Origin of the sequence: Kribbella qitaiheensis (genome assembly GCF_014217565.1) — a bacterium.
GTDB lineage: Bacteria > Actinomycetota > Actinomycetes > Propionibacteriales > Kribbellaceae > Kribbella > Kribbella qitaiheensis_A.
In genome coordinates, this window is sequence record NZ_CP043661.1 from 4,323,277 (window position 1) to 4,380,123 (window position 56,847).

Annotated in this window: 52 protein-coding genes and 2 pseudogenes (1 of these 54 only partly in view); 29 read left to right on the top strand and 25 right to left on the bottom strand. The window is 68.4% G+C overall.

The window, feature by feature from the left end:
• Positions 1-1,229, bottom strand: the 5' portion of a protein-coding gene (locus F1D05_RS40515; protein WP_246485800.1) for a PEP/pyruvate-binding domain-containing protein. 217 nt of this gene lie to the left of the window's left edge; the window shows 1,229 of its 1,446 coding nt (coding positions 1-1,229); its start codon is at positions 1,227-1,229; the stop codon falls past the left edge of the window.
• A 173-nt stretch (positions 1,230-1,402) separates the two neighbouring features.
• On the opposite strand from F1D05_RS40515, the gene F1D05_RS20385 reads away from it, so the two are divergent.
• A complete protein-coding gene (locus F1D05_RS20385) occupies positions 1,403-1,948 on the top strand; it encodes a hypothetical protein (protein WP_246485801.1) in 546 nt (181 codons plus the stop codon).
• A gap of 53 nt (positions 1,949-2,001) precedes the next feature.
• Positions 2,002-2,577, top strand: a complete 576-nt coding sequence (locus F1D05_RS20390) for a transcriptional regulator (RefSeq protein WP_246485802.1) — start codon at positions 2,002-2,004, stop codon at positions 2,575-2,577.
• Positions 2,578-2,673: 96 nt separating this feature from the next.
• Here F1D05_RS20390 and F1D05_RS20395 read toward each other — a convergent pair whose 3' ends face one another.
• Together F1D05_RS20395 and F1D05_RS20400 are read right to left on the bottom strand one after the other, a co-directional pair.
• Positions 2,674-4,107 (bottom strand): M12 family metallo-peptidase, encoded by a 1,434-nt coding sequence (locus F1D05_RS20395; RefSeq protein ID WP_185441770.1) that lies wholly within the window; start codon positions 4,105-4,107, stop codon positions 2,674-2,676.
• Positions 4,108-4,264: 157 nt separating this feature from the next.
• Entirely contained in the window at positions 4,265-5,722 is a 1,458-nt protein-coding gene (locus tag F1D05_RS20400) for a pre-peptidase C-terminal domain-containing protein (protein ID WP_185441771.1), read from the bottom strand.
• A gap of 302 nt (positions 5,723-6,024) precedes the next feature.
• Between F1D05_RS20400 and F1D05_RS40520 the strand changes: the two are divergent.
• Positions 6,025-6,288, top strand: a pseudogene (locus F1D05_RS40520) (CBM35 domain-containing protein); the annotation flags it as partial.
• Positions 6,289-6,475: 187 nt separating this feature from the next.
• The gene (locus F1D05_RS20410; protein WP_185449856.1) at positions 6,476-7,027 is read left to right on the top strand and encodes a glycoside hydrolase family 75 protein; all 552 of its coding nucleotides are present in this window, start codon (positions 6,476-6,478) and stop codon (positions 7,025-7,027) included.
• A gap of 80 nt (positions 7,028-7,107) precedes the next feature.
• Here the strand turns inward: F1D05_RS20410 and F1D05_RS42050 are convergent, their stop codons facing one another.
• Together F1D05_RS42050 and F1D05_RS20420 are read right to left on the bottom strand one after the other, a co-directional pair.
• The gene (locus tag F1D05_RS42050) at positions 7,108-8,325 is read right to left on the bottom strand and encodes a zinc-dependent alcohol dehydrogenase family protein (RefSeq protein WP_185441772.1); all 1,218 of its coding nucleotides are present in this window, start codon (positions 8,323-8,325) and stop codon (positions 7,108-7,110) included.
• Complete coding sequence (locus F1D05_RS20420; protein ID WP_185441773.1) at positions 8,322-8,738, bottom strand: acyl-CoA thioesterase; 417 nt, start codon at positions 8,736-8,738, stop codon at positions 8,322-8,324. The genes F1D05_RS42050 and F1D05_RS20420 overlap by 4 nt, the downstream gene beginning before the upstream one ends.
• 151 nt (positions 8,739-8,889) lie before the next feature.
• Between F1D05_RS20420 and F1D05_RS20425 the strand changes: the two genes are divergently transcribed.
• Positions 8,890-9,822 carry an acyl-ACP desaturase gene (locus F1D05_RS20425; RefSeq protein ID WP_185441774.1) on the top strand — a complete coding sequence of 311 codons (933 nt, stop codon included), beginning with the start codon at positions 8,890-8,892 and terminating at the stop codon, positions 9,820-9,822.
• A gap of 1 nt (position 9,823) precedes the next feature.
• Here the strand turns inward: F1D05_RS20425 and F1D05_RS20430 are convergent, their stop codons facing one another.
• A complete protein-coding gene (locus F1D05_RS20430) occupies positions 9,824-10,456 on the bottom strand; it encodes a MerR family transcriptional regulator (protein WP_185441775.1) in 633 nt (210 codons plus the stop codon).
• A gap of 77 nt (positions 10,457-10,533) precedes the next feature.
• Between F1D05_RS20430 and F1D05_RS20435 the strand changes: the two genes are divergently transcribed.
• Both F1D05_RS20435 and F1D05_RS20440 read left to right on the top strand, forming a co-directional pair.
• The gene (locus F1D05_RS20435) at positions 10,534-11,007 is read left to right on the top strand and encodes a DUF4188 domain-containing protein (RefSeq protein ID WP_185441776.1); all 474 of its coding nucleotides are present in this window, start codon (positions 10,534-10,536) and stop codon (positions 11,005-11,007) included.
• Positions 11,008-11,049: 42 nt separating this feature from the next.
• Positions 11,050-12,327, top strand: a complete 1,278-nt coding sequence (locus F1D05_RS20440; RefSeq protein ID WP_185441777.1) for an MFS transporter — start codon at positions 11,050-11,052, stop codon at positions 12,325-12,327.
• Here the strand turns inward: F1D05_RS20440 and F1D05_RS20445 are convergent.
• The 4 genes from F1D05_RS20445 to F1D05_RS20460 form a co-directional block, all read right to left on the bottom strand.
• Entirely contained in the window at positions 12,313-13,569 is a 1,257-nt protein-coding gene (locus F1D05_RS20445; protein ID WP_185441778.1) for an ABC transporter permease, read from the bottom strand. The genes F1D05_RS20440 and F1D05_RS20445 overlap by 15 nt on opposite strands.
• 299 nt (positions 13,570-13,868) lie before the next feature.
• Positions 13,869-14,561, bottom strand: coding sequence for an ABC transporter ATP-binding protein (locus tag F1D05_RS20450; RefSeq protein ID WP_185441779.1), 693 nt, complete (start codon positions 14,559-14,561; stop codon positions 13,869-13,871).
• Positions 14,558-15,856, bottom strand: a complete 1,299-nt coding sequence (locus F1D05_RS20455) for a peptidoglycan-binding protein (RefSeq protein ID WP_185441780.1) — start codon at positions 15,854-15,856, stop codon at positions 14,558-14,560. Before F1D05_RS20455 ends, F1D05_RS20450 begins: the two co-directional genes overlap by 4 nt.
• The gene (locus tag F1D05_RS20460; protein WP_185441781.1) at positions 15,853-16,920 is read right to left on the bottom strand and encodes a hypothetical protein; all 1,068 of its coding nucleotides are present in this window, start codon (positions 16,918-16,920) and stop codon (positions 15,853-15,855) included. The genes F1D05_RS20455 and F1D05_RS20460 overlap by 4 nt, the downstream gene beginning before the upstream one ends.
• Positions 16,921-17,032: 112 nt before the next feature.
• Here F1D05_RS20460 and F1D05_RS20465 point away from each other — a divergent pair, with 112 nt between their 5' ends.
• The 4 genes from F1D05_RS20465 to F1D05_RS20480 are packed head-to-tail and all read left to right on the top strand — an operon-like array spanning position 17,033 to position 20,982.
• The gene (locus tag F1D05_RS20465; RefSeq protein ID WP_185441782.1) at positions 17,033-17,746 is read left to right on the top strand and encodes a response regulator transcription factor; all 714 of its coding nucleotides are present in this window, start codon (positions 17,033-17,035) and stop codon (positions 17,744-17,746) included.
• Entirely contained in the window at positions 17,736-19,598 is a 1,863-nt protein-coding gene (locus F1D05_RS20470; RefSeq protein WP_185441783.1) for a sensor histidine kinase, read from the top strand. Before F1D05_RS20465 ends, F1D05_RS20470 begins: the two co-directional genes overlap by 11 nt.
• 10 nt (positions 19,599-19,608) lie before the next feature.
• On the top strand, positions 19,609-20,025 hold the full coding sequence (locus F1D05_RS20475) for an MmcQ/YjbR family DNA-binding protein (RefSeq protein WP_185441784.1): 417 nt from the start codon (positions 19,609-19,611) through the stop codon (positions 20,023-20,025).
• A 54-nt stretch (positions 20,026-20,079) separates the two neighbouring features.
• Positions 20,080-20,982, top strand: a complete 903-nt coding sequence (locus tag F1D05_RS20480; RefSeq protein ID WP_185449857.1) for a hypothetical protein — start codon at positions 20,080-20,082, stop codon at positions 20,980-20,982.
• A 74-nt stretch (positions 20,983-21,056) separates the two neighbouring features.
• Here F1D05_RS20480 and F1D05_RS20485 read toward each other — a convergent pair whose 3' ends face one another.
• The 6 genes from F1D05_RS20485 to F1D05_RS20510 are packed head-to-tail and all read right to left on the bottom strand — an operon-like array spanning position 21,057 to position 26,100.
• On the bottom strand, positions 21,057-21,980 hold the full coding sequence (locus F1D05_RS20485) for an LLM class F420-dependent oxidoreductase (RefSeq protein ID WP_206685780.1): 924 nt from the start codon (positions 21,978-21,980) through the stop codon (positions 21,057-21,059).
• The gene (locus tag F1D05_RS20490; protein ID WP_246485803.1) at positions 21,980-22,177 is read right to left on the bottom strand and encodes an SDR family NAD(P)-dependent oxidoreductase; all 198 of its coding nucleotides are present in this window, start codon (positions 22,175-22,177) and stop codon (positions 21,980-21,982) included. The genes F1D05_RS20485 and F1D05_RS20490 overlap by 1 nt, the downstream gene beginning before the upstream one ends.
• Positions 22,178-22,186: 9 nt before the next feature.
• On the bottom strand, positions 22,187-22,870 hold the full coding sequence (locus F1D05_RS20495; RefSeq protein ID WP_185441785.1) for a histidine phosphatase family protein: 684 nt from the start codon (positions 22,868-22,870) through the stop codon (positions 22,187-22,189).
• A gap of 1 nt (position 22,871) precedes the next feature.
• Positions 22,872-23,963 carry a phosphotransferase family protein gene (locus tag F1D05_RS20500; protein WP_246485804.1) on the bottom strand — a complete coding sequence of 364 codons (1,092 nt, stop codon included), beginning with the start codon at positions 23,961-23,963 and terminating at the stop codon, positions 22,872-22,874.
• On the bottom strand, positions 23,960-24,859 hold the full coding sequence (locus F1D05_RS20505; RefSeq protein ID WP_206685781.1) for an SDR family NAD(P)-dependent oxidoreductase: 900 nt from the start codon (positions 24,857-24,859) through the stop codon (positions 23,960-23,962). The genes F1D05_RS20500 and F1D05_RS20505 overlap by 4 nt, the downstream gene beginning before the upstream one ends.
• A complete protein-coding gene (locus F1D05_RS20510) occupies positions 24,856-26,100 on the bottom strand; it encodes an acyl-CoA dehydrogenase family protein (RefSeq protein ID WP_185441786.1) in 1,245 nt (414 codons plus the stop codon). The genes F1D05_RS20505 and F1D05_RS20510 overlap by 4 nt, the downstream gene beginning before the upstream one ends.
• Before the next feature lie 91 nt (positions 26,101-26,191).
• Here F1D05_RS20510 and F1D05_RS20515 point away from each other — a divergent pair, with 91 nt between their 5' ends.
• The gene (locus F1D05_RS20515; protein WP_246485805.1) at positions 26,192-26,782 is read left to right on the top strand and encodes a TetR/AcrR family transcriptional regulator; all 591 of its coding nucleotides are present in this window, start codon (positions 26,192-26,194) and stop codon (positions 26,780-26,782) included.
• Positions 26,783-26,963: 181 nt separating this feature from the next.
• On the opposite strand, the gene F1D05_RS20520 is transcribed toward F1D05_RS20515, so the two are convergent.
• Complete coding sequence (locus F1D05_RS20520) at positions 26,964-27,977, bottom strand: LacI family DNA-binding transcriptional regulator (RefSeq protein ID WP_185441787.1); 1,014 nt, start codon at positions 27,975-27,977, stop codon at positions 26,964-26,966.
• 131 nt (positions 27,978-28,108) lie between these two features.
• Between F1D05_RS20520 and F1D05_RS20525 the strand changes: the two genes are divergently transcribed.
• Positions 28,109-30,034, top strand: coding sequence for a discoidin domain-containing protein (locus F1D05_RS20525; protein WP_185441788.1), 1,926 nt, complete (start codon positions 28,109-28,111; stop codon positions 30,032-30,034).
• A 26-nt stretch (positions 30,035-30,060) separates the two neighbouring features.
• On the opposite strand, the gene F1D05_RS20530 is transcribed toward F1D05_RS20525, so the two are convergent.
• Positions 30,061-31,329: an amidase gene (locus F1D05_RS20530; protein ID WP_246485806.1), complete on the bottom strand. Its 1,269-nt coding sequence runs from the start codon at positions 31,327-31,329 to the stop codon at positions 30,061-30,063.
• Positions 31,330-31,445: 116 nt separating this feature from the next.
• On the opposite strand from F1D05_RS20530, the gene F1D05_RS20535 reads away from it, so the two are divergent.
• Positions 31,446-31,910 carry a GNAT family N-acetyltransferase gene (locus F1D05_RS20535; RefSeq protein WP_185441789.1) on the top strand — a complete coding sequence of 155 codons (465 nt, stop codon included), beginning with the start codon at positions 31,446-31,448 and terminating at the stop codon, positions 31,908-31,910.
• On the opposite strand, the gene F1D05_RS20540 is transcribed toward F1D05_RS20535, so the two are convergent.
• A complete protein-coding gene (locus F1D05_RS20540; protein WP_246486881.1) occupies positions 31,898-32,512 on the bottom strand; it encodes a hypothetical protein in 615 nt (204 codons plus the stop codon). The two genes, F1D05_RS20535 and F1D05_RS20540, sit on opposite strands and share 13 nt — an antisense overlap.
• Positions 32,513-32,574: 62 nt before the next feature.
• Between F1D05_RS20540 and F1D05_RS20545 the strand changes: the two genes are divergently transcribed.
• On the top strand, positions 32,575-33,396 hold the full coding sequence (locus F1D05_RS20545; RefSeq protein WP_185441791.1) for an aminotransferase class IV: 822 nt from the start codon (positions 32,575-32,577) through the stop codon (positions 33,394-33,396).
• 482 nt (positions 33,397-33,878) lie between these two features.
• On the opposite strand, the gene F1D05_RS20550 is transcribed toward F1D05_RS20545, so the two are convergent.
• Entirely contained in the window at positions 33,879-35,300 is a 1,422-nt protein-coding gene (locus tag F1D05_RS20550) for a CCA tRNA nucleotidyltransferase (protein WP_185449277.1), read from the bottom strand.
• Between the two features lie 228 nt (positions 35,301-35,528).
• Here F1D05_RS20550 and F1D05_RS20555 point away from each other — a divergent pair, with 228 nt between their 5' ends.
• The 9 genes from F1D05_RS20555 to F1D05_RS20595 all read left to right on the top strand — a co-directional run bounded on the left by F1D05_RS20555 (position 35,529) and on the right by F1D05_RS20595 (position 46,624).
• Complete coding sequence (locus tag F1D05_RS20555) at positions 35,529-37,874, top strand: hypothetical protein (protein WP_246485807.1); 2,346 nt, start codon at positions 35,529-35,531, stop codon at positions 37,872-37,874.
• Complete coding sequence (murJ, locus tag F1D05_RS20560) at positions 37,867-39,522, top strand: murein biosynthesis integral membrane protein MurJ (protein WP_185441792.1); 1,656 nt, start codon at positions 37,867-37,869, stop codon at positions 39,520-39,522. The genes F1D05_RS20555 and murJ overlap by 8 nt, the downstream gene beginning before the upstream one ends.
• 90 nt (positions 39,523-39,612) lie before the next feature.
• Positions 39,613-41,271, top strand: a complete 1,659-nt coding sequence (locus F1D05_RS20565; RefSeq protein WP_185441793.1) for a protein kinase family protein — start codon at positions 39,613-39,615, stop codon at positions 41,269-41,271.
• Positions 41,268-41,999, top strand: a complete 732-nt coding sequence (sigM, locus tag F1D05_RS20570; protein WP_246485808.1) for an RNA polymerase sigma factor SigM — start codon at positions 41,268-41,270, stop codon at positions 41,997-41,999. Before F1D05_RS20565 ends, sigM begins: the two co-directional genes overlap by 4 nt.
• A gap of 103 nt (positions 42,000-42,102) precedes the next feature.
• Positions 42,103-42,864: an anti-sigma factor family protein gene (locus F1D05_RS20575; protein WP_185441794.1), complete on the top strand. Its 762-nt coding sequence runs from the start codon at positions 42,103-42,105 to the stop codon at positions 42,862-42,864.
• A 119-nt stretch (positions 42,865-42,983) separates the two neighbouring features.
• Entirely contained in the window at positions 42,984-43,970 is a 987-nt protein-coding gene (trxB, locus tag F1D05_RS20580) for a thioredoxin-disulfide reductase (RefSeq protein ID WP_185441795.1), read from the top strand.
• Positions 43,971-44,030: 60 nt separating this feature from the next.
• Entirely contained in the window at positions 44,031-44,348 is a 318-nt protein-coding gene (trxA, locus tag F1D05_RS20585; RefSeq protein WP_428995034.1) for a thioredoxin, read from the top strand.
• A 91-nt stretch (positions 44,349-44,439) separates the two neighbouring features.
• Complete coding sequence (locus tag F1D05_RS20590; RefSeq protein ID WP_185441797.1) at positions 44,440-45,588, top strand: N-acetylmuramoyl-L-alanine amidase; 1,149 nt, start codon at positions 44,440-44,442, stop codon at positions 45,586-45,588.
• A gap of 64 nt (positions 45,589-45,652) precedes the next feature.
• A complete protein-coding gene (locus F1D05_RS20595; protein ID WP_185441798.1) occupies positions 45,653-46,624 on the top strand; it encodes a DUF6528 family protein in 972 nt (323 codons plus the stop codon).
• A gap of 3 nt (positions 46,625-46,627) precedes the next feature.
• Here F1D05_RS20595 and F1D05_RS20600 read toward each other — a convergent pair whose 3' ends face one another.
• Complete coding sequence (locus F1D05_RS20600; protein WP_185441799.1) at positions 46,628-48,775, bottom strand: MMPL family transporter; 2,148 nt, start codon at positions 48,773-48,775, stop codon at positions 46,628-46,630.
• Positions 48,776-48,886: 111 nt separating this feature from the next.
• On the opposite strand from F1D05_RS20600, the gene F1D05_RS20605 reads away from it, so the two are divergent.
• Positions 48,887-49,213 carry a PadR family transcriptional regulator gene (locus tag F1D05_RS20605; RefSeq protein WP_185441800.1) on the top strand — a complete coding sequence of 109 codons (327 nt, stop codon included), beginning with the start codon at positions 48,887-48,889 and terminating at the stop codon, positions 49,211-49,213.
• Between the two features lie 53 nt (positions 49,214-49,266).
• Here the strand turns inward: F1D05_RS20605 and F1D05_RS20610 are convergent, their stop codons facing one another.
• From F1D05_RS20610 to F1D05_RS20625, 4 genes are all read right to left on the bottom strand, one after another.
• Entirely contained in the window at positions 49,267-49,923 is a 657-nt protein-coding gene (locus tag F1D05_RS20610; RefSeq protein WP_246485809.1) for a permease prefix domain 1-containing protein, read from the bottom strand.
• 63 nt (positions 49,924-49,986) lie between these two features.
• Entirely contained in the window at positions 49,987-50,355 is a 369-nt protein-coding gene (locus F1D05_RS20615; protein ID WP_246485810.1) for a DUF2784 domain-containing protein, read from the bottom strand.
• A gap of 10 nt (positions 50,356-50,365) precedes the next feature.
• On the bottom strand, positions 50,366-51,022 hold the full coding sequence (locus F1D05_RS20620) for a GNAT family N-acetyltransferase (protein WP_185441801.1): 657 nt from the start codon (positions 51,020-51,022) through the stop codon (positions 50,366-50,368).
• A gap of 16 nt (positions 51,023-51,038) precedes the next feature.
• Positions 51,039-51,215 (bottom strand): hypothetical protein, encoded by a 177-nt coding sequence (locus F1D05_RS20625; RefSeq protein ID WP_185441802.1) that lies wholly within the window; start codon positions 51,213-51,215, stop codon positions 51,039-51,041.
• Positions 51,216-51,416: 201 nt separating this feature from the next.
• Between F1D05_RS20625 and F1D05_RS20630 the strand changes: the two genes are divergently transcribed.
• The 4 genes and pseudogenes from F1D05_RS20630 (at position 51,417) to F1D05_RS20645 (ending at position 55,905) form a co-directional block, all read left to right on the top strand.
• The gene (locus F1D05_RS20630; RefSeq protein ID WP_185441803.1) at positions 51,417-52,727 is read left to right on the top strand and encodes a PLP-dependent aminotransferase family protein; all 1,311 of its coding nucleotides are present in this window, start codon (positions 51,417-51,419) and stop codon (positions 52,725-52,727) included.
• A gap of 132 nt (positions 52,728-52,859) precedes the next feature.
• Positions 52,860-53,808 (top strand): annotated as a pseudogene (locus F1D05_RS20635) (D-alanine--D-alanine ligase family protein).
• 7 nt (positions 53,809-53,815) lie between these two features.
• Positions 53,816-54,673 carry an SURF1 family protein gene (locus F1D05_RS20640; protein WP_185441804.1) on the top strand — a complete coding sequence of 286 codons (858 nt, stop codon included), beginning with the start codon at positions 53,816-53,818 and terminating at the stop codon, positions 54,671-54,673.
• 854 nt (positions 54,674-55,527) lie between these two features.
• Positions 55,528-55,905: a DUF3817 domain-containing protein gene (locus F1D05_RS20645; RefSeq protein WP_185441805.1), complete on the top strand. Its 378-nt coding sequence runs from the start codon at positions 55,528-55,530 to the stop codon at positions 55,903-55,905.
• Positions 55,906-56,847: the final 942 nt, after the last annotated feature.

The window sequence follows — 56,847 nt, forward strand, 5'->3', positions numbered from 1 at the left end:
CCCGTCTCCGTCACTACGCCCGCGATCACGGTAAACAAGGCGGTCCACGCTGGATCCGTGTAGCGGCAGATCAGGATGTCGCCTACGGCAACCTTCGCGAAGTCCTCGGGGCCGTTGACTACGCGCGCTGGTCCGGTGGCAATTCCTGGGCTTCCGCCGGTTCCCCGTAGTAGTAGACCGGCGGCTCCCGCTAGTACTAGGTCTGACCTACCAGCCGCTGCCACCAGCGACTCGGCAGCACCACCTCTCCGCTCGACAGCGTCACCTTTGGACGGATCGTCGATCTGCTGCCCGAGCGTCTTCTGCGGGCTCGTTGCCAGGGCTGCGGTTATCGGTCGGGCCTGCAGGAGCCAGAACTGGTCGCCCTCGACGGCGAACTCGATGTCTTGGGGGCCGCCCAGGTAGTGCGCCACGTCTTCGCCGAGCTTCCTCAACCGCACCACCTGGTCGTCGCTGAGGCAAGCACGCCGACGAGCTTCGGCCGGTACCTCGGTGGTGGTCGTTCCTTCCGGGCTCCGGTCGATCCGGGTTCGCTTGTCACCCAAACGCCGTTCGAGTACGCCGTCCGCGCTCGCCACGTACTCGTCGGGTGTCACCGAGCCTTGGACCACGCTCTCCCCCAGTCCCCACGAGGCCTCGATCACCGATACCTGTCCCGACGCGGAGTGGACGCTGTTGCCGGGGCTGGCTGTGAAGAGGACCCCGGCAACGTCCGCATCGATGTGGCGCTGGATGAGAACGGCAGTCGCAGGAGTAGTAGGTGTCGGCGCATCGGTTCCTGGTGCGGCAGCGAACGTGTGGCGGTAGCGGACGGCTCGTGTGGTCCAGAGGGAGGACCAGGTGGCCAGGAGTTTGGTGGCTACGGCGGCGGGGCCGTGGATGGCTAGGTAGGTGTCATGTTGGCCGGCGGCTGAGGCGTGCGGGGTGTCCTCGGTGGTGGCGGACGAGCGGACGGCTACGGGGAGGTCGCCGAGGGAGCTCAAGGCGTTGGCGAGCTCCGACAGGAGTTGTGGTGGGAAGGCTTGGGACTCGATCAGGCGGCGGACCTCGTCGGGGCCGCGCTGGGCAAGAACCGTGGGGATGTCCAGGTGGGCGACGGTCGATTCGTAGCTGGCGATCGGAACAACGAAGCCGGGCGGGACCGGGAAACCGGCAGTGGCGAGTCGGCCGAGGGTTGCGGCTTTGGCGCCGGCGTTCTGTGGGGTCGCGTCCAGGAGGCTGATGAGCAAGGTGCACTCCTTCGCGGTCGGGGGTGGTGCCGGTGGCGGTCCGCGACCGGCTCCGAGGAGGCGGGCGCCGTGGGGCGGGTGGTCGGCGGGTGGGCGGGTGGTTCGCGAGACAAGCATGACAGGGTTTCAACAGAATGTTGACAACAATCTGTTGATGGCGAGATGGTTCACGGATGGGAAGCGTGGAGCAGGGTGGTGGGCCGGCCGAGGATCAACGGGCGGCTCAGCGGGAGCGGGAAGCGAGGGAGTTGTTGCTCGTGGCGGGGGCTGATGGTCTTGAGCGGAGGCCGTGGCGGCCCGCGCCGGTGCCGCCGTCGGCGGTGGATCTGATTCAGTTCTTTGTCTGGCAGTCGAGTTCCCGGACCGCCGAAAGCACAGAGGACAGAAGCGCCGAGGCGGCCTTGGCGGCGCTGCGGTTGTTGCCGGCGGCTCGGGCTGAGATCGATCAACTGGAAACCGGGTTGCTGTTCGCTGCCAGAGGGCTGGGGCTGACCTGGGCGCAGATGGCGACGGCGCTCGGGCTGAATTCGCCGCAGGCTTGTCAGCAACGCCTCGATCGCCTCCTTGCCCGCGGAGAGCAGCCGGGCGGGGAGCAGCCGCGTGATGAGCAGGCGCGTGATGAGCAGGCGCGTGGCGAGCAGACGCGTGGCGAGCAGGCGCATGATGAGCGGGCGCGTGGGGAGCAGGCGCGCTCTCAGTTTGGAGGGGCGGAACGATGACGCGTCGGTCGGAGGTGGAGTTGTTGGTGTTGCATGCTGTTCGGCTCAAGGGGATGGCTGATGACGAGACTACCGCGAGGCGGTTCGGGGTTGGGCGCGAGCAGGCGGCTGAGTTGTTGCTTGATTTTCAGGCGTTCGGGTGGGTCGGGTGGTCGGAGTTCGCCGGTACGGGCGGGTGGTCGATGACCAGCGCGGGCAGGTCGGAGAACGAGCGGCAGTTGGCGGCGGAGCTCGAGGGAACAGCGGGTGGTCGCGAGGCCGTGAGCGAGGCCTGCGAAGTGTTCCTGCCGCTGAATGGGCGGCTTCAGCAAGCCTGCACCGACTGGCAGCTCAGGCCGACGACAGCGGATGCGTTGGCCTTCAACGACCACAGCGATCCGGCCTGGGACCAGCAAGTGATCGACGAACTGAGCGAATTGGATCGCGGGCTCAAGTCGGTAGTGGACCGGCTGGTCGGCGTACTGGATCGCTTTCAAAGCTACGACACCAGGTTCAGCAGCGCACTCGGCCGGGCGACGGCGGGTGAGGTGGCCTGGGTCGACGGGACAGGTGTCGACTCCTGCCACGTCGTGTGGTTCGAACTGCATGAGGATCTGCTCGCCACGCTCGGCCTGCAGCGCGGGGAATAGGCCTGCGGTTGGTCACCCCGCCAGAGGATGACCAACCGCAGGAGTTCAGGACCGCCGGTTCAGCACGGCCGCGAGGAATCGGGGCGGCCGAGGGGCTCAGGACGGGTTGATGGCGAGGGAGTAGGCCCCGCGGCTCCCGTAGGTGGAGTAGCCGGTGTTCAGCGGGTCGCCGTAGCCGGTGTTGTCGACGCGCAGGTAGTACGTGCCGGGTTGCAGGTTGCTGGTGGCAGTCGCACTGAGCCCGGTGGGCGTTCCGGCGTCGCTCTGACCCGAATCCGGGTTGGCCGAGGTGACGACGGTGCCCGCACTGTTCAGCAGATCGAACTTGATGTCGAGGTCGCCACCCAGCACGGCGGCACTCGCCGTCGCCGTGTAGTTGCCTGCGGCACCAATGGTGATCTTGTAAACGTCCACGTCGGACTCGGCAGCGATCACACCGGTTGCGGTCGCTCCGACGGCGAGGGCGGCAGCAGCCCCAGTGCTGTCACCGACCTCGTCCGTCCGGAGCGACAGACCATGGGTGCCGATGACGTTGTAATCGTCCTCGGTGTTGTTCGCGCCGGAGTACTCGCCCTTGCTCCACTGGCTGATCCCGCGGTAGTAGCCGACGCCCATGATCGGCGCCCAGGAGCCGTGACCCTCGTAGTACCCGACGCTCGCGGTGCCGTCGTGGTTGAGGCCGACGTTGTGACCGGCCTCGTGGGACGCGGCTTCGGCGAGGTTCTTCGCGCCGGTGCCGACACCCTTCGTGAAGACGAGCGCCGGCTGGTAGTAGTCGTGCTGACCGGCGTTGTCGTAGACACCGATGTAGGCGACACCGCCACAACCGCAGTCGGTCTGGTACCAGCCGGTCGGGTCGATCACCACCCGGGTGCCGTACTGCTGATCGTTCGCGTCGGTCCGGTTGATCGCGTCCGGGGCGGGCTGCTGCGTCGTCACGTCGACGTCGAACGGGGCGTAGTCCTCCGCGACCCGCGCCCATACCTCGTGTACGACGTCCTGCTCGGCCGTGCTGAAGGTGCCCGGAGTCCCGTCCGTGTCGTACGGCGTGACGTTGACCGGGTCGACGCCCTTGGACGAGTTCCAGGCCGTGCCGGTGATGGTGTGGCCGTCGAAGTCCAGGTAGATCACCCGGTTCGAGCCGGCCTTGCTGTGCAGCTCGAAAGCAGGCCCGTCGGCTGCGGCAACCGCCTTGGTGGCCCAGTGCGGCGAAGCTTCCGGCGCTTTCTGGGCGGGAGTCAGAACTGGCTCACGGAAGAACAACCGGCCTTGCGGGTCGAGCCAGCTGGTCTTGTCGGTGGCGAGCGTTTCGCGCAGTTTCTGTTCGGTCAGACCGTTGCGCTGGGCGAGCTCCCCCAGCCGGGACTGCACCTTGCCAAGTGCTGCCCGGCCCGGTGTGGGTTGGCCGAGCAACTGATCGAGTGGTGTCTGTTGCGCGTCAGCTTGGTTGCCAGTAGCAACTGCCAGCGCTCCGAAAACGACGGCACCGGCGCCGACGAGCGCACCGGTACGGCGGAATTTGCGATCCATCCGGAATCCTCCTCAAGGATTCCCCCCAACCTCGCTGTGGTCCCCGACCCCGAAAGTCGCTGCTCCCCCCAGGGAGAGCAGCGACCCGGGCAAATCCGTGGTGCAAGTGCTGCGAGCGGGGCGGACCGCCCGCAGCAACCGGCGCGCGCAGTACTGACTAGCTGGTGGTGACGCGGAGCGTGTAGGCGCCGCGGCTGCCGTAGGTGGAGTAGCCGGTGTTCAGCGGGTTGGCGTAGCCGGTGTTGTCGACGCGCAGGTAGTAGCGCCCCGCAGCCACCTGCTGGCGGATGCTCGCACTCAGGCCGGTCGGCGTACCGGAGTTGGACTGGCCGGCTGCCGGGTCGGCGGTCGCGACCACCGCGCCGGCCGAGTTCAGCAACTGGAGCTTGATGTCCAGGTCACCGCCGACAGCCGCCGAGTTCGCCGCGAAGGTGAAGGTGCCGGCTGCCAGGTCGATCCGGAAGGTATCGACGTCGGAGTCGTTGGCGTAGATCCCGTTTGCGGTAGCACCGAGGCTCAGGGCGGTGGCATCGGTGGTGCCGTTTCCGTGATCGTCGGCCCGCAGCGCCAGACCGTTCTGGCCGATCACCGCGAAGTCGTCTTCCTTGTTGTTGGCTCCGCTGTACTCGCCTTTGCTCCACTGGCTGATCGCCTTGGAGTAGCCGACGCCCATGATCGGAGCCCAGGCGCCATGTCCGGAGTAGTAGCCGACCGACGCGGTGCCGTCATGGCTGAGCCCGACGTTGTGGCCGGCTTCGTGTGACGCGGCCTCCGCGATGTTCTTCGCACCGGTGCCGACGCCCTTGGTGAAGACCAGGGCCGGCTGGTAGTACGAGTGCTGGCTGGTGCTGTCGTAGACACCGACGTAGGCGACACCGCCACAACCACAGCCGGACTGGTACCAGGTGGTCGGGTCGATCACGACCCGCGTGCCGTACTGCTGGTCGGACGAGCTCGTGCGGTCGATCGCCGATTCCGGCGGCGCCTGCGTGGTGACATCGACGTCGAACGGCGCATAGTCCTCCGACACCCGGGCCCAGACCTCACGGACCACGGACTGCTCGGCCGCGCTCCAGTTGCTCGTGTTGCCATCGGTGTCGTACGCCGTGACGTTCACGGTCGCCGGTTTGCCGTTGGAGTTCCACGCGGTCTTGGTGATCGTGTGGCCGTCGAAGTCCAGGTAGATCACCCGGTTCGAGCCGGACTTGCTGTGCAGCTCGAACGCCGGACCGGCGGCCGCGGCCGCGAGGGTCTTCTTCGAGACCTTCGAGGAGGAGGTGGCGGCCTTCTCCTCGGCGGTGGCGACCGGCTCCTTGAAGAAGAGCTTGCCGTCCTTGTCGAGCCAGCTCGTCCGGTCGGTGGCGAGGATCTGCTGCAGCTTCAGCTCGGCGATCCCGTTGCGCTCGGCGAGCTCGGCGAGTCGGGGCTGGAGTTTGGCCAGCGCGGTCTTACCTTGCAGCGGCCGGCCCTCGAGTTGCTGGCCGAGAAGCTGGTCTAACGGGACCGGGGACGGACCCTGCTGGGCGTCTGCCTGGTTACCGGCGACGACCGCCAGCGCTCCGAACAGAATGGCACCGGTACCTACGAGCGCACCGGTTCGGCGGAACCTTTGCATACGGGGGTCCTCCTCAGGGACTCCTGACTAGCCTCACTAGTCGTGCACTCTCGCGCACTTTCGGTAGCCTGCCCGAAGGTTGCCTCGCTGTATACGCTTTCACTTCAAATTAACGTTTGCTTGCTCGGCAAGCCTTTTCCAGTTCCGGAACCACAATCTGTTCCGAACCCTTGACGGACCGCATTCGCGCTCAGATAGTTAGGAAAGTTTACTAACTATAGGAGAGGTGAAAGATGCGTACGTTCCGCCCCCTCGCACTCGCCCTCGCAGTACTCGGCAGCCTGTTGCTGGTGCCGGCAGGCATGACGCCGGCGTTGGCCGCGACCACGACGTACCAGGCAGAGAATGCCGCCCGGACCCAAGGCGTGGTCGAGTCCAACCACGCCGGCTTCACCGGCACCGGATTCGTCAACTACGACAATGTGGCCGGCTCCTCGGTCACATTCACGGTGAATGTCGGTACGGCCGGCAGCGCCGCGCTGGCGTTCCGGTTCTCCAACGGCACCACCGTGAACCGGCCGATGACGATCGCGGTCGACGGCACCACCGTCGCGACGCCGCAGTTCGCCAGTACAAGTGTCTGGACCACCTGGAACACCACCACGGTGAACACGACGCTGTCGGCCCGGCTCGCACACGATCAAGACCACCGCGACGACCGCCAACGGTGGCCCCAACCTCGACTCGCTCACCGTCACGGACTCCGGTGGCGGCGGTGGCGGTGCGCCGACCGCGGCCGAACTGCTCGCCAAGGTGACCACCTGCAGCCAGATCTCCAACGGCACCTACAAGACCGACGAAGAACTCGGCCGGACGATCCCGGTCTGCGGCAAGAACGGCGCGGTCTTCTGGAAGGCCGACATGGACATCGACTGCGACGGCGTCCGCACCTCGCAGTGCAACGAGAACACCGATTGCTGCTTCCTGCCCGACACCGCCTTCCACACGTCGAGCGACCAGCCGCTGAACGCGGCCCAGCTTCCGTACGTCGTGGTGCCGAGCCCCAGCAGCACCTGGAACTACGAGAACTTCCAGATCGCCGGCGGCGGTGTGGTCGCGGTGATCTACAACAACCAGGTCACCTATGCGGTGGTCGGTGACACCGGACCGACCGACATCATCGGCGAAGCGTCGTACGCCTCGGCGGTCCAGCTGGGCATCAACCCGGACCCGAGCAACGGCGGCACCGACTCGGGCGTGACGTACATCGTCTTCAAGAACTCGACCATCAACCCGATCGAGAGCCACGACCTGGCCGTCTCCCGCGGTCAGGAACTCGCCCGGACCTTCATCAACAACAACTAGTACTGCGAGGGCGGGGTGGCGGCTAGTACTGCGAGGGCGGGGGTGGCGGCCGGCTTTGCGGCTGACCGTCACCCCCTTGCTCAGAGGACGAGCACCTGTCTGATCGCGGTCCCCGCGGCGAGGGTGTCGAAGGCTTCGTTCAGGTCGTCGAGGCCGAGCGTGGACGTGAGCAGCCGATCGACCGGTAGGCGGCCGGCGCGGTAGAGGGCGATGTAGCGGGGAATGTCGCGGCTGGGGACGGCTGAGCCCAGGTAGGAACCTTTGATGGTGCGCTCTTCGGCTACCAGGCTGACGGCCGGGATGCTCAAGGTCTGCGAAGGATGCGGGAGGCCGACCGTCACGGTGGTTCCGCCACGGCGGGTCGCTTGGTAGGCCTGGGCCAGTACTGCGGCGCTGCCGACGGTCTCGAACGCGTAGTGCGCGCCGCCATCAGTAGCCGCTCGTACCTGCTCGACAACATCGTTGCCACGGGCATCAATCGCGTGAGTCGCACCGAGCTCCTTGGCGAGCTCCAGCTTCTCCGGTACGACGTCGACCGCGACCAGCGGATGCGCGCCGACAAGCGCCGCTCCGAGTAGAGCAGACAGGCCGACGCCGCCTAGACCAAAGACGGCGGCGCTCTGTCCCGCCTGCACACGGGCGGTGTTTACAACCGCGCCCACCCCAGTCATCACAGCGCACCCGAACAGGGCCGCGATCTCGGGCGGGAGTTCCGGGTCGATTTTGACGGCCGACCTGGCCGACACCACCGCATGGTCCGCAAAACCAGAGATACCCAGGTGATGGTGGAGGTCGGAAGGGCTGGGCCCGTCAGAAGACGCGGTGCCGGTGGTGGTCGTGGAGGGCGTGGTGGTGGGCGCGGTCGTGGAAGACGCGGTGGAGGGCGCGGGGTGGGAAGACGCGGTGGAAAGGCGGCGGGTGCCCGTGAGGAGGGTGCCGGAGGTGTTGGCGGTGGCGGCTGGTTCGCAGAGGGCGGGGCGGCCTTCGGCGCAGGGTGGGCAGGTTCCGCAGGCGGGGACGAAGGCGAAGGCGACCGTGTCTCCTGCGGCGAAACCGCGGGCCTCGGAGAGGACGATCTCGCCGGTTGCTTCGTGGCCGAGCAGCATCGGCATCACGCGGGGGCGGGAGCCGTCGATGACGGAGAGATCCGAGTGGCAGAGGCCAGCGGCGCGGATCCGGACCAGGAGCTCCCCTGGGCCGGGTGGAGCGAGCTCCACCTCTTCTATCCGTAGTGGCCGCGATAAGGCGTACGGGCTGGGGAGACCCATCTCCCGCAGTACGGCACCTTGGACGATCATCCGGTGATTCCTTCCAGGGCGGTCCGGATCGCAGGCGGGACCGGGACGGGGCGGCGGTCGGTGCGGGAGACGAAGACGTGGACGAAGCGGCCGGTTGCGGCTGGGTCGGAAGCGCCGGAGCGGAACAGGCCGATCTCGTAGTGGACGCTGGAGTTGCCGAGCTTCGAGACGCGGAGGCCGGCGTCGACGGAGTCGGGAAACGCGAGCGACTGCCTGAAGGTGCATTGCGACTCGACGCAGAGACCGATCACGTCGCCGCCGTGGATGTCGAGCTCACCGGCCCGGATCAGGAAGTCGTTGATCACGGTGTCGAAGAAGCTGTAGTACTCGACGTTGTTCACGTGCCCATAGACGTCGTTGTCCTTCCAGCGCGTGCCGATCGCGAGGAAGTGTGGATAGCCGCTGCGGTCCATCGGCCCACCATAAGGCGCTGAAGCACTGGACATGCCGAACCTACGGTCGCGTAACTTACGGTGCCGTAGGGTGGGGGCAGGTGCCTGGCCGTCGAGGCCGTTGGTGCGCCAGTCGAGGCGCGCCGTCGAGTGGGGCGCCAGGAGGCTCGCGATGGACGCCAAGCTGGTGACGAATCTGCTGCACGAGCTGGAGCCCGTCGTCGAGGAGAACCTCGAACGGCACCTGAAGATCACCAAGGACTGGAACCCGCACGACTACGTGCCGTGGAGCGAGGGCCGCGACTTCGCCTTCCTCGGCGGCGAGGACTGGGCGCCGGAGCAGTCCCGGCTGGACCCGGTCGCCAAGGTCGCGATGATCACCAACCTGCTGACCGAGGACAACCTGCCGTCGTACCACCGGGAGATCGCCACCCAGTTCGGTCTCGACGGGGCGTGGGGGACGTGGGTCGGCCGCTGGACCGCGGAAGAGGGCCGGCACGGGATCGCGTTGCGCGACTACCTCGTGGTCACTCGCGGGGTCGACCCGGTCGAGCTGGAAGTCGCCCGGATGGCGCACATGACCGCCGGCCACCAGGTCGACAAGAACATGCTCGAGGCGATCGCGTACGTCAGCTTCCAGGAGCTGGCCACCCGCGTCTCGCACCGCAACACCGGCAAGGCGACCGGCTGCAAGATCGCCGACCAGCTGCTGCTCCGGATCGCGACCGACGAGAACCTGCACATGATCTTCTACCGCAACCTGGTCGCGGCCGCGTTCGAGGCGGCGCCGAACGAGACCATGCGGGCCGTCACCAACGAGGTCCGCGACTTCTCGATGCCGGGCGCCACGATGGAGGGGTTCGCCCGGAACTCGGTGACGATCGCGAAGGCCGGCATCTACGACCTGCGGCTGCACCACGACGAGGTCGTCGCGCCGATCCTGCGGAACTGGAAGGTCTTCGAGCGCGAGGACCTCTCCGGCGACGGCGAGAAGGCCCGCGACGAGCTGGCCGAGTTCATGGCCGCCCTCGACACCCAGGCCACCCGCTTCGTCGAGCAGCGCACCCGTCTCCTAGAGCGCCAGGCAGCCCGAGCCCAGGCCTGAGCTACGGACAAGGCCTGCCGCGTACTGCGCCGTAGCGGCGGGCCGAGGCGTTTTGTTGTGCCAGCCGGCGGAGGGCCAGCAGGACAGGGCCGCCCAGGGCGGTGACGATGACGGTCGACTCGACGGTGTGAGCGCGGTCGTCGGTCGGAAGGTGGGCGACGTCGGCGTTGCCTACCTGCTCGGCGGCCACCAGATACGTGTCGAGCAGAGTCGAGTCGAGCTGGTAGCCGACCTTTTCGAGGGCGTCCAGCGCACTGGCCAGCAGGGCGCGGTCGGGGGCATTCTCGTCGACCAGCCAGCCGTGGTCGGTCAGTAGTTCGTCGACCTTCTGAAGGGATTCGGGGCTGGCCTCGATGGTCTCGGGGATCAGCGCGCCGTGCGCGGTCCCGAGTACGTCGTGCAGCTCGCGGGTCTCCTCGTCGACGGCACTGAGTACGCCGCGGACGCGGGCCAGGCTGAGGCCGCCTGCCCCGACGAGGGCGCGGATCAGGCGGAGGCGGCGGACGTGCGCATCGTCGTACCGGGCTCTGGTCGCGCCGACCGATTCGCCGGCGGTCAGGAGGCCTTCGCGCAGATAGAACTTGATCGTCGCCACCGGCACCTCGGTCTGCCGGGACAGTTCAGCGATCCACATACTCACTCCCTCTTGACTTTTGGAGAGTATCACTTTCCAATATTAGAGAGTTGCAGTATCCAATAGAGGGGTGGGCGATGAGCGTCATCGAAGGACGGCAGACCGCGGCGTACGACAAGGACCTGGTGGTGTTCCTGATCGGGATGCGGGTGAACAGGCTGCGCGCCTGGCGCGAGTGGCTGCCGGTCGCGAAGGCGATGGGACCGATGGTTCGCGAACTGAGCGCGGACCCGGCGAGCGGGCTGCTCGGCTTCCGCACCTTCGCCGGGCTGCGAACCACCACGATGCTGCAGTACTGGGAGTCGGCCGAGAAACTGCAGGCGTTCGCGAACGACCCGGATCGCACCCACCGCCCGGCCTGGACCAAGTTCTTCAAGCTCGCCTACCAGGGCAACAACGTCGGGATCTGGCACGAGACGTACGTCGTACCGGCGGGCGGCTTCGAAACCATCTACGGAAACATGCCGCTGCTCGGGCTGGGAAAGGTGTCGGGTGTCGTCCCGGCGAACAGCCGGGGTCGCAGCGCCGCCGAACGGCTGGCCAAGAAGTAAGTGCCCTGAGTTGGCTGGTCGGTAGGCGGTTACAGTGCACGCGTGCAGTTCATCCGGGATCTCGGCAGGCTGTTGCGGCGTGGGGATTTCCGGCGGTTGTTCGCGGTCCGGCTGACGTCGCAGTTCGGCGACGGCGTGTTCCAGGTCGCGCTGGCGGCGTACGTGCTGTTCTCGCCGGAGCGGGCGCCGGATGCCGCCGCGATCGCCGGCCTCTTCGCGGTCGCCCTGTTGCCGTTCTCGGTCCTCGGCCCCTTCACAGGCGTCCTGCTGGACCGCTGGTCGCGTCGGCAGATCCTGTTCGGCGCGAACCTGACCCGGGCCGCACTGGTCCTCGTCGTCGGCGCAATCGTTGCCCTAGGCAACGCCGGCGTCCCGTTCTACCTCGCAGTACTGCTGACGCTCGGCGTCAACCGCTTCCTGCTCTCCGGCCTGTCCGCGGGCCTCCCCCACGTGGTCGAACGGGAGGAGTTGGTGATGGCGAACGCGGTCACCCCCACCTCGGGCACCGCGTCCTTCCTGATCGGCGGCGGCGTCGGAGCCGGCGTCAAACTCGTCTCCGACTCGGACCTGACAGTTCTCTGTACTACGGCCGCCGTCTACCTCGCCGCGGCCCTGCTCGCGTTGCGGCTCGGCCGGCGCCAACTCGGCCCCGATCTGACCGGCGACGAGCCCGGTGTCGTCGAGGCGATCCGCGGCATCCTGGCCGGGCTGATCGACGGCGGCCGGCACCTCAAGGAGCGGCGGCAAGCAGCGCTCGGACTGGCCGCGATCGGCTCACTCAGGTTCTTCTTCGGCCTGGTCACGGTCGCGATGATCCTGCTGTATCGCAACAAGTTCTACGGTCCTGACCAGCTGGACCAGGCGTTCGGCGCACTCGCGCTGGCAACCGGAGCGGTCGGCGCCGGCCTGTTCATCGCCGCTCTGGTGACGCCCTGGGCGACCCGCGTGCTGACCCTCAGACGTTGGATCACCGTGCTGTTCGTGGCGGCCGCGGTGGTGACCGCGTTCCCCGGCGGCCTCTATACCCAGCCCGCGATCCTGGTCTCGGGTTTCCTCACCGGCTTCTGCGCGCAGGGCATCAAGATCAGCGTCGACACCCTCGTCCAGACGGGTGTCGACGATGTCTATCGGGGCCGGGTGTTCTCCCTTTACGACATGATCTTCAACGTCGGGCAGGTCTCGGCGGCCGCACTCGGTGCCGTGATCCTGCCCGACGACGGGAAGTCCTACCCGGTACTCGCTTTCGTGGTGCTCGGCTTCTTCCTCACCGCGCTGACGTACTCGCGCTTGTCGGCGCGCCAGCCGTTAAGCACCGCGTAGGGCCGTGATCGGCTGGATGGCCGAGGCCTTCCAAGCGGGGTAGGTGCCGGCGACGAGGCCGATGAACGCGCCCAGGAACGGCGAGCCGAACGACAGCGAGGTGGACAAGATCGGCGTCCAGTCGCGCCCCCACGAGACACCGACGGTGAGCATCACGCCGACCGCAGTACCGAGCAGTCCACCGAGGAAGCCGACCAGCACGCTTTCCACCAGGAACTGCAGGGCAACGTGTCGTCGCGCGGCGCCCAGGGCTCGTCGCAAGCCGATCTCGGAGACTCGTTCCAGCACCGACAAGAGGGTCACGTTCGCGATGCCCAGGCCGCCGACGAGCAACGCGACCGCTCCCAGCAGCAGGAACAGAGCGTTCAGGTCGTTCTGCACGCCCTTCCGTACGCCGCCCTGTGCCGGCGGCGCGTCCACCTTCAGCGTGCTCGGGTTGTTCGGGTCGATCGCGACCGGCGACTGCTTCGCGATCAGCTGAGCCGCACCGACCTGGGTGCGGATCTCCAGCGAGTCCGGTGCCTTCAGCCCGTACGCCGATTTGGCGGTCCCGTTCGGCATGATCACCGAGTCGAGCAGGTCGGCCCGGCCGCTGACCGAGTCGAGGATGCCGATCACCGTGTACGCCTGGTCACCGATGAAGATGGCCGGCTGGGAGTCGACCCGGTTGATGCCGAGCCGGTCGGCCGCGTTCTTGCCCAGGACAACCACCTTGTCACCGCGGGAGTCGTGCCCGGAGTCGAAGTACCGGCCGGTCCGCAGGCTCGCCCGGACCGCGTCGAACAGTCCGGGCGAGCCCGCCAGCACGCCCAGCGCGTGCCCGTCCTTCTGCGCGTCGAGCCCGGCAACGCTGCGGACCAGGTCGTCGCCGACGTCGAGGGCGCTCACCGTGCCGGCGGCGTCGACTCCGCTCAGGCGACGGATCCGGTCTGGGGCGTCCCATGGCAACTGGGTCGCCGCCTCGCCTTGCTGACCGCCCTTGTCGTCGGGCGACACCACTACTCGGGTGGCGGCGGCGAGGTCGAAGCGCTGGGTGATCTGGCCGTTCGCGGTCTGCCCGAGTCCGACCGTCGCAACCAGCGCCGCCACGCCGAGCACGGTGCCGAGCGTGGTCAGAATCAACCGCGTCGGCCGGGCGGCCACGCCCGCTAGCGCCTCGTCCAGCAGATCCCGTACTGCGGGTCCGCCGCTGAGCCGCCGCTTCCTACCGCGGCTGGAGCGAGAGCCTGCGGCTCGCCGCACGAGCCCGGCGAGAGCGAGCCGCGCCCTCCCCAGCACCCTGGTGGGCGGGGAAGGCGAGCGGCTCCCAGGTGGCGAGCCGCCAGGAGTTGGCGAAGCGGGCGCCCCGCCGGGAGGCGGGGAAGTGGACGGCTCGCCGGCGGGATCCGGGGGGCCGGTTCTGGGGGTGGACGGCTCGCCGGCGGGCTCTACCGAACGGCCGGTTCCGGGGGTGGACGGCTCGCCGGCGGGCTCTACCGAACGGCCGGTTCTAGGGATGGACGGCTCGCCGGCGGGCTCTACCGAACCGCCGGTTTGTGGGGTTACCACTGGAGGGTTCCGTCGACTATGCGGACCTGGCGTTGGGCGCGTTGGCTGACGTGGTCGTCGTGGGTGATGACGGCGAGCGTCATCCCTTCGTGGTGGAGTTCGTCGAACACCTGCAGGATCGCCTCCGCGTTCGCGCTGTCGAGGTTGCCGGTCGGTTCGTCCGCGAGTAGCAGACTCGGCTCCGCGACAAGTGCCCGGGCGATAGCGACTCGTTGCCGCTCGCCACCGGACAACGTGCCCGGCCCGAAGTCCATCCGGTGCGCCAGCCCGACCCGCTCCAACGCCACCCGCGCCCGAGCCATCCGCTCCTTACGCGGCACCCCGACGTACACCATCGACAGCGCCACGTTCTCCAGCACCGTGCGGTGGTCGAGCAGGTGGAACGACTGGAAGACGAACCCGATCCGCTCACCCCGCAGGACAGCGCGACGCCGCTCCCGCAGGCTCATCGTGTCCACGCCGTCCAGCCGGTAGATCCCACCGGTCGGGTTGTCGAGCAGTCCGAGCAGGTGCAGCAGGGTCGACTTGCCGGAGCCGGACGGGCCGACGATCGACAGGTACTCCCCCTCCCTGATAGTCAGATCGACCTCACGAATCGCCTGTACCTCGGGCGGCCCGGGGAAGAACCGGCGGACGCCGATCATCTCCACCACCGGCGCCGGCAACGCGACCGCGGTAGCCGTCATTTCCCGACCACCACTTGGTCGCTCTCGTCCAGCTTGGCGTCACCGGTCGGCGTGACCTGCGCGAATCCGTCGGCCGACAACCCGACCGTGACTCCGATCAACTCGATCTTGCCGTTCCGCAGTACTTCGACGCGCGAGCTCCCGTCGGGTCCCGCGGACAGCGCGGCCACCGGTACCGTGAGCACCTTGCCGTTCGTGCTCTTGACCGGGATGGTCACCCGGACGTTCGCATCGCGGAGCAACTCCAACTGGTGCGGGGTCACCGACTTGGGCGCCACCACCACGTCGTACTGGTCCCCGTTGCGGCTGATCCGGCGGACCGTGGCAGGCACGAGCGTGCCGTCGCCGAGGTCGAGGCTCGCCGTCATCCCGGCCTTGAGTCGCTCCTGCGTCTGCGCGTCCACCTTGATCGTGACGACCAGCGAAGCGCCGCTGGCCGACATCACCACGCCGTTGACGGTGCCACCACGCTCGACCTTCACGTCGTCCACCCGGCGCGGCAGCGTCTTCACGAAGACCACCTCGGACACGGGCAGCGGCGTACCGGCCTTGAACTTGGCGTCCGCCAGCGCGGTCTCCGCCTCATCGAGCGCGTCCTGGGCGTCGCTCAGCGCACCCTTCTCGACCGACAGGTCCTTGTTACCCGGGACCGCCTTGGCCTGCTTGAGCGTCCGCTCTGCCTGCCGGACCGCGTTCTTCAGCTGGTCGAGGTTCTTCTTGGCGCCGTCGACCGCCTGGGTCAACTGCTCGCCCGGCTCTGGCGCGTCGTACCCGGCCGCTTGGTAGAGCTGCTCCACGGCATGCGCCGTGTTGCCGTCGTACTTGCTGTCCACCGTGCCCGGGTCGAACCCGAGCCGGTCGAGCGTCTGCTCGAGCTGGAGTACGTCCGGCCCCTTGCTGCCCGGCGCGAGCGTCCGGTACATCGGCAGTACGCCGGCCAACCCGATGACCGGGCGACCGGTGATCTCCAGCAGCGCCTTGCCTTCCTTGAGCGTCGACCCGACGGTAGGCACCTTCCCGGTCACCACGGCCGGGGTGGTCAGCCCGCTGGTCTCGACCCGGATGTTCACCGCGCCGTCGAACGAGGTGTCGCCGCGAGCGACCACCTTGCTGGCGAGCGCCTTCTTCTCCACCGGCACGGTGATCTGGGAGGCCTTCGGCGGTGCCGTCTTGGCGGCCGCGTCCTCCGGCGAGGTGATCCGGCTGCCCGCGGCCACACCGACGCCCAACGAGAGCGCGGCGATCGTGGACACCCCGACCAGCACCCGCCGGCGGGACTTTGGCGAAGCGGTCACCGGTTCGCCGTTCCGTCGCGGTACGCCTCCAACTCGGCCTTGTGCGAGCCGACGAACTCCTTCTCCAGCTCGTACTGCGCCTTCTTGTGCGGCGCGTCGTAGACCTTCGCCTTACAGGTCTGGTCGGCCTTCGCCAGCTCGAGCTCGAACTTCCGCAGCTCGGCCAGCTTCTGCGCGTCGACCTTGTCGAACGACGGCGGGCCGACCACGGTGGCCTTGCCCGGCTTGGGATTCTGGGGTCCGCTGTTGCCGCCGGTCAGCTCGTCGAGTTTCTTGCTGACCTTGTCCCGCGGTTCCTGGACCTTCTTGAACCCGGCGTGTCCGGCATCGGCGAGGCAGTCGGACCAGGCGGCGGTGGCGGCGACCACCCGCTGATCGGCCTCGACCCGCTTGTTGAGTGCTTCGAGGTCCTTGAAGAGCGAGTCGTACTTGCTGAAGTCGGCCAGCTTGTCGTCGCGCTTGCCGAAGACGTCCTCGGCGGCTCTGCCGCGGCAGCCCAAATCCGTCTTGGCGTTGTTGGTGCCCTTCCCATCGGCCGGAATCGCGACGACGTTTCCGTCACCGGTGCCGAACTGTCCGTTCAGGGCCTTGTCGTACGCCTTCTTCGCGGTCGCCGACAGCTTGTTGCGGATGGCAGTGTTCGGGTTGCCGGTGTCCTCCCCGGCCGGCTTGGACCAGTCGATGGTGCTGATGCCGTAGCCGTACTGCTCGGCGAACTTGTCCGGCGGCAGGTTGAACGCGTCGCTGAACTTGGACTTCGGGTTCGACTCCGGCGGTACGGCGACGTAGTCGAAGCCGGCCGTCTTCATACAGGCGGCCGTCGCGTCCTCGACCTTGCGCTGCTTGGCCAACTGCTCCTCGGAGGACTCCTGCGGGCCGCCGGCGGCCCGCACCGTGAACGTCCCGTTGCCACCGCCGGAGAATCCTTCGCCCATGTACTCCGCGAGCGGGCTCTTGTCGTCACTCTCCACCGGTTTCTTGTCGGCTGCGGGACCGTTGACGATCCCGCAGCCGGCCAGTGCCAGTACGGCGACCAGCGCGAGTGCCTTGCGTGAGTTCTTCATGAGGTGGAGCGTGGTCGCGGGGCCGTGAAGAACCTGTGAAGGACTGATCAGCGCCCGATGCTCTCAGCTGATCTTCATCGAAATCTCATCAAGTTCGGCGACAGTGTTGACCATGCCAGCCCGGATCCTCGTCGCCGAAGACGACCGTAAGCAGGCGGAGCTGATCCGGCGCTACCTCGAGCGGGAGGGCCACCTGACCATCGTCGTGCACGACGGACGGGCCGCCATCGACGAGGCCCGCCGGCGCAGCCCCGATCTGCTCGTCCTCGACGTGATGATGCCCAAGGTGGACGGCCTGGACGTCTGCCGCGTACTACGGGCCGACGGTGCTGGTGACAGGGATGTCCCCATCATCATGCTGACCGCGCGCTCCACCGAGGACGACCTGCTGCTCGGCCTCGACCTGGGCGCGGACGACTACCTCACCAAGCCGTACAACCCGCGCGAGCTGGTCGCCCGGGTCCGGACCGTACTGCGGCGGACGCGCAGCCGGGCCGAGGGTGAGATCTACCGTGCCGGAGCACTGGAGATCGACCCGGTCCGGCACGAGGTGCTGCTGGCCGGGGAGCTGGTCGACGTCACCCCCGCCGAGTTCAAGATCCTGGCCTGCCTGGCCGCCTCGCCGGGTCGCGCGTTCTCGCGGCAGCAGTTGCTGGAGCACGCGTTCGGCTTCGACCACTTCGTGTTCGACCGGACCATCGACGTGCACGTGATGAACCTGCGCAAGAAGATCGAGCCGGAACCAGGCAGCCCGGCGTACCTGCGGACCGTGTACGGCGTGGGCTACAAGCTGGCCGACAAGGTGGTGACCTCGGATGCGTCGTAGCGTTCTGCTCAGATTCCTCGGGCTCTCGCTGGCGGTGGCCCTCGGCGCGGTGATCGCGACGGCGGTGATCGCCACCTACAGCACGTCGGAGAAGTTGCAGGGCGAGCTCGACGAGAGCGCCTCCCAGTTGCAGGTCGACGGCGAGATCTACGGCCGGCTCAGCACCTTCGCCGGGGACCACGCGACTTGGTCGGGGGTGGACAAACTCGTTCGCCAGCTGGCCGACCAGACCGGCCGCCGGATTGCACTGATGACTGCCGAAGGGACGACGGTCGTCGACTCGGCCCGAGTACTGGGCGCCGGCCCGGACCTCCCTTCGGTGCCGGCGGCAACGATCGACGCGAAGAACGCCGGCCCGGGCAGCGCCGGGATGTTCGTCGGCGCTGTCTCGGCGACGGCGAGGCAGGGGATCGCCATCGCCAAACCGGCCATGGCCTCGGTCACGCTCGGCTCAGGTGAATGGGGCCTGACCGACGCCGAGCGCCGCCGGCGGGAGCAGCTGGCGGACCAGGCGGTGGCCTGCTATCGGGCACAGGGCAAAAATGTGACCGTCTCGACCAGTACCGACGGCGGACCCTCGCTGGCCTACGAAACGACGCAGGCGGGCGGCTACTCGGTGGCGGAGGTTCCGAAGGCGGCCTTCACCGACAACGATCCCTGCATTCCGGACGGCCTGTACGCCCCGAGCGCGAAGGCCGTCACGATCAATCAGGACGAGGTTCGCCGGTCGGTCGACTGCCTGACCGCGGCCGGCGAGCCGTACACGACGAGCTCCAGCAACAAATCCAACGGACTCCCTGTCGTGACCCCGAAGGACCCCGACAACGCGCCGTCCGAGGAGTTCATCAACTGCACGATGCAGGCCCGGTCCGACGCGCTCGCGCCGTACGTCGCACCGCAGGCGAAGCTCTACCTGGGTGCCAAGAGCACCTTCAATGTTTTCTCCGGTGAAGGACTGCTCCGTACTGCGGCGACCGCGCTCGGCGTACTCCTGATCGCGGCGCTGGTGATGGTGTTCGCCGGGCGGCGCCTGGTCCGGCCGATCCTGGCCCTGACCGGCGCCGCGCAACGGATGACGAACGGCGATCACGCGGCCCGGGTCCCGGTGAACGGCCGGGACGAGGTCGCCAGGCTCGGGCACGCGTTCAACGCGATGGCCGAGTCGATCCAGCACCACGACGTCCAGCGGAAGGCGATGGTGAGCGACGTCGCGCACGAGCTGCGGACCCCGCTCGCCAACATCAAGGGCTACCTGGTCGCCTCCGAGGACGGGGTGGTGCCGCTCGACAAGGAGCTGGTGACCTCGCTGCTGGAGGAGGCCGGGCTGCTCGAGCGGCTGGTGGTCGACCTGCAGGACCTCGCGCTCGCCGATGCCGGAAAGCTGCGGCTGCATCCAGAGCCGCGCGACCTGGCCGATCTCGCCCAGCAGGTGGTCTCGGCACACCGCCCCGCGGCTGACTCGGCAGGCGTCACACTCCGCGCCGAGGTTTCCGGGGTCGCTCCCGCGATCGTCGACGCCGGCCGGATCCGGCAAGCGTTGGGCAACCTGGTCTCGAACGCGGTCCGCTTCACCGACTCCGGCGGCCACGTCCTGGTCGGCGTACGGCGAGTCGGCGACAACTACCACCTGACGGTCACCGACAACGGAGCCGGCATAGCGCCCGAGCACCTGCCCTATCTCTTCGACCGCTTCTACCGCGCGGAACACTCCCGAAGCCGTACTACGGGTGGCAGTGGTCTCGGGCTGGCGATCACCAAGCACCTGGTCGAGGCGCACCACGGCACCATTACGGTGACCAGTACGCCGGACCACGGCTCGACCTTCACCATTCGTGTCCCTGCCCGTCCTTAGACTGTCGGGCATGGCCGGCCGGAAAGCCCGTGTGGCGGATGTGCACGAAGTCGCGAGCGGGATGCCGCATGTGATCGTGGTGCAGGGTGGCGGGGAGAATCCGGTCTATCAGGTCGGTGGGAAGTCGTTCGTGTTCTTCCGGACCCGCCGGCCGGACGCCTTCGATCCGGACACCGGTGAGCGGTACGACGATGTGATCGTGATCTGGGTGCCTTCGGAGGAAGACAAGCTGGCGCTGGTGTCGGATGACAGCAATCCCTTCTTCACCACGCCGCACTTCGACGGGCATCTGTCGGTGCTGGTCCGGGCGAGCCGGCTCGGTGAAATGAGCGCGCAGGAACTCACCGAGGTGATCCAGGACGCCTGGCTCTCCCGCGCCTCGAACCGCCGGGCCAGCGACTGGCTGAAGGAACACCGACTCAGCTGAGGCGGGCCGCGTCCGCTTGTTCCATACGAGCCGGCCGTACTGCGACACTGAGCCGTGAGCACCCCGAACCCACCGGGCCCACCCGGCGAAGGTCAGCCCGGCCCCAGCGGTCCGCCGCCAGGCTGGCAACCCCCTCCCCAGAACCAGCCGCCGGCCTACGGCCAGCAACCGGGGCATGGGCAGCAACCGGGCTACGGGCAACAGCCGGGTGCAGGGCAGCCGGGTGCAGGCCAACCGGGCTACGGGCAACAGCCGGGCATCGGGCAGCCGGGCGGTGGGCAGCAGTGGACGGGGTACGACCCCAATCGGTATCGGCCGCAGGACCAGAATCCCGATCAGACCCGGGTGTTCGACCCGAACGGGCCTGGTGGCTTCAGTGCCCCGCCCGGGTACCAGCGTCCGCCGAAGAACCGGGCCGGGCTGTTCATCCTGCTGCTGGTTGTGATGCTGATCGCCGTGCTCGGCATCGGCGGAGTGGTCGCCTCCAACCTGGTCGGCGACAAGTCGCCGTCACCGGACACCACCACCGAGCCCGGTGGCCTGGATCCGTCGGACATCCGGACCGAGCTCCCGACCAACTTCCCCACCGAACCGCCGACCGAGGATCCCACCCAGGAGCCGACGGCCGAGCCCAGCACGGTGCCGACCTCCGGTGCCGGCAACCTGGCCGGGGCGACCGCGCTGACAAAGAGATTCGTCGCGGCGCTGAACGCGAACAAGCTGGACGCCGCGGCCGCGATGGGCTGCACGGAGTCCAAGCAACTGCTGCCGCTCCTCTTCAAGGCGATGATCGCGCCGCCGACGAAGCTGACCGTCGGCGAGGCGCTCGGGCAGAGCGCCATCATCGTCCGCCTCACCGGGACCACCAAGGGCCACAACATCTCCGGCATCGTCCTCGTCCAGGACCTCGGCGGAGCCCCGCTGTGCGTCCGCGCCATCCAGGTCACCCCGAACTGAACCCCGCGAGCCCGCCCGCCTGATCAGCAGGTTGGACTCATCAGCCGGCCGTGCTGATCAGTTGCCCGAGCTGATCAGCGGACCGGGGCGAGTGCGCGGGCTGTTTCGAGCAGGTCGGTGCCGGTCGGAAGCGCGGCGATGATCGGGGTGTCCAGGCCGTTGGCCACATACGCGTCGATCCGCGCCCGGCAGTCGGCGGCCGAACCATGCACGACCAGCTCGTCGATGAGCGAGACCGGGACCGCCGCCCACGCGTCGCGCATCTCCTTCATCTGCTCGCCCCGGCCGAGCCAGTCGTGGAAGGCCGCGTACCCCGGGACCGTCAGATAGGTGGCGATCAGATACCGGCCGATGTTGCGCGCCATCTCGGTGTCCTCGGTGACGCAGACGAAGATCCGCGCCGCCAGCTCCTTGTCGTCCCCGAGCTCGGCCCGCACCTGCCGTACGTCGGACGCCGACAACCAGTTGGTGATCGCCCCGTCCGCCTCGCGCGCGGCCAGCCGAAGCATCTGCGGTCGCAACGCGGCGAGCATGATCGCGGGCGGGATCTCCGGCGCCTTCTCCAGCTTGAACCGCTTGATCGTGAAGCTGTCGAACTCCCCGTCCACCTTCTCCCCGGCGAACGCGGTCCGCAGGAAACGCAGGACGTCGCGGGTCCGCGCGAGCGGCGGGTCGTACGCGATCCCGTTCCAGCCGGTCACGATCGTCTCCGACGACGCCCCGATCCCCAGCACGAACCGCCCCGGCGCCAGGTCGGCCAACGCCGCCGCACTCATCGCCAACGCGGCCGGCCCACGCGTATGCACCGGTACGACGGCAGTCCCCAACCGCAACTGCTCGTCCCACTCGGAGGCGAGCACCAACGGCGTGAACGCATCGGCGCCGGCAACCTCAGCGGACCACAGATCCGTATAGCCGAGGGAAGCCAGCTCGGTGATCAACGGGCGATGATCCCGGATCGGAACCCCGGTCAACGGAACGGTCAGACCCCAGCGCATCAGATCATCCTCCTCAACAGCGAGACCGGCACGACCTTGATCCCGGGATGCGCCGCGATCAGCTCGTCCTGCAGGGTCTTCAGGCGATCCTCGCGGCGGGCGGTCAGCACCAGGTTGCGCCCCTTGGCGGCGAACTGCCGGGCCATCTCCGCACCCAGTCCGGCGCTGGCCCCGGTGATCAGGATGTTGCGTCGCATGAACGAGCCCTATCTGTAGGAGAGCATGTCGGTGCCGTCGAGGTGCGCGTGCTCGTTGTAGCTGATCACCGTCAGGCCGCTGCGACCGGACACGAGCTTCGTGATCGCGGTGTTGATCGTGACCGGGTTCAGCCGCAGCCAGAGCGTGTCGTCACCGCCGAGCAACCGCCCGGCGATCGCGGCGATCGGGCCGCCAGACGTGAACACGACCGCGGTCTCCCCCTTGCCGAGGCGTTCCGCGGTACGGCGTGCGGCTTGCTCCGAGCGCTCGCAGAAGGCGGCGAAGCTCTCGGCATAGCCATCACCGTCGCTCAACGTCCATCGCTCGGTCGCGGCGGTGAACATCTCCTGGAACGCACGGGTCGGGTGCCCGGTCCTGGCCAGGTCGGCCAGCATCACCGCGCGACGCTTGTACGCCGGTTTGTGCGCCACGATCACCTGGTCGTGGTCGAACTCGTTGAACCCCTCGTCCACCTCCACGCCGGCTTTGAGTCCGGCCGCGGCCAGCGCGAGTTCCGCCGTACGGGCATGTCGTTGCATCGCACCCGTGACGACGAGATCGGGCTTCACTCCACGCTCGGCCAGCGCCTGACCGAGTCGCTCGGACTGTCGCTCACCCAGCGGCGAGAGCCGGTCGTAGTCGCTGCGGCCGAACGACGCCTGCGCGTGCCGGACCAGGTAGATCGCACCCATCTCAGCCCGCCTTGCGGATGATCCGGCGGCAGCGGCGCTCGAGCAGGTTGACCGGCAGCCACAGGGTCTTGAAGCGGGGATTCCTGGTCTGCTTGTGGTGGTAGCGGTAGTAGATCTGCTGGCAGATCACGGCCAGCCGGAACAGCCCGTAGACCTCGTAGAAGGCCCAGTTCGCCGGCTTGAGGCCGGTCTTCTCCGCGTAGTACTGGACGATCTCGTCCCGGCCGATCATCCCCGGCACGTCGGACGGCTGCATCTTGAAGCGCCGGAACGCCCAGTCGTCGTCGGCCTGGACCCAGTACGCGAGCGCGCTGCCGAGATCCATCAGCGGATCCCCGAGCGTCGCCAGCTCCCAGTCGAGCACGCCGGCGACGCGGAGTGGATCGTCCGGATCGAGTACGACGTTGTCCAGGCGGAAGTCGTTGTGGATAACGCAGGTCGCTACGTCGGCCGGCTGGTTCGCGGCGAGCCAGCTCATCACCTTCTCGAAGCTGGGCACGTTCCACGTCTTCGCCTTGCGGTAGCGACCGGTCCAACCGGAGATCTGGCGTTCGACGTACCCGGCGCCGCGGCCGAGATCGGTGAGGCCGGCCGCGTCGGGGTCCACCTGGTGCAGGTCGATCAGCGTGTCGATCAAGGTGTGACCCAGCTGCCGGGTCTGGTTGGGAGTGAGATCGACGCCGAGCTCGGACCGGCGCGGGATGGTGCCGGCGATCCGCTCCATCACGTAGAACTCGGAGCCCAGTACGGCGTTGTCGTTGCAGTGGGCAACCATTTTCGGCACGTACGGGAAGACCGGTGCGAGCGCGGCCTGGATCCGGTACTCGCGGCCCATGTCGTGCGCGCTCTTCGCCTTCGTCCCGGCCGGTGGCCGGCGCAGGATCAGGTCGCGATCGGTGTACCGGAGCAGGTAGGTGAGGTTGGAGGCACCACCGGAGAACTGCTTGACCTCCGGCGGACCGGTGGGCAACTCGGTCCGCGTCCGGAGCCAGGCGTCGACCGCGGGAACGTCGAAAGCGTCCTCCTCGCGGACTTCGCGCGCGCCGGCCGGCGCCTCGCCGCCGCTCTCGTTCGCCGCCAACGGACCCGTCACCGCTCCCCGGCCGTCGGCACCGCTCCCGCACCCGCCGACTCGGCGCCGGTCGATCCCGTGCCCGTCGATCCGGCGCCCTTCGACCCAGCTGCCTTGAAGCCGGCTGTCTTGGCGCCGGCTGCTTCGGCGCGCTCGCGGGCGCGGGTGGCGACCTTGCGCATCTGGCGGTCGTACAGCGGTCGGGCGAAGCGCTTGGTCCGCCAGGCGAGCAGGGCCGGCCGGTCCGGGATGATCAGGAACTGCCGCTTCTTCACCCCGGCGACCACCTTGGCCGCGATCTCGTCCGCGGTCCGCGGCGACTTCTCGATCAGCCGCCGCGCGGTGGCGCCCATCTCGGTGTCGTCGCCCTGGATCGAGTCCGCCAGGTTGGTCTTGAAGAACGACGGGCAGATCACCGACACGCTCACGCCGTACGGGCTCAACTCGTGCGAAAGCGTCTCGGACAGCGCGACGACGCCCGCCTTCACCGTGTTGTACGAGCTCATCATCGGCGGATGCACGAGGCCGGCGGCGGAAGCGGTGTTGACGATCTGGCCGGAGCCCTGCCGCTTGAACATCGGCGTGAACGCGCGGCAACCGCGGACCACACCCATCAGATTGATGTCGACGACCCGGTCCCACTCGGCCAGCGACTCGACGTCGATCCGCCCACCGGTGGCGATCCCGGCGTTGTTCACCAGGATGTCGAGGCCACCCCAGTTCTCCTCGCACCAGGCGACGGCCGCGTCCCAGTCGGCGGCATCGCGCACATTCAGCTGCCGGTACTCCGTGGCGCCGTGCCCAGTGACCTCAGCGGCGACGTCCGTGCTCAGCACCTTGTGGCCGTCGGCAACGAATCGCTGGACCAGGGCGGCACCCAGACCGCTGGCGCCACCGGTGACGAGAACCCTGCTCACTTGGACTCCTTCGTGTACTTGGAGAGCTCGATCTTGGCGACGACTCCACGGTGCACCTCGTCGGGCCCGTCGGCCAGCCGGAGCGCCCGGGCACTCGTCCACGCGGCAGCGAGCGGGAAGTCGTCGGAGAGCCCGCCGCCACCGTGCAACTGGATCGCCATGTCGATCACATCCTGTGCCATCCGCGGTACGGCGACCTTGATCTGGCTGACCTCGCTCAACGCGCCGGCCAAACCCTTGGTGTCCAGCAGGTACGCCGTTTGCAGCACGAGCAGGCGCGCCTGGTTGATCGCGATCCGGGCGTCCGCGATCCGCTCGCGGTTGCCGCCGAGGTTGACCAGCGGCTTGCCGAACGCCGTACGGGTCGTACCGCGTTGGAGTGCCAGCTCCAAGGACTTCTCGGCCAGACCGATCAGGCGCATGCAGTGGTGCACCCGGCCCGGACCGAGCCGGCCTTGCGCGATCTCGAAGGCGCGACCAGGGCCGACCAGGATGTTGGCGGCCGGCACCCGGACGTCGGTGAAGGAGACCTCGCCGTGGCCGTGCGGTTCGTCGTACCTGCTCATCGCAGGCAGCAGGCGTTCGACCTTCACACCGGGAGTACTGCGCGGGACCAGCACCATCGTGTGGCGGGCATAGCGGTGCGCGTCGGGATCGGTGAGGCCCATGAAGATGAGCAGCTCGCAGTCGGGATGGCCGACGCCCGTGCTCCACCACTTGCGGCCGTTGATGACGACCTCGTCGCCGTCGACGACCGCGGTCGCGGCCATGTTGGTGGCATCCGACGAGGCGACGTCGGGCTCAGTCATGCAGAACGCGGACCGGATCGCGCCGTCGAGGAGGGGCTCCAGCCACTGCTGCTTCTGCTCGGACGAGCCGTAGCGGAGCAGCACCTCCATGTTGCCGGTGTCGGGCGCGTTGCAGTTGAAGACGTACGGCGCGAGGAAGGAGCGGCCGGTGAGCTCGGCGATCGGGGCGTAGTCGAGGTTGCTCAGACCTTCCTCTGAGCTGGCACCGTACTGCTCGTTGCCGTGCTCGGAAGGTGGGAGGAAGAGGTTCCAGAGGCCTTGCTTCTTGGCCTTGGCCTGCAGGTCCTTGAAGGCGGGCAGCGGCTGCCACGGGTCGTCGGCCGCCCGGATCGCGGTATGGATCTCGCCCTCGATCGGCTCGATCTCGGTCCGGAGGAAGTCCTCGACCCGGCCGATCAGCTCCTGTGCCCGGCTGGACGGCTCGAAACCCATCACGTCTCCTCAAGCTCGGTGCGAACTCTGACCCCACCCGGCCAGGGGGCGTCCCTTGACGGTAGCGGCTTACTGAGCAATGCTCAATAGCGTGCGCCAGCGACTGACCGCGGAGGACCGCCGCAAGCAACTGGTCGGCATCGGGCTGCAGATGCTGCGGACCCAGCCGATCCACGAGCTGTCCATCGACGCGGTCGCGGCCGAGGCGGGGATCTCCCGCGGGCTGCTGTTCCACTACTTTCCGACCAAGCGCGACTTCTACGTCTCGGTGATGAGCGCGGCCGGGCGCCGGCTGTTGCGGGTCACCAAGCCGGATCCGTCGCTACCCCCTGCCGAGCAGTTGCGGGAGATGCTGCTGGCGTTCGTCGCCTTCGTCACCCGGCGCCGCGACTCCTACATCTCCTTCGTCCGCGGAGCAGCCGGTGGAGACCTGTACGTCGTGGAGATCTACGCCGAAACCCGCGCCGCCCTGACGACCCGGGTGCTCGACCTGCTCGGCGACTCCGCCGCGTCGACCGAATCGGCGTCAACGGTCCGGATGCTGGTCCACGCCTGGCTCGCGTACGTCGAGGATCTGACCGTCGAGTGGTCCGGCCTCCCCGAGGCCGATCGCCCGATCACTGCCGAGGCCCTCGTCGACCAGTCGATCGCAGCCCTCCACGCGCTCCGCGCCATCAACTGATCAGTCACTCCACTACGCCCGATCAGGTCGCTCCGCCCAGCCGAGCGAGTCATCGAGCTGATGCATGATCGCCTTGCGACCAGGCCCGCCACCGTTGGGTCGCCGATCCAGTCGCTCCACCACGCCCCGGATCAGTCCCTCCGCCTCCACGCCTGCTCAGTCGCATGACTCGGGGCGCTGATCAGTTTGGTGGAGCAGTAGAGCCTCGGATGATCAGTTCAGTAGCCAGTTCCACGTGTAGCGCCTCGACCTCGTGGCGGTCCAGGAGGCGGGTCAGCAGGCTCACGGCCATCCGGCCCATCTCCTGCAGCGGCTGCCGGACCGTGGTGAGCAGCGGTGAGGTGGCGCGACTGAGGTCGATGTCGTCGAAGCCGGCGATCGAGAGTTCGTGGGGAATCCGGAGCCCACGCTCGACTGCCGCCTGCATCGCACCGACCGCTGCCTTGTCGTTGAAAGCCACCAGCGCGGTGGGGCGCTGCGGCAGATCCAGCAGTTGCCCGGCCGCGCGGTACCCCTGCTCGGTGGTCGGCTCGACGTAGCGGACCAGCTCGGCGTCCGGGAGGATCCCGCCGTCCGCGCAGGCGGCGGCATGACCACCCATCCGCGCGTCGCTGGCGAGCCACTCGCGTGGACCCGCGATCACGCCGATGCGGGTGTGGCCGAGGTCGACCAGGTGGGCGGTGACCTTCCTGGCCCCGGCGAAGTGCGCGGCCGAGACGGACGGGATGTCCGGCGGCAGGGTGGTCCGTGGGTCGACGACGACGAATGGGAAGCGGCGGGCCCGCAACTGGACGAGCTCGTCGCCCGGCTCGGGCGGAAGGATCAGGATCGCGCCGGCCAGCCCCTGACCGCCGGTCAGCCGGGCCAGCGCCTCGGTGTGCTGAGCTGCCTCACCGGCGTCCAGGACGAGCCGGCGACCATGCCGTTCGAGCGTCTCCGCGATGGACGAGACGATCAGGCCGAAGTAGTCGGTCAGCACGTACGGGCAGCGGACGTAGACCGCGCCCGCCACCGGCTTCGGCTGCCCACCGCGCGGCCCCGGCGCCCGCCGGCCGAGTCGCTCGACGACCTGCTCGACCAGGTCCCTGGTCTGCGGTGCGACGTTGCCCGCCTGGTTGAGCACCCGGGAGACGGTCGCGATCGAGACGCCGGTCTCGGCCGCGATGTCCCGCACGGTGGCCCGCGCTCTAGGCATTTGTTACATCGCTCTGTTTCACAATTGCACCCTAATCCCAGTCTTGACAGTGCGCCAGAGCGGCGGTTTTCTGAGCGAATACAGCTAACTGTGTTTCATTTGTTACAGCCCGTCCGCTGTGAAGGAGAACGATGAACTGGCAAGTGATCGGCGGGACCGTCGCGGCCTCCGCCCTGGCTCTGAGCGGGGTGACCGTCGGCGCGGACGCCGCTCGGGTCCCGGCTCCGTTCCACTCCCCTGGATCCGCCCGGGTCTGGGTCACCACCCCGGACCGCGCCGAGCTGCTGCACGAGCGGGCCCCGGTCGCGTTCGGCAGCGCCGACAGCAAGCTGACGACGATCACGGTCGACCCCGACACGAAGTACCAGACGATGGACGGCTTCGGTGCCGCCATCACCGACTCCTCCGCGGCCGTGTTCTACCGGCTGAGTGCGGCCGAGCGGGAGAAGACGTTGCGCTCGCTGTTCGACACCAAGCAGGGCATCGGCGTCAGCTTCCTGCGTCAACCGGTCGGCTCGTCCGACTTCACCGCCGCCGCGGCGCACTACACGTACGACGACGTAGCGGCCGGCCAGACCGACTTCGCGCTGCGGCACTTCACCATCGCGCACGATCAGACCCAGGTGCTGCCGCTGCTGCGCCGGGCCAAGCAGCTCAACCCGGCGCTCAAGGTGATGGCCTCGCCGTGGAGCCCGCCGGCCTGGATGAAGACCGGCGACTCCCTGGTCGGTGGCCGGCTCAAGGACGACCCTGCTGTTTACAACGCCTATGCGCACTACCTGGTGAAGTTCGTGAAGGCATATGCGGCAGCCGGCGTACCGGTCGACTTCCTGTCCGTGCAGAACGAGCCGCAGAACCGTACGCCGGGCGGCTACCCGGGCACGGACATGCCGGTGCGGCAGGAGGCGGCTGTGGTCGAGGCCCTCGGCCCGCTGCTGCACGCTGCCAGCCCGCGCACCAAGATCCTCGGCTACGACCACAACTGGACGACGCACCCCGGTGACGTCGGCAACACCCCGCCTGGTGAGGACCCGGAGACGGACTACCCTTACCAGCTGCTCAGCACTCCAGCCGCCAAGTGGATCGCCGGTACGGCGTACCACTGCTACTCGGGCAGTGCTGCGGCCCAGAGCGCCTTGCAGAAGGCGTTCCCGGAGAAGGGGATCTGGTTCACCGAGTGCTCGGGATCGCACGGCGCGACCGACACACCTGAGCAGGTCTTCAAGGGCACTCTCACCTGGCATGCCCGGAACCTGGCACTCGGAGTCACCCGGAACTGGGGCAAGTCGGTAGTCAACTGGAACATCGCGCTCGACTCCACCGGCGGTCCGCACCTCGGCGGTTGCGGCACTTGCACCGGGCTCGTCACTCTGCAGGCGGACGGCACAGTCAGCACAGACGCGGAGTACTACACGATCGGTCACCTGTCGAAGTTCGTGAAGCCCGGCGCGGTGCGGATCGGCAGTACGTCGTACGGCACGACCGGGTGGAACGGGCAGTTGATGGACACTGCCTTCCGCAACCCGGACGGGTCGACGGCACTGGTCGTGCACAACGAGAACGACGACCCGCGGTCCTTCGCGGTGGCGGTCGGCGACCAGTCGTTCGAGTACACGCTGCCCGGTGGTGCGCTGGCGACCTTCACCTGGCCGCGTGCGGGCGGCTCGAAGCTGTCCCCGATCTCACTCGCGGGGGCGACGGCGACCGCAGTACCGGCTGCTGACGCGGCGCTGGCGATCGACGCCGACGGGTCGACGCTGTGGCAGTCGAAGGCCGCGCAGGCGACGGATCAGTACCTGCAGGTCGACCTCGGCACGGCGAAGACGATCCGCCGGGTGGCACTCGACAGCGGCGGCAATCTCGGTGACTACGCCGCGGCGTGGAAGCTCAGCTACAGCAACGACGGCACCACCTGGCGACCACTGGCCACCGGTACTTCGGACGGCCAAGTCACCAACGTCGACGTGACGCCGACCCGGGCGCGGTACGTCCGGATCGCGTCGAACAGCACCAGCGACCACTGGTGGACGCTCGCCGACGTGCGTTTCTACAACTAGAGCCGCCCCCTTGATCTCCCGCCTCGTCACTCGGGGCGGGAGATCAGGGCGTTCTCGATCCAGTGGGCGACCTGGCCGGCCGATTGGTTGTCCAGGGCAATGACTTGGAGCCCGACCGGGAGACTGGCCGTCGGCAGCGGGATGCTGTACGCCGGGTAGCCGGTCAGGTTGGCCAGGCGGGTGTTACGGAGCAGCTTGGCGCGGATGTTCGTGGAGTCGGCTCTGACCTCCTCGAACGTCGGCGCGACGAGCTGCACGGTCGGCATCAGCAAGGCATCGACGCCACCGAGGGCCACCCTGAGCTCGGCTGTCAGGGAGCCGACTCGATCACGGGCTCGGACATAGCGCCAGGCCGGTACCTCGGCCGCTTCCCGCAATCGCTCCTGGACGTCGAGTTGGTAGGCGTCGATGTCTCGGCCGACGTGGTTCGCGACCGCCTCAGGGCCCTGCAGGTCGATGGCGACCTGGTTGGTCTCGGTCCAGTCGGGCAGCTGCAGCCTAGTGGTGGCGGCACCGGCCGCTTGGAGTTTCGCTATCGCGGTCGTCCAGAGACCAAGCACCTCCGGTGAGCAGTCGAGGTGTTCCGGGTTCAGCGCCAGCCCGAGCCGCGGCGGGCCCGCAGTACGGCTTGTCTGTTGGCCGGTGAGGGAGTCGACGGCGTACTGCGCGTCGGCGACCGTGGCTGTGAGTACGCCGACGTGGTCAAGGCTCTGGGAGAGCGGGAAGACGCCGTTGGTGGGCAGCGTGCCCCGGGCGGGCTTGAAGCCGACCACTCCGCACAGTGCGGCAGGGATCCGCACCGACCCGGCAGTGTCCGTGCCGATCGCGAGTTGGACGACACCGGCTGCCACTGCAACTGCTGCGCCGGCACTGGAACCACCGGTGATCCGCGAAGGGTCGTGTGGGTTGTGGCACGGCCCTTCCCTGTTGGAGGTGCCAGTGCACCCGTAGGCGAACTCGTGGCTGTGACTGAGCCCGATCACGATCGCCCCGGCCGCCCGCAACCGCCGTACGACGTCCGCATCGCTGGTGCCGAGTCCATCCATCGTGAGCGAGCCACAGCGATACGGCAGCCCTTCGACCTCGATGATCTCCTTCACCAGCACAGGGATGCCCGCCAGCGCACCCGTCCGGTCGTGCCTGGCAGCAGCCTCGCGAGCGCCATCCGCATCCAGATGAACAACCGCGTTCAACCCAGCCGTCTCCTCGGCGCGCTTGAGTGCCTGCTCTACCAACTCGACCGGATCGACAACACCACTTCGGACGGACGCGGCAATCGCCTCGATGGACTCCACACCCAATATCAGAGCACGTCGACGGTGGAGCTCTCCGCGTCAGTCTCACAATGCCTCGGTCCCGCGGTGAGGAAAGCGAAACAGCAGCGTCACGGCTCGTTGCTACCGTCGCGGCCATGACTCTGATCGACGAAGTGGAACTGCGGCCGGCGGTCACCACCGACCCGGACATCGTCACGCTCACCACCGCCCAGCAGGCCGAGCTGGCCGGCATCTACGGCGACGACCAGCCGCTGGCCGGGCTGCACACAGACATCCAGTTCATCCTGCTCCTGGTCGGCGGCACTCCCGTCGGCTGTGTCGGCCTGCAACCGGTCGCACCCGGCCTCGGCGAGATCAAGCGCATGTACGTCGAACCGGCCTCGCGCGGCTGGGGCCTGTCGCGCCTCCTCCTGGCCGAGGCCGAAGCCAAGGCCCTACACCTCGGCCTGACCCGCCTCCGCCTCGAAACCGGCACCGCCCAGCGCGAAGCCGTGTCCCTTTACACCCACCGCGGCTACACCCCCACCCCGCCGTATCCCCCCTTCGAACACGAACCGGCCTCCCTCTGCTTCGCCAAAGAGCTGACTCAGGCCGGCTGAGGAAGGTCCAGGACCAGGTTCTTGCCGTCGGGGTGGAAGCCGAGTTTGTTGAGGTAGGGGGCGGAGTCGCGCATCCGGGGTGAGGCGAGGACCTGCTGGAAGCCGTGGTCGGTGAAGACGTCGCTGCGGCGATAGACGAACTCGCCGGGAGTGAAGTCGCGGTACTTCGGGAGCACGTAGTCCAGGTCGATCTGGGCCCGGCCGTCGCCGGCGTCGTGGGCGAGTACGACGCCGACCGTGCGCTCGCCGCGCTGGACCAGGAAGGCGTACGGGCTCGCGGCCAAGGTGAAGCCCGGGTTGAACTTGCTGATGTCGTTGCCGTGCGCGGTCAGCACGTGGCCGAGGTACGCGTCACCTGCGTTCACCTCGAGGACGGCGTACTCCTCCACGTCGTGGCGGTGCCGGAGCAGCCGCCAGAGGTGGACGAGGTTGATGACGGCCAGGACGGCGTTCATCCCGACCATCGGCCAGACCGGGATGGCGAGGTTGAAGCCGACCAGGATCACGCAGCCGATCAGATTCAGGAACCGCAGGCGAAGGATCCGGGTCTGCAGCAGCGACACCACGACCAGCGCCGATCCGCCCCACCCGATGATGCTCATGAGGTCCACGCCGCGAGACTAGACCAGCAATGCAGGTGGACCGGTCCACGCAGACTGGTGGTGTGACCGAGAACCTGGAACTCAACGGCCTACCGCTCGCACCCGCGGAAGCGAACTACGGATTGCTCCGCGCAGCCACCTACGGACACTTCACCTCGATGCAGGTCCGCGACGGCCGCGTCCGCGGTCTCGCCCTCCACCTCGAACGCCTCGACCACAGCTCCCGCGAGCTCTTCGGCCAGGGCATCTCCGCCGACCGGCTGCTGTCAGCGCTGCGAGGCGCCCTCGACCGCGCCTGGTCGGCCGACGTATCCATCCGCGTCAACGCCTTCAGTCGCGACCGGGTGAAGTTCGGCCAGGGGATACCGGTCGAGCCCGACCTCCTCATCACCGTGTCGGACCCGGTGGCGCCCACCGCTGAGCCGCCGCGCCTGCTCGCCTTCGAGCATGAGCGGCCTGTCCCTCATCTCAAGCACACCGGCACCTTCTCCTTGCTGTACTACGGGCGCGAGGCACAGCTGGCCGGGTATGACGACGCGCTCTTCTACGACCGCTCCGGTCATATCTCCGAGGCATCGATCTGGAACGTCTGCTTCGCCACCGCCGGCCGGATCGTCTGGCCGGATGCCGCCGTCCTCCCCGGCATCACCATGCTCTCGTTGCAGGCCGGCCTGGACGCGCTCGCCGTTGCACGTGAAACGGTCGCTGTCCCGTTGACCGACCTCGCCGGCTACGACGCGGCGTACCTGACCAACTCGATCGACCCCGCGCTGCCGGTCGCCTCCGTCACCACGCCGGCCGGGACCACGCAGTACAAGCCGGACCCGGCCTCGGCAGACCTGATCGCCAAGGCCCACGCGGCGATCCCGCTTGATCTGATCTAGCTTGCCGCGACAAGAAGCGTTGAGGTCGGAATCGGTGGTCAGCCTGGCTGGACCAGTGCGCCGCCCAGCCGCGCCTCAGCACCGACTCCTCACCCGCGGCCGCCATCCGCAGCGCGACTTTGTGCACCGACTGAGCAGATACCGGCCGCAGAATCACAGATCCGGTGCACACAGTCGCAACCCCGCCCGAATCCGGGACGTGCTGCCGGGGGGTGGGACACCCTGCCGGGGGCTGGACAGGATGCCGGGGGCTGGGACACCCTGCCGGGGGCTGGGACACCCTGCCGGGGGCTGGGACACGAAATAGCTTGTCCGAGCCCCCGACATCCTGTCCAAGGTCCCGTCACCAGCCCGGCGTGGCTACACCATCACCGTCCCGCCATCACCGCACCGGCGCACCGTGATCCGCGCGATCCGCGCGATCCGCGCGCAGAACCCGGGGGCGGCGATTACCACCCCAACGTTGCTTGACGAGGCACTGGCTACGGGCGGTTGTTCCACCAGCTGAGAAGGGCTTCCTTCGCGCGGTCCTCGTCGAGAGGGCCCTCGTCCATCCGGAGCTCCATCAGGAACTTGTAGGCCTCGCCGACCTCCCGGCCGGGGCCGATGCCGAGGATCTGCATGATCTGGTTGCCGTCGAGGTCGGGCCGGATCGAGTCCAGCTCCTCCTGCTCGCGGAGCCGGGCGATGCGCTCCTCCAGATCGTCGTACGCCGACCGGAGCGCCTCGGCCTTCCGCTTGTTCCGGGTCGTGCAGTCGGCCCGGGTCAGGATGTGCAGCCTCGAGAGCAGGTCGCCGGCGTCGCGGACGTACCGGCGGACGGCCGAATCGGTCCACTCGCCGGTGCCGTAGCCGTGGAAGCGCAGGTGCAACTCGACCAATTTGCCGACCTGCTCGATCTGCTCGTTGCTGAACCGCAACGCCTTCATCCGCTTCTTCGCCAGCTTCGCCCCGACCGCGTCGTGGTGGTGGAACGTCACCTTGCCGCCGTCCTCGAACTTGCGCGTCTTCGGCTTGCCGATGTCGTGGATCAGCGCGGCGAACCGGCTGATGAAGTCCGGCTCGGTGCCGCCCAGCCGCGGCTCCAGCTCGATCGCCTGCTCGAGCACGATCAGCGAGTGCTCGTAGACGTCCTTGTGCCGGTGGTGCTCGTCCCGCTCCAGCCGCAACGCGGGCAGCTCTGGCAGCACGTGGTCGGCCAGGCCGGTCGACACCAGCAGGTCGAGCCCGATCCGGGGGTACTTCGCACAGACGAGCTTGATCAGTTCGTCGCGGACCCGCTCGGCGGACACGATCGTGATCCGGTCGGCCATCGACGTCATCGCGGCCACCACGGCCGGGTCGGGCGTGAACCCCAACTGGGCGGCGAACCGGGCCGCGCGCATCATCCGCAGCGGGTCGTCGGAGAACGAACTCTCGGGCGATCCAGGCGTCCGGATCACCTTGGCGGCGACGTCCTCCAACCCGCCGTACGGGTCGACGAACTCGTGCGACGGGAGCCGGACCGCCATCGCGTTCATCGCGAAGTCACGCCGGGACAGGTCGTCGGGGAGGTTGTCGCCGTAGGAAACCTCGGGGTTGCGTGAGGTGGGATCGTAGGACTCCGACCGGTAAGTGGTGATCTCGAGGATCCACTCGCCCTTCCGACAACCGATGGTGCCGAAGTCCTTGCCGATATCCCAGACATGGTCCGCCCAGCCGGCCAGCAGCTTCTCCACCGCCTCCGGCCGGGCCGAGCTGGCGAAGTCCAGGTCCTTGCTCCCCCGACCCAGCAGAATGTCCCGGACAGGACCTCCGACCAGGGCCAGCTCATGGCCGGCCGCGGCGAACCGGGCACCCAGTTCGTCGACGACAGGTGCGAGCTCCAGCAACGCTTGGACACCTTTCCGCTGTACTGCGGACAGTGATCCAGGAGTGACAGAACGGTCGGCAGTAGAGGACACGGAGAACTAGTGTGCCGTTGAGGGGAGTACTCGAGTGACGGGGGTGCCCAGGCAGGTGCTTCGCAAGGCGGACAGGCGGCCTCGATGCGGGGTTCATCGTGGCCGCCTGTCCAACGCAGCGAGGTGCCTGCCTGGGTGCTCCCGGCGCCGAGTAGTCCCCTCAACGGCACACTAGGTTACGGTGACGGCGTGTTCAGACGGCGACTGAGGCTCTCCGCGACGACGGCGGCGAGCCTGATGATCGTTGCGTCGGCAACGGTTCTCGCCGCGCCGACGGCCATCGCGAGCCCGGCCGCGGACGACCCGGTGGTCGACGTGGCGATCGATTCGTTCAGCCCGGCGACCCCGAAGCCGGGTCAGGCCGTGACGATCACCGGCCGGGTCACGAACACCAGCAACGCCACCATCGCGAACCCGCAGGCGATCGCCTGTATCGACGAGGAGCGGGTGACCACCCGGGCCGAGATCGCCGCGATCCCGACCGAGCAGAACAAGCCGGTCAACAACCGGAACACCTGCCACGGTCTCGACAACCCCAACTCGACCACCTTCCAGGCTTATACCGACGCGCTCGCCCCCAAGGCGACGGTCAGGTTCCAGCTGCTGGTTCCTTGGGACGAGTGGCACATCGGCAACAAGCCCGGTGTGTACGCGGTAGGCGTGATGTTCCGCGGCAACGTCGCGACCGTGGTCGACGGTGACAAGCAGGAGAGCCGGATCACGGCCGGCCGGAGCCGGGTGCTGATGCCGGTGATCGACGGCAAGCCGACCGCCCGCAAGGTGAACACGGCGGTCGTACTGCCGCTGCGGCACCGGCCGACGATGCTCGGCAACGACCGCTTCGCCAACGAGTCGCTGGCCCAGTCGATGGCACCGACCGGACCGCTCGGCCGGCTGCTCGCCCTCGGCCAGAAGCAGAAGGTCACCTGGCTGGTCGATCCGGCCATGCTCGACGAGGCCCGGCAGATGCGCGACGGCTATCGCGTGGTCGGTGACAACAACATCAGCAGTCCCGGCACCGGCGCGAAGGCGGTCGCGAGCTGGCTGCGGGCGTTCGACGCCACCCGCGCCAAGAACCCGGTCGTCCTGCTCCCGTACGGCGATCCGGACGCGGCCGGCCTGATCGAGGGCGGCAACGGCCTGCGTGACCTGGTCAGCCAGTCCCGGGCGGCCACTGAGCAGTACAACCTCGGCGGTGCCCAAGGATTCAGCTCCGGGCTCTGGCTCGAGAACGCATCGGTCACCAGCCGCAACCTCGCCGCTGCCTCCACCGGGTACGCCGGGGCCAGGTCGGACGACACCACGCTGGTCAGCAGTTCTTCCTGGCCCGCGGACGACCGGCCGAGCCTGTCGCCCTCACCGGTGTACAACGTCCTCACCCCCGAAGGCCCGGTGAAGAGCGTCCGAACGGTGATCGCGGACTCGGCGTTGACGGCCGGCGGTCCCGACCCCGAGGACGCCTCGTCACCGCTCCAGGTCCGGCAGCGCTTCGCGGCCGAGACCGAACTGCTGGCCTCGACCGGCAAGGGCCCGATCTCCGTGGTCGCCATCCCGCCGCGCGGCTGGGACCAGGACGGCCAGGCCACCGCCCAACTGCTGCAGGGGCTCACCCTCCCCTGGATCACGCCGGTCACGCTGAACGACATCACCGCCCCGAAGCCGGTGGTCACCAAGGCGCCGGCCGCAACCCGCCCGGCGTCCGGCCTGACCGGCCCGCAGCTCGATCAGATCAGGCAGCTCAGCAACTCCACGAACACCTTCATCTCGCTGCTGAACAACGTCGAGCAGGCCGACGAGAACCTGCGCCGGGCGTTGCTCCGGGCCGGCTCCTACGGCTGGCGCGGGTTCACCGACGAGGCCCAGCGGTTCATCGGCTACGAGCAGGGCGGGGTGTCCTCGCAGCTCAACAAGGTGCACCTGGTCACCAACGCCGGCGGCGAACGCGGACAGCACCGGGCGATCAAGGTGAACCTGTCCGGCAGCAAGGGCCAGTTCCCGCTGACCGTCGAGAACGGCCTGGACGTCACGATCCGGATCAGCGTCGCGGTGTCGTCACCGAACCGCGACGACCTGCGGATCCAGCCGATCCAGCAGAAGATCGTCCCGCCGCACCAGAAGGCGACCTTCCAGATCAAGGCGAGCGCCGAGCAGAACGGCCTGATCAAGGCCGAGGCCGAGGTGATCTCGTTCCAGCAGGTTCCGGTCGGCAAGTCGCAGGAGTTGGTGATCCAGGCCGCGCAGTACGGCAGTGTCGGCTGGATCCTGGTCGGTGCCGCCTGCGCACTGCTGTTCGGTACGTCGGCGGTCCGCATCTACCGCCGGATCCGCTCGGAGAAGCGGAACCCGACCCCGGCCGAGCCCGGATCGGACCCGCTGCACCCGGCGCCGCTGGACTCCGAAGAGCCGGCCGAGCCGGTCACCGACTCGGTCGAGCCACCTACCGACGAACTACAGCCGCGGCTCACGGTCACGCCTGAGCCCAACGGTCATGCCCAAGAGAACTTGAAAGAAGGAGTCGGGACGAAGGATGGCTGACCGCACCCTGCGCTCCGCGGCGGTGATGGCAGCCGGAACGGTGCTGTCCCGCCTGCTCGGATTCGTCCGGATCGCCCTGCTCGCCGCAGCCATCGGTACTGCGTTGCGCGGCGACATCTTCACCGCCGCGAACACGATCCCGAACAGCCTCTACATCCTGCTGGCCGGCGGCGTCTTCAACACGGTGCTGGTGCCGCAACTGGTCCGCGCGATCAAGAACCACGACGACGGCGGCCAGGACTTCACCAACCGGCTGCTCACCTTCGGCTTCGTCGTACTCGCCGTCGTCACCGTCGCGTGTGTGCTGCTCTCACCGCTGATCGCCGAGCTCTACCTGCCGAAGGAGCTGCACGATCCGTCGCGGGCCTCCGAGCGCGCGTCGATGATCATGTTCGTCCGGCTCTGCCTGCCGCAGATCTTCTTCTACGGCGCGTACGTGCTGGTCGGCCAGGTGCTGAACGCGCGGCGCCGGTTCGGCCCGATGATGTGGGCGCCGATCGCGAACAACATCGTCGCCTGCGCGTCGATCGTGGCCTTCCTCTTCATCTACCGGTCGGGTGCCAACCCGCCGACCTTCAGCCACGGCGAGGAGCTGCTGCTCGGGCTCGGGCACACCCTCGGCATCGCCGTACAGCTGCTGGTGATGCTGCCGTACCTGCGCGCCAGCGGCCACCACTACGTACCGAAGTTCGGCCTGCGTGGCACCGGCCTCGGCCAGACCGCCCGGCTCGGCCTGTGGACAGTGCTGTTCGTCGCCGTCAACCAGGTGACGCTCGTGGTGGTCACCCAGCTCGCCATCGCCGGTAGCGCCTCGGACACACCTGGCTCCAAGGCGGGTCTGGTCGCCTACAGCACGGCGATGCTGATCATCCTGGTGCCGCACGGCATCGTGACCGTCTCGCTCGCGACGGCCGCGCTGCCGCAGATGTCGGCCCTGGCATCGGACGGCGACGTCGCCGGGGTGGCCCTGCTCTCGGCCAGGTCGGTCCGGCAGACGCTGGCCATCGTGATCCCGGCCGCCGCCGCGATGATCGCGTTCGCCCATCCGATCACCACCGTGATCTCCGGGTACGGCGCGGGCAAGGGCAACACCCAGTTGATGGCCTACACGCTGATGGCGCTCGCGCTCGGCGTGGTCCCGTTCACCGTGCAGTACTTCCAGCTGCGCACGTTCTATGCCTTCGAGGACACCCGGACCCCGTTCTTCATGCAGTGCGCGATCGCCGCCACCAACATCGCTGCCGCCCTGATCGGCGTTCGGGTGCTGCTCGACAAGGAGCACCTGCGCTACAGCGGTGTGATGCTCGGCGCGGCGTACTCGATCGCCTACCTGGTCGCCGTACTGCTGTCGCGCCGTGTCCTGGCCCGCCGGATCCCGCACGTGTCCGGGGCGGGGATCGGGCTGCCGATGCTGGCCATGATCATCGCGGCGGTCGCTGGAGCGGGAGTCGGTCGCGTGGTGATCAGCCTGATCGACTCGGTCACCACCTGGAACGGCCCGATCACCTCGGCACTGCTGCTGGCGATCGCGGCTGTCGTGATGCTGCCGGTGTACGTCGGGGTGGCCCGGGTACTACGTATCCACGAGGTCACTGACGTGGTGTCCATGGTCACATCGAAGCTGCCCGGGCGCGGTCGCGGCGCCTGATCGAGCGCTTGTGCACCCCGCTTGACGTGACCGGGGCATTAGCATGGGGCTGCGATCTGACCAGTGCCATCAAGGAGGGCGAGAGACCCCGTGTCGAACCAGACAGTCAGTCCGGGTGCTCTGATTGCCGGGCGCTACCGGATTGCTGAGCTGCTCGCGGAGATCGACGGCGCGCGCGTCTGGCGCGCGGTGGACGAGATCCTGAGCCGCCCGGTGGTCGTGGACGTCCTCCCGGTCGGCGATCCGCGGACCGACCTGCTCTTCGACGCGGCCCGCCGTGCGGCCGCCGCGGCCGACCCGCGATTCCTCCGGGTGCTGGACTGCGACATGCACGAAGGCGTCACGTACTGCGTCCGCGAGTGGGCCGGTGGCCGCCCGCTGGAGCGGATGCTCAGCACCGGTCCCCTGACCGGTCAGCAAGCCGGCTGGCTGGCCAGGGAGGTCTCCGAGGCGCTGGAGAACCTGCACCGCACCGGACACTCCCACGGCTCGATCAGCCCATCCACGGTCGTCGTGACGGATGCGGGCGCGATCAAGGTCGTCGGCCTGGCCACCGAAGCCGCACTCCGCTCCGCCGGCCCCGGTACGCCGGAGGAGGACGTCCGCGCGCTCGGTGAGCTGCTCTACGCCTCCCTGACCGGCCGGTGGCCCAGCTCGGGCCCGGCCTGGGGGCTCCAGCCCGCTCCGGTCGAACACGGCCGGCTGCTCAGCCCGCGACAGGTTCGCGCAGGCGTGCCGCGCTCCCTCGACGACATCGCCGACCGGCTGCTCGGTGACCCGCCCCGGCACCACTCGGCGGCGATCACCAGCGCGGCCGGTCTGTCCGCCGCTCTGTCGGGCGTGGTCGGCAGCTCCCACGAGCCGCCGAGCCAGATGGACGAGACAGTCGCGGTCGCACGGCAGAACGGCAGCGTCGACGACGCCACCCAGGTGGCCCCGCCGGTGCAGGTCCCGCCTGCTCTGGACCCGACACCCACCTACCAGAACGGCAACGGCCAGGCAGCGCCGCAACCGTCGTACGCGACGGCGGCAGAGACCAGGCCCGTACGCCGGCAGCAGCCGCCCAGCCAGAACGGCCACGGCCGGCGCAAGCCCCCGAACGACGAGCCGAAGCAGCGCGGCAGCTGGGGCGGCCGGATCCTGATCCTGCTCGCCATCCTCGCGCTGCTGTCCGTGATCGGCATCGCGCAGTTCCTGGTCAAGGGCGCGATCAACAACGATCAGACCGGCAACGACAACGGCGACAAGGGCACGCCCACCACCAGCGGTCCGCCGCCGGTGACGAACGCGAAGGCCACCATCGTCGCTGCCAAGGACTTCGACCCGCCGCCGGACGGCAACGGCGCGGAGCACTCGGAAGACGTGAAGAAGACCTACGACGGCAAGACCGACACCACCTGGACGACCCAGTCGTACTTCAAGCGGCCGGATCTCGGCGGCCAGAAGAAGGGCGTCGGGATCTGGTACGACCTCGGCCAGGCCACCAACGTGTCGCAGGTGACGGTCACGCTGGTCGGTGACCCGACGAACCTCGAGCTGATGGTGCCGACCGACCCGGGAGCGACCTCCGCACCGACGACGGTCAAGGGCTGGAAGTCGGTCGCCTCGCTCGAGGACGCCGGAGAATCCGCGGTGCTCAAGCCCTCCACGCCGGCCCAGACGCGATTCGTGCTGGTCTGGCTGACGAGTCTGCCCAAGGTCGGCAGCGACTACCAAGGCGAGATCGCGGAGGTCGCGGTCCAGAAATGACGTCTCTAGATTCAGGTCCGACCCCGCCGCCCCGCTCAGAGGTTCCCCGGATCGGCCCCGCGAACGCGTCCCACGCGTCCCACGCGACTTACGAGACGATGGACGACCACGAGCTGCTCCGGCTGCACGTGGCCGGTAACCCGGACGCCTTCGGCTACCTGGTCAAGCGGCACCGGGACCGGATGTGGGCGGTCGCGATCCGTACTCTCGGCGAGCCCGAGGAGGCGGCGGACGCGCTCCAGGAGGCGTTCATCTCCGCGTTCCGCCGGGCCGACTCGTTCCGCGGCGACGCCAAGGTGACCACCTGGCTGCACCGGATCGTGGTGAACGCCTGCCTGGACCGGATCCGTCGCCGCCAGGTGCGGCAGGCCGATCCGCTGCCGGAGGACGAGGACCGCGCGGCCGAGCTGGCCGGACCCGCCGGGGACGATCCGGCCGAGGTCCGCGAGCGCCGGCTCGACGTCCTGCACGCGCTCAAGCAGATCAACACCGACCAGCGCAGCGCGCTCGTGCTGGTCGACATGGAGGGCTACTCGATCGAGGAGGCGGCCGCCATCCTCGGCTGTGCGCCGGGCACGGTGAAGAGCCGGTGTGCCCGCGGCCGGGCCAAGCTGCTGCCGCTGCTGCGGCACTGGCAGACGACCCGCGGCGGGAGCGCCGGAGTACAGGCTGACGCGGTGGCCGAGAAGAAGGCGAAGACGAGCACGGACGCGGTGGGAACCGAATGAACGGGTCTGCCGTCGAAGCGGGGTCGCCCACCCATGACCCGCGATCCCGGAGCATTTCAGCGATGACCACTTTGCGCACCTCCTACAAGGGGGCGAGTTCCCGATGACCGAATCCGGTCTGCCGACCAGTGAGCACCTCGACCATCTGTCCACGGACACGATCGCCGACCTGATCGAGAACCTGCTGCCCGCGCCCGAGGCACATCGCGCTCGTGAACATGTGAAGGCCTGTCCCGACTGCCAGCAGACGTACGACGCGCTGCTGCAGCTGACCGAGGATCTCGCCGACGAGGGTCGGGCCGACATCCCGATCCCGCTCCACGTCGCCGAGCACCTGGACGCCGTGATCGTGTCCGAGTCCGTACTGCGATCCTCGACCATCGGCGTTCATTCCCTGGCCCAGCTCCGCGAGGAGCCGCGTCGCCATCTGCCGAAGGTGATCCTGGCCGCGGCCGCCGTGCTCGCTGTTGCCGCGGCCGGGACCGGTGTGGTGATCAGCACGATGGATCGCAGCAACGAGGGCGCGGCCGGGATCAGCACGTCCCCGCCCGCGGACGCGGTGCCGGCGCTGAGCACCGACCAGGTCGGTCCGCAGGCGCAGCGCTGGCTGGAGAAGGCCAACGGACCTGTCCTGCACGGGGATGTCGCCGAGATCAACTGTGCCAAGGCGTTCGCCGCCGGCAGGTCCAGCCCGCCGCTCCTGCTGGTGCAGCCTACGAAGGTAGACGGTAAGCGCGCCACGATGGTCGGTCTGCAAGGCGCTTCGCCGCGAGACATCCAGGTCTTCGTGGTCACCGGTTGTAGTGACGTTGGTAGCGTCGCCAGCCCGTTCTACGACACCACGGTGACGCTGCGCAACAAGTGATGCCGACGCCGTGAGCCTGCGGCGTGCGGGCGGCGAGGAGTGGGTACCGTGGGAATGGTCGGCCTCTAGGATCCGTTGAGTACGACGTACCACTCGACGACAACCGAGGAACCCACTTCATGAGCGACGCAGTCGTCCGCAACGTCATCATCATCGGCTCCGGCCCGGCCGGATACACAGCCGCGGTGTACGCGGCCCGCGCGCAGCTGGCCCCGCTGGTCTTCGAAGGCTCGGTCACCGCCGGCGGCGCGCTGATGACGACGACCGAGGTGGAGAACTACCCCGGTTTCTCCGAGGGCATCATGGGCCCGGCCCTGATGGACGAGATGCGCACGCAGGCCGAGCGCTTCGGCGCCGAGCTGATCGCCGACGACATCGTCGAGGTCGACCTGACCGGCGACACCAAGTCCGTCACCGACTCCGCCGGCACCGTGCACCGGGCCCGGACCGTGATCCTCGCGATGGGCTCGGGCTACCGCAAGCTGGGCCTGCCCGACGAGGACCGGATGTCCGGCCACGGCGTGTCCTGGTGTGCGACCTGTGACGGCTTCTTCTTCCGCCAGCACGAGATCGCCGTCGTCGGTGGTGGCGACACCGCCATCGAGGAGGCGACCTTCCTGACCCGGTTCGCCGACAAGGTGACGATCGTGCACCGTCGCGACCAGTTGCGCGCCTCGAAGATCATGGCCGAGCGGGCCTTCACCAACGACAAGATCGAGTTCGCCTGGAACTCCGAGGTCGCCTCGATCCAGGGCGAGGACAAGCTGACCGGGATCACCTTGCGCGACACCGTCACCGGTGACACCCGCGAGCTGCCCGTCACCGGCCTGTTCATCGCGATCGGCCACGACCCGCGCTCGGAGCTGGTCAAGGGCCAGGTCCACCTGGACGAGGAGGGCTACGTGCTGGTCCAGAGCGGCTCCACGAACACCAACCTGCCCGGCGTCTTCGCCGCCGGCGACCTGGTCGACCACACCTACCGCCAGGCCGTCACGGCCGCCGGTACGGGCTGTTCGGCCGCGTTGGACGCCGAGCGCTTCCTGGCGACACTGGAACACGCTGAGAACGCGGCGGCCGCCGCGGCCACCGAGCCGGTCAGCGTCTGACTCCGAACCACCGACACCATTTCGAGCAGCAAACCGAAGGAGATCGCCGTGGGCGAGAAGATGAACGCCGTGACCGACGCCGAGTTCGAGGGCACGGTGCTGAAGAGCGACAAGCCCGTACTGGTGGACTTCTGGGCCGAGTGGTGTGGCCCGTGCCGTCAGGTCTCCCCGATCCTGGAGGAGCTGGCCGGCGAGCACAGCGACAAGCTCACCTTCCTGAAGATGAACGTGGACGAGAACCCGGTCACCCCGAGCAACTACCGCGTCACCGGTATCCCTACCATCAATGTCTACGTGAACGGTGAGCTGGCCAAGTCCATCGTGGGAGCGAAGCCGAAGGCAGCGCTGCTCAAGGAACTGGCCGCCTTCACGAGCTGAATCAGCTCAGTACCGGCTGACGCAGTACAGCTTGAGTGCCCGGCCCGGAGGGGTCTGGGCACTTTCCGCCGCACGGCAGCAAGGAGCACTGATGGCCGGGAACTCGTTGGATGGCCCGCATGGCGCCAGGATCTACCGGATCGGCGACAGCGGGGACGCGGTCGCCGAGATCATCGGCAAACTGCAGCGGCTCGGGCTGCTGCAGCCCGGTGATCACTACGTGTACGACGAAGCGACCGCTCAGGCCGTCCGGGGGTTCCAGCAGGCTCGCGGACTGATGATCGACGGGATCGTCGGTCCGCAGACGTATCGCGCGATCGACGACGCCCGTTGGCGGCTGGGCGACCGGCTGCTGACGTACGTCGTCTCGCACCCGCTCACCGGCGACGACGTGGCCAGTCTGCAGTCGAAACTGCAGGAGCTCGGCTTCGCCGTCGCCCGGATCGACGGGATCTTCGGACCGGACACCCAGCGCGCGGTGACCGAGTTCCAGCGCAACATGGGCCTGCCGTCCGACGGCACCTGCGGCCCGTCCACCTTCAAGGCCCTGCAGCGGATCCGCCCGATGGCGACCGGTGGCCGGCCGGATGCGCTGCGCGCTTCCGAGGCGGTTCGGGCGGCTGGTCCGCGGCTGTCCGGGAAGACCGTCGTGATCGATCCTGGCCATGGTGGTTTCGACTACGGCTGGGAAGGCCTCGGGCTGCGCGAGTCGGACGTGGCCTACGACCTCGCCTCGCGGATCGAGGGTCGCCTCGGCGCCACCGGCGTACGGGCTTACCTGTCCCGCGGCCGGGATCAGGGCCCGGATGAGCTGGCCCGGGCGGCGTTCGCCAACGAGACGGACGCGAACCTCTGCGTCTCCCTGCACACCGACGGGTCGATGAACCCGGCTGCGCAGGGCGTGGCGACCTATTACTACGGCGCCGACCTGCATGGCGCTTCGTCCAGCGTCGGCGAGCAGTTCGCCGGCCTGGTCCAGCGCGAGGTCGTCGCCCGTACCGATCTGCTGAACTGCCGGACGCATGCCAAGACCTGGGACCTGCTGCGGCGGACCAAGATGCCCGCCGTACGGCTCGAGATCGGCTACGTGACGAACCCGCACGATTCGTCGCGGCTGGCGGACCCGGACTTCCGGGACGTCGTGGCCGAGGCGATCGTGGTCGCGATCCAGCGGGTGTACCTCCCGCCGGAGCAGGACGCCGCGACCGGAATGCTCCGTTTCGGCCAACTCACCGTCTAGGCCTGCCAATAACCCACCGCTCCGCTATGGTTTTGGTTAGAAACCAACCTGGGGTGGTGTCGCTGTGATCCGAGTACTGAGCACTCTGGCTCTACTGGCCACGCTTGTCACTGGCAGCGTGGCCAGTACTGCGTCCGCCGCGATCTCCACGCCGGCCGCCGAAGTCGGCCGTCTGGTCGCGCTGACCGATCAGCAGTACGAGAACGGCCCGGCGGCGCGAATCCGGTTGATGGATCCCGCGGTCTACGACTGGAACACCGCGGCCGCCCAGAAATGGTCCTGGTCCCCCACCAGCGCCAACGGGTTCAGCGGACTCACCAGCCTGTGGGGTCTCCCGAGCGATGTGAAGCTGAGGATGGACCGCGCGGGTGCCTATGTGGCGGTCGTCGCGGATTCGCGTGGGCTGGCCGGGTTGATCACCTACCCAGGTGGACAGCGGATCTGGGCGGCGAACGTCGGTGCGGCCAACAACCCGCACAGCGTCGAGTTGCTCCCCGACGGCAACGTCGCGGTGGCCGCGAGCTCGGGCGGCTTCGTCCGCGTCTACACGGCTTCCCAGGGCTCGGCGTCGACCAAGTCGGTCAGCTACTCGCTGCCGGATGCGCACGGCGTGCAATGGGATCCGGTCCGGCAGGTGCTCTGGGTGCTGGGCGGGAATCGCCTGGCTGCGTTGAAGATCAACGGCACCGCGGCCGCGCCCACGCTCGCGGAGTCGCTCGTGGTCACGCTGCCCACCAGTGGCGGACACGACCTCACGCCGGTGCTGGAGAACCATGACCGGTTGTGGATCTCCACCGGGTCGAAGGTCTACCAGTTCAGCAAGTCCGCCGGTGCGATCGTCAGCACCGAGAACGTCGGCGCGATCAAGAGCGTGAACAGCATGCCGAACGCTCAGCAGGTTCGCACCACTCCGAAGGCCGGCTGCAAGACCACCTGGTGCACCGACACGGTGAACTTCGCAGTACCGGCGGCGACGCGGACCTTGAGCGGTGCACAGATCTACAAGGCCCGCGTCTGGAGCTCCCGGTACGAGTAGGAGTCAGTCCTTTTCGAGGGCGATCTTCGGTAGTACGCGTTCCAGGCTGCGCGGTAGCCACCAAGCGCGGGTGCCGAGCAGCCGCAGTACGGCGGGAACTATCACGCAGCGGATCAGGAGCGCGTCCAGCAGTACGGCGACCGCGAGGCCAAGTCCGAACTGCTTCAGCATCCGATCCGGGCTGAGCAGGAACGCGCCGAAGACGACGATCATGATCGCGGCCGCCGCCGTGATCACGCTGCCGGTGTGCGCAAGCCCTTCCCGTACTGCGTTCTGCGCGTCCCCGGTACGCCGCCACTCCTCATGGATGCGGGAGACCAGGAACACCTCGTAGTCCATCGAGAGGCCGAACACGATGGCGAAGATCATCACCGGGACGAACGCCTCGATCGGACCCGGCTGGGCACCGAACCAGCCCTGCTGGAACACCAGCGTGATCACGCCGAGCGAAGCGCCGATGCTGAGCAGGTTGAGCAGAGCCGCCTTCAACGGGATCAGCACCGACCGGAACACAGCCATCAGCAGGAGCGCCGAGAGGCCGACCACGACCAGTACGAAGATCGGCAGCCGCTTGCTCACCGCACCGGCGAAGTCGTCCGCCGCGGCCGTCGCTCCACCGACGAGGTAGGTGGCCTTGGTCTGCGTCTCCAGCGCGGGCAACGTGGTGTCCCGGAGCCGCTGAACGAGCTCGCTGGTCGCCTTGTCCTGCGGCGCGGACCTGGGGAACGCCATCACGGTGGCGACCTTGCCATCGGGCATCAACTGCGGCGGAGTGACCGCGGCGATCCCGGGATCCGCGGCCAGCGTCCGGCCGAGCGCGTTCGCGGCTGCCTGGTCACCTTCGGAGACTACGATCAGCGGTCCGTTGAAGCCGGGGCCGAATCCCTTGGCCAGCAGGTCGTACGCCTTCCGGCTGGTCTTGGCCGGGTCGTCGGTGCCCGAGTCGGCGAACCCGAGTCGCATGTCGAGCGCCGGCAGGCAGAGTGCTACCAACGCAACGGTTCCCAGTACGAGCGGAATCCACGGACCGCGTTGCACCAGCGTCGCCAGCTTCCGCCAGCCATCACCGGGAGTGCGTCGCGACTTGGCGGCGTGCTTGCGGACACTGCGCTCGATCCGCTTGCCGAACAGGGTGAGTAGCGCGGGCAACAGAGTCACCGTGGCCAGCATCGTCATCAGGACCGTGAGGGTGACGCCGAGCGCAACGCCTTGCAGGGAACCGAGTCCGAGAGCCAGCAGGCCGAGCAGCGCGATGACGACAGTGCAGCCTGCGAACATCACCGAACGACCGGCTGTGTCGAGTGCCTTGCGGCCGGCTTCGGCGCGATCGGCGCCTTGCAGGAGTTCGCTGCGGTAGCGGGAGAAGATCAGGAGCGCATAGTCGATGCCGACGCCCAGGCCGACCAGCATCATCACCGGCGCCGTGTAGGACGGCACTGTGAACAAGCGCGACGCCAGGACGAGCAGGCCGAGGGTGCTGCCGACGGCGAAGACGGCGGTCAGCAGTGGCAGGCTCGCGGCGAGCAGGGAGCCGAAGAGGAAGACGAGAATCACCAGCGCTGCAAGGATTCCCACGCCTTCGGACGCGCCGCCGCTGCTTTCCTGAGCACCACGAACGAGGTCGCCACCGAGTTCGACCTGGAGGCCGTCCTTCGCGATCTCCTGCGACTTGTGGATGATCGCGCGGACGTCCTCGGCCGGCATGTCGGCCGCCGCGACATCGAGCGCGACGGTGGCGTACGCCGTTCTGCCGTCCTGCGACACGGATCCCTGGCTGGTGAAGGGATTCGCGACGCCCGCGACGTGGGGGAGCTTGCCGATCACGGTCAGCATCTCGCCGATCCGGGCGCGCTGGGGCGACAGGCCGTCGGCGTCGTACAGGACGATCTGGATCGAGTCGGTCGAGGCCTTCGGCTGGTGTTCGCGGAAGGTGTCGATCACCTGCTGGGAATCCGTGCCGGGGAGCGAGTTGTCGTTGCGGTACTCGCTGCCGACGAGCGTGGAGCCGACCGTGACGGCTACGAGCGCGAGCACCCACAGGAACACGGCCAGTCCGGCTCGGCGCATGGCCCAGCCGGATACCCGGTGCAGCAGGCCGCCAGGTGGCTCCTGGTCCGACGCCGGTCGTTGGGTGGTGGTCTGCACGCTCATCGAGATCCCCTGAAGTTTACCTGTCTACATGTAGCCTTTCTACATGTTGTCTCCCGACGATAGCAGCTCGATGAGTAGACTGGCTACATACTGTTTTGGTAGCTTGGCTCCATGAAGGCTGACGCGCTGCGGGGCCACCTCGACCCGATGATCCTGGCCGTGGTCGAGCACGAGCCGCTGCATGGCTACGCGGTCATGGAGGCGCTGCTCGAACGCAGCGGCGGCGAGCTCGATCTCCCCACGGGCACGCTCTATCCGGCCCTTCGACGGCTGGAGCGCGCCGGCTATCTGGCCAGCGAGTGGAGCACGGTCGGTGGGCGCAAGCGGCGTACGTACCAGCTCACCTCGGCCGGGCAGAAGATGCTCGCGACCGGAAAGACCGAGTGGGACGCCTTTCGCACCGTAGTAGAGGGCGTACTACGGCCTCGCACCAACTGACCTCGCTGTTCGCGGATTCGCCGTCAGGCGAGGCAGAGGCGGTGCGCCGCTGGTTAGACGAGGCGGAGGCAGCGGTGCGCTGATCGGCCGACGAAGGCGAGCGGGAGCAGGACGAAACCGATCGCGACTGCGAGTCCGCCTGGCCCGGAGTGCTCGGCCAGTGCGCTCAAGGCCGCCATTGCGATAGCGATCATGCTCACCGCGCCGCTGCTCACCAGGCCGAAGACCGCCGTCGACCTGGTCGCATGGTCGCGGACGGCCGGGTAGCGCAGGCCGATCCCCGAGGCGAGCAGAGCCAGCACGGCTCCGGCGATCGACAGCATCCCGATCGCTCTCACCAGTTCGCCGAGGAACGCCGTGAGCGCCGTCGGCGATCCGCTGTCCTGGTTCCAGGACCAGACGCCTTCTTGCCAGACGATCGGCTGGATGAGCATCACCAGGCACAAGGCCAACGCCGTACGACGTCCTTGCGCGATCCCGAGCTCGGCGCGGTAGCCAGGCACCACCTCGTCGAGCTCACCGAAGTCCGCGACGGCCTGCTGCTCCGCATCCGCGCGGTCGAGCCCGTCGGCCTCGAAGGCTTCGGTCGCGTCCTCGAGGCCGTCCCGGGCCTCGGCCATCAGGTCGGCACGGCGCCTGCGCGGTCCACTCAGGGCGCGGTTCAGCTCGGTCAGGTAGGTCTCGACCGGGCTGACTCCTGTACTGGGCACGGCTACCAGTATGGGTTGGCGCCGGCCGAATCACGTCGGGGTCTCCACTGAACTGTCCCTGACTCAGGCGCGTACCTGGGCCCGCCTGCGATGACGGAGTACGAAGAAGCCGACGTACGAGATCACCAGCAGTGCGAATCCGACCTTCTCCGCCACCCAGGTGTAACCGGCCGGGTAGATGGTGCCGTCGACGTAGTGCTGGATGAAGCCTCCGTCGTACGGCTGCTCACCGCCGCGCCGGCGGAACTCCTTCTCCAGCGCGGTCACCGGGCAGCCGAAGTCGAGGATGACGATGCTGAGGTTCCAGACGCCGACGAACAGATGCGCCCAGATCACCCGTCGCCAGCGCCAGGCGAGGAAGCCGCCGATCAGGAAGAAGACCAGCAGCGCCCCGTGCACCACCATCACCAGGTCAGCGAGGAAGCGGTACACCGTGCCCGGCCTACTTCAGTGGCTCGCGGCTGAGCCCGTCGCGCACGGTCACCGGCGCGGGCGGCGAATGCTCCGGCCGGATAGCGCCCATCAACCGCTCGACCGCGGCCGCCGTCTCGCTGCGCCACGTCACCGTCGACCGCAGATCGAGCCGCAACCGGGGATTGCGCGGATGCTCCCGTACGACGCCGAAGCCCACCGCGCGCAGGAATTCGGTCGGCCAGACGCATCCCGGTCCGTCCCAGCGTGAGTCGCCGAACGCCTCTACCGCGCGGAATCCCCGCTTGAGTACGTCCTTCGCGACCGCCTGGACCAGGATCTTGCCGAAGCCCATCCCGAGATAGCGCGGCTGCACCCGGCCGGTCGCGAGCACGATGGCGTCCGGGCTGACCGGGGCGGTGGGGAACGCCTGGATCCTCGGGAGATACGCGGCCGGCGCGTAGACGGCGTACCCCGCGGGGTCGTCGTCGACGTACAGGACGACGCCGGCTGTGCCCCAGTCGAGCAGCAGTTGGGAGAGCCAGGCCTCCTTCTCGAGGCCGGTGCCACCGGTGCGGCCGGCCTGGCGGGCGGCGACCGGGTCCAGCTCCCAGAAGACGCAGACACGACAGGCCGCCGGCAGCTCGCCGAGGTTGTCGAGCGTCAGGGGTTCCAGCCGGCGGGCCATCAGGACATCCGGGCCGTCATCGCGCAGCCGGGGCCGGTGTCCTGGCGTCAGGTGTCCGGGCCGCCTCCGGAGCGACATATCTCTGCTGCACCTTGGCGGCCGGTTGCCGTCGGAACAGCTCACCGGCGAACCCGGCCAGTACGCCGAGTAGTAGCCCTCCGAGGGTCCAGCCGAACGTCTTGCCCACGCTCATCCCGATCCTGCCTTCCGCAGCACTCCAGGTGTGCCGGGGCCGGGCGGCCGTCTCAGCTACCAGTCGGCAGCATGGTCGAACGTGCCCCTATAAGGCATGGTAGTGAGAGGTAGCGCCGATCGGCAGCCCGGGCACCCGACACGCTCGGCTACTTCGGCGTAATCTGGACCCTTCCCCTCGAGTCCGCCTTGGAGCCCCACCGTGAGTGCTGACCTGCCCGACGTCCGGCAGACCCGTCTCGACAACTACGTCGACCGGTACGCGGCACGGACCAAGGGCATGACCGCATCGGAGATCCGGGCGCTCTTCTCGGTCGCCAGCCGGCCCGAGGTCGTCTCACTGGCCGGTGGGATGCCGAACATCGCCGGTCTGCCGCTCGACGTGGTCGGCAGCGCCGTCCGCGATCTGGTCATCGACCACGGCGCGACAGCGATGCAGTACGGCTCAGGTCAGGGCGATCCGACGCTTCGCGAGCAGATCTGCGACGTGATGCGGATCGAGGGGATCGACGCGCACCCCGACGACGTGGTCATCACGGTCGGCAGCCAGCAGGCGGTTGACCTGGTCACCCGGGTGTTCTGCGACCCGGGCGACGTGGTGATCTGCGAGGCCCCGTCGTACGTCGGCGCGCTGGGCGTGTTCCGCGCGTACCAGTGCGAGGTCGTGCACGTCGCGATGGACGACGACGGCGTCCAGCCCGAAGCCCTGGAGCAGGCGATCGCCGCGGTCCGGGCGGCCGGCAAGAAGATCAAGTTCTTCTACACAATCCCCAACTTCCACAACCCGGCCGGGATCTCGTTGTCGGCCGAGCGGCGCAAGAAGGTGCTGGAGATCTGTCAGAAGGCGGATCTGCTGGTGCTCGAGGACAACCCGTACGGCCTGCTCGGCTTCGACGGCGATCCGATGCGCGCGCTCCGGGCCGACGACCGCGAAGGGGTCATCTACCTCGGGTCGTTCTCGAAGACGTTCGCTCCGGGTTTCCGGGTCGGCTGGGTGGCGGCGCCGCACGCAGTACGAGAGAAACTCGTGCTGGCGCAGGAGTCGGCGACGTTGTGTCCGCCGGTCTTCAGCCAGCTGGCAATCTCGTCCTATCTGTCCCGGCACGACTGGATGGGGCAGGTGAAGCAGTTCCGGGAGATGTATCGCGAGCGTCGCGACGCGATGCTCGCCGCACTCACCGACAAGATGCCTGCGGCAACGACCTGGACGAAACCCGGTGGCGGGTTCTACGTCTGGCTGACGTTGCCGGCCGGCCTCGATGCCAAAGCGATGCTCCCGAGAGCGGTCACCGCCCGGGTGGCGTATGTGCCCGGAACCGCCTTCTTCGCGGACGGTTTCGGCTCCCAGTGCATGCGGCTCTCGTACTGTCATCCGACTCCGGAGCGCATCACCGAAGGTGTCGCCCGGTTGTCCGCGGTGATCAACGAGGAGCTCGAGCTCCGGCAGACCTTCGGTCCGCTGCCGGCCGGTCACGGCCACGACTACGACGCCCCGGGACCGGAGCTGAGCTGATGCCGTGCGCGCAAAGGTTGCGCATGGATCTTCGGGCGGCTCCGCGGTCCACCGACGGGTAGCGGTACCGTTCGAATGGGCCTCGGGACCGGCGCCCCGCCGGAGTCGCCCACGAGTGATCGGGAAAGTTCTATGAGTGATCTGGGTCGAGTGCTGGTACTTGCCGGTGGGCTGTCGCACGAACGCGACGTCTCGCTGCGCTCCGGCCGCCGGGTGGCCGAAGCCCTGCGCAGCGTTGGCGTGGAGGTCGAGCAGCGAGATGTCGACGCGAGCCTGGTCGACCGGCTGCGCAACGATCCACCCGACGCTGTCTTCCCGGTCCTGCACGGCGTCACCGGTGAGGACGGCGCTCTCCGCCAGGTCCTCGACCTGTACGGCGTTCCGTACGTCGGCGCCGACGCGGCTGCTTGCCGGACCGCCTTCGACAAGCCGGTCGCGAGCACGATGGTCGGTGCGGCCGGTCTGCACACGCCGTCGTCGATCGTGCTCGGCCATGACACCTTCCGCGAGCTCGGTGCCGCCGCGCTGATGGAGGCCGTGGTCGCCCAGATCGGTCTTCCTCTGGTGGTGAAGCCGGCTCGTGGCGGTTCCGCCCTCGGCGCGTCGATCGTGCGAGCGGTCGAGGATCTGCCGTCCGCGATGGTGAACAGCTACGCCTACGGACCGGTCGCGTTGATCGAGCGGTACATCGTGGGCACCGAGGTAGCAGTGACGGTGGTCGACACCGGCGACGGGCCGCGTCCGTTGCCCGCCGTGGAGATCCAGCCGGACTCCGGCTTCTACGACTACGAGGCCCGCTACACCGCTGGAGCCACGCAGTTCATCGTGCCGGCCCCGGCTCGGCCCCGCAGTCGCCAAGGCTTGCGCGGACGCGGCGATCACTGCTCATCGAGCCCTTGGTCTGCGCGACCTTTCGCGATCAGACCTCGTCGTGGACGCTGAAGGCGTGCCGTGGTTCCTCGAGGTGAACGTGGCACCCGGGATGACCGAGACCTCCCTCGTACCGATCGCCGCCGAGGCAGCCGGCATCGAGCTAGGCGTACTCTGCCGCGACCTGTTGGCCGCCGCAGCAGCACGTTGAGGTACTGATGCCTGTCGCCCCCACCACCGAACCCGAGCCAACAGCCCCCGCCACCTCGGCGGCCCCTGTTGCCCCCGCGCGGTCGTTGTGGCGAACAATCCTCACCCCACGCTGGCTCGGCCTACTCGCTCTCGCCCTCGCGATCGCGGCCGTGATGTCCGTCCTCGGCGTCTGGCAACTAGACGTCTACCACTCAAAAACAGCAGCCAAAACCGCCGAACGCACAGCGGCCGCCCCGGTCTCCCTACAGTCCCTGTTCTCCATCGACGCCGGCCTCCCCTCAAAAGCAGTAGGCCGCCGAATAACAGTCACCGGCACCTGGGCCGCCGCCTCAGACCAGCTCTACATCTCCCACCGCCCCCGCAACAACCAAAACGGCTTCTGGGTAGTAACCCCCCTACTCCTGGACCCCACCCCCGGCAGCAGCTCGACCGAAGCTGCCTCGAGTGGCGCCACCTCCTCCGGTGCGGTGATGGTGGTTCGCGGTTGGGTCCCCACCGCCTCGGAAGCCGCCGCAAAGCCTCCATCCGGCCGGGTAGAACTGACCGGCACGATCACCGCCTCCGAAGCCCAAGACGCCTCAGGCGACGCGACCAAGGGCCGCATCCTCCAGTCCCTGCGGATCCCGACCATCGTCCACCTGGTCAACTACCGCGTCTACGACGCCTTCGTAGTGATGTCCTCCGCGACCCCGGCCCCCACCGCCGACGCCCCCGCCATCGTCCTGGCCCCTTCCCCGCCAACGGACCACGCCGGCCTCCGCAACGTCGCCTATGCCTTCCAATGGTGGGTCTTCGCCGCCTTCACCCTCTGGATGTACACCCGCATGCTCCGCGACACCCACCAGACCCCCACCACCACCTAGCCCCCTCCCCCGGCGCTCCCCGGCGACTCAGTCCGCACGGGCCAAGTCCGCGCAGTTCCGCCCGGCAAGCTCACGGCCGCGTGAACTGAGTCCGACCAGTTCCACCCGACCAACTCAGGCCACCCGGGCTCAGTCCGACCACTCCGCCCGACAAGCTCAGCCGCGTGGATCGAATCCGACCAACCCCACCCGACCAACTCGGGATCAGTCCGACCAGTCCGCCCAAACAACTCAGGGCCGCACGGAGTCCGAACGGTTCCGCCCAACCGACTCAGCCGCGTGGAGTCCGACCGGTTCCGCCCAACCAGCCCAGAGCCGCGAGGATTGGGTCCGTTCACGTCAGCTCCATCAACCCAAGGCTGCGCGGGGGCGATGCCCGACCGGCTCTGCTGATGGACTCGACCTCGAGCGACTCGACCCAATGATGTGCCCACGGCCGCCCCTCTCCCACCGCGCGCCGCCGCTCAACTTCCCTCGGCCAACCGACCCGGTCCTTCCCCCCACCCGATGAGTCCGGGTCCGGAGTCTGCCGCCAGCCCGGTCCACCACCTCACCTCCCGTCCGAGTCGATCTGGTCTCCCGAGAAACTCGAGGCCACGCTCCGGGTGCTGGAACCCTCCGGCGTCCGGGAGTTGGTGCAGCCCGACATGGTCACGATCAGCCAGGCAGCCACTCCATCCCCGCCCGCACACTCCGCCAACCGCGCGCCGCCACGCCCGACCCCGCCTGACCGACCTGGACTGAGCAGCCAGCGAGTCATCCAGTGCTACGGCCACGGCGGCAGATCTCGCCCGCCCCCGGCTCACCGACTGGGGCGGGGTTGGTGCGGTGGTGGCTAGCGGTACCTTTTCAAAGTGACCTCCCCCGTAGACCCCGCCAGCCCCGCCGGCACTTCAAGCACCAGCACCGGCACCACGCCCGCCATCTCACCGGCGACCCGCAGCGCTCTGACCCGCTACCGAGTCATCGCCTACATCGTCGGCGTCATGCTGCTGGTCCTGCTCTTCGTGGCAATGCCACTCAAGTACCTCGGCGACAACCCGTCGGCGATGAACGTGGTCGGCCCGCTGCACGGCTTCCTCTACATGGTCTACCTGCTAGCGACCTTTGACCTCTTCCGCCGAGTCCGCTGGAGCTTCCCCCGCCTGGTCCTCATCGCCCTGGCCGGCACCATCCCCTTCCTCTCGTTCTACGCCGAACGCAAGACAACTCACGAACTAATCCCTTCCTGACCCACCCCGAACCACCCCACCTCGGCCGATGTTTCACATGAAACATCGGCCGATTCGTCTCTAAATCCCTTTGTCGACAAATCCCTACCGTCGCTGGATAGGCGCGATCCCCCGCAAGCAATCCGCCCATATCCCCCAGCTGACCCCCAAAGCGGAAGGTCAGGCAGACATGGGAGGACTGCGGAAAGACGCGGATTGCGCGGCACCGAGAACGCGGGAGGTGGGAACCGGGCGCCGGCAGGCCATGTTCGGCCGATACCCCAGGCTGTCGATGGGCCGAGGAGCGGGGCAAGTGGTGGATCGCCGCGGCGATCAGTGGAAGCGCCGAGGCTGAGCGGGGTGGAAGCGTGAGCGGAAAGCCGGGAGGCCGGAAGCAGAAAGTTGCGCTCGGGAGCGGGAACTCGGCTGGGGCGGAGCGCGGCCAGCGGGCAGCCCGAGCCGGACCGGGTGGCCGGGGCCGGGGCCCGGTGCCGGATCCAAGCAGGGTGCGGGATCCGAGTGCAGTTCCGGGAGACGGGGGCGGGCGCGAGATCCAAGCACGGGCGCGGGATCCGGGGGGTACACGATGTCGCCGGCCGGCGCCGCGCCCGCCGGGTGCGGGAGACCGGGAGCGGGTGGCCGGGTCCGGGCACGGATCCGGCAGGAGGCGGATGCGGGCGACCGGGGCGGGCGCAGGATCCGGGCGCGGTGCACACGCGAGTGCCGGGTATGGGTGCGGGAGCCGACGGCGGGGCCGGTGCCGGGCGCGGGATCGAAGCACGGGTGCGCCGGTATAGGTGCGGGAGCCCGGGGCGGGGCCGGTGCCGGGCGCGGGATCGAAGCACGGGTGCGCCGGTATAGGTGCGGGAGCCCGGGGCGGGGCCGGTGCCGGGCGCGGGATCGAAGCACGGGTGCTGGAATGGGCGTGGGAGCCGGAGCGGCGGGCCGGTGCCGGGTGCGGGA

What these genes read in the sequence shown, in the direction of transcription:
- F1D05_RS20395 (WP_185441770.1), bottom strand. Translation starts at nt 4,107, where the DNA reads ATGGATCGCAAATTCCGCCGTACCGGTGCGCTCGTCGGCGCCGGTGCC.
- F1D05_RS20495 (WP_185441785.1), bottom strand. Translation starts at nt 22,870, where the DNA reads ATGGGTGCGATCTACCTGGTCCGGCACGCGCAGGCGTCGTTCGGCCGC.
- F1D05_RS20450 (WP_185441779.1), bottom strand. Translation starts at nt 14,561, where the DNA reads ATGACGGCTACCGCGGTCGCGTTGCCGGCGCCGGTGGTGGAGATGATC.
- F1D05_RS20625 (WP_185441802.1), bottom strand. Translation starts at nt 51,215, where the DNA reads ATGAGCGTGGGCAAGACGTTCGGCTGGACCCTCGGAGGGCTACTACTC.
- trxB (WP_185441795.1), top strand. Translation starts at nt 42,984, where the DNA reads ATGAGCGACGCAGTCGTCCGCAACGTCATCATCATCGGCTCCGGCCCG.
- F1D05_RS20640 (WP_185441804.1), top strand. Translation starts at nt 53,816, where the DNA reads ATGCCTGTCGCCCCCACCACCGAACCCGAGCCAACAGCCCCCGCCACC.
- F1D05_RS20475 (WP_185441784.1), top strand. Translation starts at nt 19,609, where the DNA reads ATGGCCGGCCGGAAAGCCCGTGTGGCGGATGTGCACGAAGTCGCGAGC.
- F1D05_RS20540 (WP_246486881.1), bottom strand. Translation starts at nt 32,512, where the DNA reads ATGAGCATCATCGGGTGGGGCGGATCGGCGCTGGTCGTGGTGTCGCTG.
- F1D05_RS20400 (WP_185441771.1), bottom strand. Translation starts at nt 5,722, where the DNA reads ATGCAAAGGTTCCGCCGAACCGGTGCGCTCGTAGGTACCGGTGCCATT.
- F1D05_RS42050 (WP_185441772.1), bottom strand. Translation starts at nt 8,325, where the DNA reads ATGATCGTCCAAGGTGCCGTACTGCGGGAGATGGGTCTCCCCAGCCCG.
- F1D05_RS20435 (WP_185441776.1), top strand. Translation starts at nt 10,534, where the DNA reads ATGAGCGTCATCGAAGGACGGCAGACCGCGGCGTACGACAAGGACCTG.
- F1D05_RS20600 (WP_185441799.1), bottom strand. Translation starts at nt 48,775, where the DNA reads ATGAGCGTGCAGACCACCACCCAACGACCGGCGTCGGACCAGGAGCCA.
- F1D05_RS20430 (WP_185441775.1), bottom strand. Translation starts at nt 10,456, where the DNA reads ATGTGGATCGCTGAACTGTCCCGGCAGACCGAGGTGCCGGTGGCGACG.
- F1D05_RS20385 (WP_246485801.1), top strand. Translation starts at nt 1,403, where the DNA reads ATGGGAAGCGTGGAGCAGGGTGGTGGGCCGGCCGAGGATCAACGGGCG.
- F1D05_RS20605 (WP_185441800.1), top strand. Translation starts at nt 48,887, where the DNA reads ATGAAGGCTGACGCGCTGCGGGGCCACCTCGACCCGATGATCCTGGCC.
- F1D05_RS20620 (WP_185441801.1), bottom strand. Translation starts at nt 51,022, where the DNA reads ATGGCCCGCCGGCTGGAACCCCTGACGCTCGACAACCTCGGCGAGCTG.
- F1D05_RS20575 (WP_185441794.1), top strand. Translation starts at nt 42,103, where the DNA reads ATGACCGAATCCGGTCTGCCGACCAGTGAGCACCTCGACCATCTGTCC.
- F1D05_RS20485 (WP_206685780.1), bottom strand. Translation starts at nt 21,980, where the DNA reads ATGCGCTGGGGTCTGACCGTTCCGTTGACCGGGGTTCCGATCCGGGAT.
- murJ (WP_185441792.1), top strand. Translation starts at nt 37,867, where the DNA reads ATGGCTGACCGCACCCTGCGCTCCGCGGCGGTGATGGCAGCCGGAACG.
- F1D05_RS20490 (WP_246485803.1), bottom strand. Translation starts at nt 22,177, where the DNA reads ATGCGACGCAACATCCTGATCACCGGGGCCAGCGCCGGACTGGGTGCG.
- F1D05_RS20590 (WP_185441797.1), top strand. Translation starts at nt 44,440, where the DNA reads ATGGCCGGGAACTCGTTGGATGGCCCGCATGGCGCCAGGATCTACCGG.
- F1D05_RS20510 (WP_185441786.1), bottom strand. Translation starts at nt 26,100, where the DNA reads ATGGGTTTCGAGCCGTCCAGCCGGGCACAGGAGCTGATCGGCCGGGTC.
- F1D05_RS20470 (WP_185441783.1), top strand. Translation starts at nt 17,736, where the DNA reads ATGCGTCGTAGCGTTCTGCTCAGATTCCTCGGGCTCTCGCTGGCGGTG.
- F1D05_RS20535 (WP_185441789.1), top strand. Translation starts at nt 31,446, where the DNA reads ATGACTCTGATCGACGAAGTGGAACTGCGGCCGGCGGTCACCACCGAC.
- F1D05_RS20460 (WP_185441781.1), bottom strand. Translation starts at nt 16,920, where the DNA reads ATGAAGAACTCACGCAAGGCACTCGCGCTGGTCGCCGTACTGGCACTG.
- F1D05_RS20390 (WP_246485802.1), top strand. Translation starts at nt 2,002, where the DNA reads ATGGCTGATGACGAGACTACCGCGAGGCGGTTCGGGGTTGGGCGCGAG.
- trxA (WP_428995034.1), top strand. Translation starts at nt 44,031, where the DNA reads ATGAACGCCGTGACCGACGCCGAGTTCGAGGGCACGGTGCTGAAGAGC.
- F1D05_RS20520 (WP_185441787.1), bottom strand. Translation starts at nt 27,977, where the DNA reads ATGCCTAGAGCGCGGGCCACCGTGCGGGACATCGCGGCCGAGACCGGC.
- F1D05_RS20465 (WP_185441782.1), top strand. Translation starts at nt 17,033, where the DNA reads ATGCCAGCCCGGATCCTCGTCGCCGAAGACGACCGTAAGCAGGCGGAG.
- F1D05_RS20525 (WP_185441788.1), top strand. Translation starts at nt 28,109, where the DNA reads ATGAACTGGCAAGTGATCGGCGGGACCGTCGCGGCCTCCGCCCTGGCT.
- F1D05_RS20420 (WP_185441773.1), bottom strand. Translation starts at nt 8,738, where the DNA reads ATGGACCGCAGCGGCTATCCACACTTCCTCGCGATCGGCACGCGCTGG.
- sigM (WP_246485808.1), top strand. Translation starts at nt 41,268, where the DNA reads ATGACGTCTCTAGATTCAGGTCCGACCCCGCCGCCCCGCTCAGAGGTT.
- F1D05_RS20425 (WP_185441774.1), top strand. Translation starts at nt 8,890, where the DNA reads ATGGACGCCAAGCTGGTGACGAATCTGCTGCACGAGCTGGAGCCCGTC.